General features: G+C 39.6%; 57 protein-coding genes, 1 pseudogene and 1 other annotated feature (1 of these 59 running past the window's edge). Of the genes and pseudogenes, 6 read left to right on the forward strand and 52 right to left on the reverse strand.

The window, feature by feature from the left end:
• Positions 1-724: 724 nt before the first annotated feature.
• The 7 genes from rplL to rpmG form a co-directional block, all read right to left on the reverse strand.
• A complete protein-coding gene (gene rplL / locus DXA60_RS13240) occupies positions 725-1,102 on the reverse strand; it encodes a 50S ribosomal protein L7/L12 (protein WP_117921879.1) in 378 nt (125 codons plus the stop codon).
• A gap of 87 nt (positions 1,103-1,189) precedes the next feature.
• Complete coding sequence (gene rplJ, locus DXA60_RS13245) at positions 1,190-1,753, reverse strand: 50S ribosomal protein L10 (protein WP_117921880.1); 564 nt, start codon at positions 1,751-1,753, stop codon at positions 1,190-1,192.
• 148 nt (positions 1,754-1,901) lie between these two features.
• Positions 1,902-2,035 (reverse strand) — a sequence feature (ribosomal protein L10 leader region).
• 71 nt (positions 2,036-2,106) lie between these two features.
• Positions 2,107-2,802, reverse strand: a complete 696-nt coding sequence (gene rplA, locus DXA60_RS13250) for a 50S ribosomal protein L1 (RefSeq protein ID WP_117921881.1) — start codon at positions 2,800-2,802, stop codon at positions 2,107-2,109.
• A gap of 138 nt (positions 2,803-2,940) precedes the next feature.
• Positions 2,941-3,366, reverse strand: coding sequence for a 50S ribosomal protein L11 (gene rplK, locus DXA60_RS13255; RefSeq protein ID WP_006855728.1), 426 nt, complete (start codon positions 3,364-3,366; stop codon positions 2,941-2,943).
• 70 nt (positions 3,367-3,436) lie between these two features.
• Positions 3,437-3,955, reverse strand: a complete 519-nt coding sequence (gene nusG / locus DXA60_RS13260) for a transcription termination/antitermination protein NusG (RefSeq protein ID WP_006855729.1) — start codon at positions 3,953-3,955, stop codon at positions 3,437-3,439.
• A gap of 17 nt (positions 3,956-3,972) precedes the next feature.
• Positions 3,973-4,188: a preprotein translocase subunit SecE gene (secE, locus tag DXA60_RS13265; protein WP_015521110.1), complete on the reverse strand. Its 216-nt coding sequence runs from the start codon at positions 4,186-4,188 to the stop codon at positions 3,973-3,975.
• A gap of 26 nt (positions 4,189-4,214) precedes the next feature.
• Entirely contained in the window at positions 4,215-4,364 is a 150-nt protein-coding gene (rpmG, locus tag DXA60_RS13270; protein ID WP_006855731.1) for a 50S ribosomal protein L33, read from the reverse strand.
• A 403-nt stretch (positions 4,365-4,767) separates the two neighbouring features.
• Between rpmG and DXA60_RS13275 the strand changes: the two genes are divergently transcribed.
• Positions 4,768-6,066 (forward strand): flagellar capping protein, encoded by a 1,299-nt coding sequence (locus DXA60_RS13275; RefSeq protein ID WP_243006884.1) that lies wholly within the window; start codon positions 4,768-4,770, stop codon positions 6,064-6,066.
• A 92-nt stretch (positions 6,067-6,158) separates the two neighbouring features.
• Here DXA60_RS13275 and DXA60_RS13280 read toward each other — a convergent pair whose 3' ends face one another.
• From DXA60_RS13280 to DXA60_RS13300, 5 genes and pseudogenes are all read right to left on the reverse strand, one after another.
• A complete protein-coding gene (locus DXA60_RS13280; protein ID WP_243006885.1) occupies positions 6,159-7,343 on the reverse strand; it encodes a CgeB family protein in 1,185 nt (394 codons plus the stop codon).
• Between the two features lie 177 nt (positions 7,344-7,520).
• Positions 7,521-8,777 carry a glycosyltransferase family protein gene (locus DXA60_RS13285; protein ID WP_117921883.1) on the reverse strand — a complete coding sequence of 419 codons (1,257 nt, stop codon included), beginning with the start codon at positions 8,775-8,777 and terminating at the stop codon, positions 7,521-7,523.
• A gap of 12 nt (positions 8,778-8,789) precedes the next feature.
• Entirely contained in the window at positions 8,790-10,376 is a 1,587-nt protein-coding gene (locus DXA60_RS13290) for an AAA family ATPase (RefSeq protein WP_117921884.1), read from the reverse strand.
• Positions 10,377-10,417: 41 nt separating this feature from the next.
• Entirely contained in the window at positions 10,418-11,566 is a 1,149-nt protein-coding gene (locus tag DXA60_RS13295; protein ID WP_117921885.1) for a glycosyltransferase family 2 protein, read from the reverse strand.
• A gap of 171 nt (positions 11,567-11,737) precedes the next feature.
• A pseudogene (locus DXA60_RS13300) lies at positions 11,738-11,950 on the reverse strand (AAA family ATPase); the annotation flags it as partial.
• Between the two features lie 120 nt (positions 11,951-12,070).
• Here DXA60_RS13300 and DXA60_RS13305 point away from each other — a divergent pair.
• Positions 12,071-13,084, forward strand: a complete 1,014-nt coding sequence (locus DXA60_RS13305; RefSeq protein WP_117921886.1) for a glycosyltransferase family 2 protein — start codon at positions 12,071-12,073, stop codon at positions 13,082-13,084.
• A gap of 30 nt (positions 13,085-13,114) precedes the next feature.
• On the opposite strand, the gene DXA60_RS18695 is transcribed toward DXA60_RS13305, so the two are convergent.
• The 11 genes from DXA60_RS18695 to DXA60_RS13355 all read right to left on the reverse strand — a co-directional run bounded on the left by DXA60_RS18695 (position 13,115) and on the right by DXA60_RS13355 (position 23,980).
• Positions 13,115-13,279 carry an NAD-dependent epimerase/dehydratase family protein gene (locus DXA60_RS18695; RefSeq protein WP_158570878.1) on the reverse strand — a complete coding sequence of 55 codons (165 nt, stop codon included), beginning with the start codon at positions 13,277-13,279 and terminating at the stop codon, positions 13,115-13,117.
• A gap of 93 nt (positions 13,280-13,372) precedes the next feature.
• The gene (locus DXA60_RS13310) at positions 13,373-14,137 is read right to left on the reverse strand and encodes a formyltransferase family protein (RefSeq protein WP_006855741.1); all 765 of its coding nucleotides are present in this window, start codon (positions 14,135-14,137) and stop codon (positions 13,373-13,375) included.
• Positions 14,138-14,147: 10 nt separating this feature from the next.
• Complete coding sequence (locus DXA60_RS13315) at positions 14,148-14,849, reverse strand: WbqC family protein (protein ID WP_006855742.1); 702 nt, start codon at positions 14,847-14,849, stop codon at positions 14,148-14,150.
• A gap of 1 nt (position 14,850) precedes the next feature.
• Positions 14,851-15,984, reverse strand: a complete 1,134-nt coding sequence (gene rffA / locus DXA60_RS13320; RefSeq protein WP_117921887.1) for a dTDP-4-amino-4,6-dideoxygalactose transaminase — start codon at positions 15,982-15,984, stop codon at positions 14,851-14,853.
• Positions 15,977-17,509, reverse strand: coding sequence for a glycosyltransferase (locus DXA60_RS13325; RefSeq protein ID WP_117921888.1), 1,533 nt, complete (start codon positions 17,507-17,509; stop codon positions 15,977-15,979). The genes rffA and DXA60_RS13325 overlap by 8 nt, the downstream gene beginning before the upstream one ends.
• Positions 17,510-17,573: 64 nt before the next feature.
• Positions 17,574-18,401, reverse strand: a complete 828-nt coding sequence (locus tag DXA60_RS13330) for a flagellin N-terminal helical domain-containing protein (protein WP_006855745.1) — start codon at positions 18,399-18,401, stop codon at positions 17,574-17,576.
• Positions 18,402-18,526: 125 nt separating this feature from the next.
• A complete protein-coding gene (gene pseC, locus DXA60_RS13335; protein ID WP_117921889.1) occupies positions 18,527-19,651 on the reverse strand; it encodes a UDP-4-amino-4,6-dideoxy-N-acetyl-beta-L-altrosamine transaminase in 1,125 nt (374 codons plus the stop codon).
• 23 nt (positions 19,652-19,674) lie between these two features.
• Entirely contained in the window at positions 19,675-20,739 is a 1,065-nt protein-coding gene (gene pseG, locus DXA60_RS13340) for a UDP-2,4-diacetamido-2,4,6-trideoxy-beta-L-altropyranose hydrolase (RefSeq protein WP_117921890.1), read from the reverse strand.
• The gene (gene pseI / locus DXA60_RS13345; protein WP_243006886.1) at positions 20,736-21,770 is read right to left on the reverse strand and encodes a pseudaminic acid synthase; all 1,035 of its coding nucleotides are present in this window, start codon (positions 21,768-21,770) and stop codon (positions 20,736-20,738) included. Before pseI ends, pseG begins: the two co-directional genes overlap by 4 nt.
• A 70-nt stretch (positions 21,771-21,840) precedes the next feature.
• Positions 21,841-22,737, reverse strand: a complete 897-nt coding sequence (locus tag DXA60_RS13350; protein ID WP_117921892.1) for a DUF1919 domain-containing protein — start codon at positions 22,735-22,737, stop codon at positions 21,841-21,843.
• A 31-nt stretch (positions 22,738-22,768) separates the two neighbouring features.
• Positions 22,769-23,980, reverse strand: a complete 1,212-nt coding sequence (locus DXA60_RS13355) for a glycosyltransferase family protein (protein ID WP_243006887.1) — start codon at positions 23,978-23,980, stop codon at positions 22,769-22,771.
• 112 nt (positions 23,981-24,092) lie between these two features.
• On the opposite strand from DXA60_RS13355, the gene DXA60_RS13360 reads away from it, so the two are divergent.
• Positions 24,093-25,286 carry a hypothetical protein gene (locus DXA60_RS13360; protein WP_117921894.1) on the forward strand — a complete coding sequence of 398 codons (1,194 nt, stop codon included), beginning with the start codon at positions 24,093-24,095 and terminating at the stop codon, positions 25,284-25,286.
• Here the strand turns inward: DXA60_RS13360 and DXA60_RS13365 are convergent.
• From DXA60_RS13365 to DXA60_RS13435, 15 genes are all read right to left on the reverse strand, one after another.
• Positions 25,281-26,315 carry a GNAT family N-acetyltransferase gene (locus DXA60_RS13365; protein ID WP_117921895.1) on the reverse strand — a complete coding sequence of 345 codons (1,035 nt, stop codon included), beginning with the start codon at positions 26,313-26,315 and terminating at the stop codon, positions 25,281-25,283. The genes DXA60_RS13360 and DXA60_RS13365 overlap by 6 nt on opposite strands.
• Positions 26,302-27,276, reverse strand: a complete 975-nt coding sequence (locus DXA60_RS13370) for an NTP transferase domain-containing protein (protein ID WP_243006888.1) — start codon at positions 27,274-27,276, stop codon at positions 26,302-26,304. The genes DXA60_RS13365 and DXA60_RS13370 overlap by 14 nt, the downstream gene beginning before the upstream one ends.
• Before the next feature lie 22 nt (positions 27,277-27,298).
• Positions 27,299-28,051, reverse strand: coding sequence for an aspartate/glutamate racemase family protein (locus DXA60_RS13375; protein WP_147345396.1), 753 nt, complete (start codon positions 28,049-28,051; stop codon positions 27,299-27,301).
• Positions 28,052-28,056: 5 nt separating this feature from the next.
• Complete coding sequence (locus tag DXA60_RS13380) at positions 28,057-28,794, reverse strand: class I SAM-dependent methyltransferase (protein ID WP_117921897.1); 738 nt, start codon at positions 28,792-28,794, stop codon at positions 28,057-28,059.
• A gap of 84 nt (positions 28,795-28,878) precedes the next feature.
• A complete protein-coding gene (locus tag DXA60_RS13385) occupies positions 28,879-29,646 on the reverse strand; it encodes a class I SAM-dependent methyltransferase (RefSeq protein ID WP_117921898.1) in 768 nt (255 codons plus the stop codon).
• A gap of 16 nt (positions 29,647-29,662) precedes the next feature.
• A complete protein-coding gene (locus tag DXA60_RS13390; protein ID WP_006857345.1) occupies positions 29,663-30,706 on the reverse strand; it encodes a glycosyltransferase in 1,044 nt (347 codons plus the stop codon).
• A gap of 11 nt (positions 30,707-30,717) precedes the next feature.
• A complete protein-coding gene (locus DXA60_RS13395) occupies positions 30,718-31,815 on the reverse strand; it encodes a DegT/DnrJ/EryC1/StrS family aminotransferase (RefSeq protein ID WP_117921899.1) in 1,098 nt (365 codons plus the stop codon).
• Position 31,816: 1 nt separating this feature from the next.
• Positions 31,817-32,221 carry a sugar 3,4-ketoisomerase gene (locus DXA60_RS13400; protein WP_117921900.1) on the reverse strand — a complete coding sequence of 135 codons (405 nt, stop codon included), beginning with the start codon at positions 32,219-32,221 and terminating at the stop codon, positions 31,817-31,819.
• Between the two features lie 30 nt (positions 32,222-32,251).
• Positions 32,252-33,103 (reverse strand): methyltransferase domain-containing protein, encoded by an 852-nt coding sequence (locus DXA60_RS13405; RefSeq protein WP_147345397.1) that lies wholly within the window; start codon positions 33,101-33,103, stop codon positions 32,252-32,254.
• Positions 33,104-33,107: 4 nt separating this feature from the next.
• Complete coding sequence (locus tag DXA60_RS13410; RefSeq protein ID WP_117921902.1) at positions 33,108-34,535, reverse strand: CDP-glycerol glycerophosphotransferase family protein; 1,428 nt, start codon at positions 34,533-34,535, stop codon at positions 33,108-33,110.
• Between the two features lie 35 nt (positions 34,536-34,570).
• Positions 34,571-35,734: a CgeB family protein gene (locus DXA60_RS13415; RefSeq protein WP_243006889.1), complete on the reverse strand. Its 1,164-nt coding sequence runs from the start codon at positions 35,732-35,734 to the stop codon at positions 34,571-34,573.
• A 1-nt stretch (position 35,735) separates the two neighbouring features.
• On the reverse strand, positions 35,736-36,431 hold the full coding sequence (gene pseF, locus DXA60_RS13420; protein ID WP_199536230.1) for a pseudaminic acid cytidylyltransferase: 696 nt from the start codon (positions 36,429-36,431) through the stop codon (positions 35,736-35,738).
• A gap of 86 nt (positions 36,432-36,517) precedes the next feature.
• The gene (locus tag DXA60_RS13425) at positions 36,518-36,880 is read right to left on the reverse strand and encodes a molecular chaperone (RefSeq protein WP_117921904.1); all 363 of its coding nucleotides are present in this window, start codon (positions 36,878-36,880) and stop codon (positions 36,518-36,520) included.
• Between the two features lie 117 nt (positions 36,881-36,997).
• Entirely contained in the window at positions 36,998-37,738 is a 741-nt protein-coding gene (locus DXA60_RS13430; RefSeq protein ID WP_243006890.1) for a class I SAM-dependent methyltransferase, read from the reverse strand.
• A gap of 10 nt (positions 37,739-37,748) precedes the next feature.
• Positions 37,749-39,368 carry a glycosyltransferase family protein gene (locus DXA60_RS13435; RefSeq protein WP_117921922.1) on the reverse strand — a complete coding sequence of 540 codons (1,620 nt, stop codon included), beginning with the start codon at positions 39,366-39,368 and terminating at the stop codon, positions 37,749-37,751.
• Positions 39,369-39,542: 174 nt separating this feature from the next.
• Here DXA60_RS13435 and DXA60_RS13440 point away from each other — a divergent pair, with 174 nt between their 5' ends.
• Entirely contained in the window at positions 39,543-40,646 is a 1,104-nt protein-coding gene (locus DXA60_RS13440) for a radical SAM protein (RefSeq protein ID WP_117921906.1), read from the forward strand.
• A 3-nt stretch (positions 40,647-40,649) separates the two neighbouring features.
• Here the strand turns inward: DXA60_RS13440 and DXA60_RS13445 are convergent, their stop codons facing one another.
• From DXA60_RS13445 to pseB, 11 genes are all read right to left on the reverse strand, one after another.
• On the reverse strand, positions 40,650-41,474 hold the full coding sequence (locus DXA60_RS13445; protein ID WP_117921907.1) for a glycosyltransferase family 2 protein: 825 nt from the start codon (positions 41,472-41,474) through the stop codon (positions 40,650-40,652).
• A gap of 12 nt (positions 41,475-41,486) precedes the next feature.
• Positions 41,487-42,485, reverse strand: a complete 999-nt coding sequence (locus DXA60_RS13450) for an NAD-dependent epimerase/dehydratase family protein (protein WP_117921908.1) — start codon at positions 42,483-42,485, stop codon at positions 41,487-41,489.
• Between the two features lies 1 nt (position 42,486).
• Complete coding sequence (locus tag DXA60_RS13455) at positions 42,487-43,443, reverse strand: hypothetical protein (protein WP_006857355.1); 957 nt, start codon at positions 43,441-43,443, stop codon at positions 42,487-42,489.
• Positions 43,440-44,150, reverse strand: coding sequence for a WbqC family protein (locus tag DXA60_RS13460; RefSeq protein WP_243006891.1), 711 nt, complete (start codon positions 44,148-44,150; stop codon positions 43,440-43,442). Before DXA60_RS13460 ends, DXA60_RS13455 begins: the two co-directional genes overlap by 4 nt.
• A 38-nt stretch (positions 44,151-44,188) precedes the next feature.
• Positions 44,189-45,298, reverse strand: coding sequence for a DegT/DnrJ/EryC1/StrS family aminotransferase (locus DXA60_RS13465; protein WP_117921910.1), 1,110 nt, complete (start codon positions 45,296-45,298; stop codon positions 44,189-44,191).
• A 19-nt stretch (positions 45,299-45,317) separates the two neighbouring features.
• The gene (locus DXA60_RS13470; protein WP_117921911.1) at positions 45,318-46,883 is read right to left on the reverse strand and encodes a hypothetical protein; all 1,566 of its coding nucleotides are present in this window, start codon (positions 46,881-46,883) and stop codon (positions 45,318-45,320) included.
• A gap of 301 nt (positions 46,884-47,184) precedes the next feature.
• Positions 47,185-48,927, reverse strand: coding sequence for a GNAT family N-acetyltransferase (locus tag DXA60_RS13475; RefSeq protein WP_117921912.1), 1,743 nt, complete (start codon positions 48,925-48,927; stop codon positions 47,185-47,187).
• Between the two features lie 96 nt (positions 48,928-49,023).
• A complete protein-coding gene (gene hisF, locus DXA60_RS13480; protein WP_006857357.1) occupies positions 49,024-49,782 on the reverse strand; it encodes an imidazole glycerol phosphate synthase subunit HisF in 759 nt (252 codons plus the stop codon).
• A 16-nt stretch (positions 49,783-49,798) separates the two neighbouring features.
• The gene (gene hisH / locus DXA60_RS13485) at positions 49,799-50,413 is read right to left on the reverse strand and encodes an imidazole glycerol phosphate synthase subunit HisH (RefSeq protein WP_117921913.1); all 615 of its coding nucleotides are present in this window, start codon (positions 50,411-50,413) and stop codon (positions 49,799-49,801) included.
• Complete coding sequence (locus DXA60_RS13490; RefSeq protein ID WP_117921914.1) at positions 50,414-51,583, reverse strand: N-acetyl sugar amidotransferase; 1,170 nt, start codon at positions 51,581-51,583, stop codon at positions 50,414-50,416.
• Positions 51,584-51,631: 48 nt separating this feature from the next.
• Positions 51,632-52,624: a UDP-N-acetylglucosamine 4,6-dehydratase (inverting) gene (gene pseB, locus DXA60_RS13495; protein WP_006857359.1), complete on the reverse strand. Its 993-nt coding sequence runs from the start codon at positions 52,622-52,624 to the stop codon at positions 51,632-51,634.
• A gap of 162 nt (positions 52,625-52,786) precedes the next feature.
• Between pseB and DXA60_RS13500 the strand changes: the two genes are divergently transcribed.
• On the forward strand, positions 52,787-53,971 hold the full coding sequence (locus DXA60_RS13500; protein ID WP_117921915.1) for a CgeB family protein: 1,185 nt from the start codon (positions 52,787-52,789) through the stop codon (positions 53,969-53,971).
• Positions 53,972-53,982: 11 nt separating this feature from the next.
• Entirely contained in the window at positions 53,983-55,146 is a 1,164-nt protein-coding gene (locus DXA60_RS13505; protein ID WP_117921916.1) for a CgeB family protein, read from the forward strand.
• Here DXA60_RS13505 and DXA60_RS13510 read toward each other — a convergent pair.
• From DXA60_RS13510 to DXA60_RS13520, 3 genes are all read right to left on the reverse strand, one after another.
• Positions 55,143-56,987 (reverse strand): motility associated factor glycosyltransferase family protein, encoded by a 1,845-nt coding sequence (locus DXA60_RS13510; RefSeq protein WP_117921917.1) that lies wholly within the window; start codon positions 56,985-56,987, stop codon positions 55,143-55,145. The two genes, DXA60_RS13505 and DXA60_RS13510, sit on opposite strands and share 4 nt — an antisense overlap.
• A gap of 12 nt (positions 56,988-56,999) precedes the next feature.
• Positions 57,000-57,281: a hypothetical protein gene (locus tag DXA60_RS13515; RefSeq protein ID WP_117921918.1), complete on the reverse strand. Its 282-nt coding sequence runs from the start codon at positions 57,279-57,281 to the stop codon at positions 57,000-57,002.
• 110 nt (positions 57,282-57,391) lie between these two features.
• A protein-coding gene (locus tag DXA60_RS13520) for a flagellin N-terminal helical domain-containing protein (protein WP_006857364.1) crosses the window boundary here: on the reverse strand, positions 57,392-57,671 show its 3' portion. It continues 539 nt past the right edge of the window; 280 of the gene's 819 nt are visible here — the last part of the coding sequence; its start codon lies off the right edge, out of view; its stop codon occupies positions 57,392-57,394.

Below are 57,671 nucleotides of genomic sequence, written 5' to 3' on the forward strand. Positions count from 1 at the left end.
TCTTTGTTTTGTTGTCGTTCTCGGCGACAGCTTGTTTATTATATCTTGTCAAGACTGGTTTGTCAAGAACTTTTTTCATTTTTTCGAAAGGTTTTCTTTCAATCGGTTTTGTCCGATTTGTTATCTCAAACGCGACAACTCTGATATCTTATCATGTGTTGTTCTGTTTGTCAACAACTTTTTTATTTTATTTTGGAAGTTTTTCCAAAATGACGTTGTCCGCTGTAAGATTATGTCACATCTTGTGGTCAGCTTGACTATAATATCATCTGTTTCTTCTTCTGTCAACTCTTTTTTTGCAATATTTGATTTTTAGTAAAATGGAGATTACTCAAGGTAAATGTCATACTCTGCTGCACCCGCTCTAAAATCCCCATCTTCAGCTTTACATTGCCCAAAACGCCAAAAGAAGTCCGTTTCATCCAAATACATTACTATTGCCTCAAAATAACAGTTGTATGCCTATAAGCGTTCCGTTATGATCAAAAGCAGACACAGGCTCCTCGCAAACATTCCATTGTCATAAGAGGCAGAACACAGGCTTCGTAATCATTCTATTGTAAAAACAGAATACGGGTTGTGCAAACATTTTCTTGTAAAAAAAGAATACGGACTGTGTAAACATTCTTTCGCAAAAAAGAGCAGTTGCCAGATATGTCTGGCAGCTGCTCTTCTATAAGTACACTTTCCCGTGCACATTTTGCCTTGTTCAAAACAAAAGCAATTATTTTAATGTAACTTTTGCACCCTCAGCTTCAAGTTTAGCTTTGATATCCTCAGCTGTTGCTTTGTCAGCTGCTTCTTTTAATACTTTTGGAGCTCCGTCTACTACGTCTTTAGCTTCTTTTAAGCCTAATCCTGTAGCTTCACGAACAACTTTGATAACTTTAACTTTGTTCGGGCCAACTTCTGTTAACTCTACATCGAACTCAGTCTTCTCTTCTGCTGCTGCGCCGTCACCAGCACCTGCTGCTGCAACTACAACGCCTGCTGCTGCAGATACGCCGAACTCTTCTTCACAAGCTTTTACTAAATCATTTAACTCTAATACGCTTAACTCTTTGATAGCATCGATAAATTCTGCTGTTGTTAATTTTGCCATTATAATTTTCCTCCATTATAATTTATTATAGCATCGGTCAGTCTCTCTGCCGTGCCCCTATACTGTTTCATCCAGCCGCCGGATAGATTACTCTGCCGGTGTTTCTGCTGGTTCTTCTGCAGCTACTGCTTCTTCTGCCGGAGCAGCTTCTACTGCTGCATCTGCCGCACCGCCTTTTTCTGCGATCTGATTGAGAACGCGAGCAAGGTTGGTAATCGGAGACTGTAAGCTTCCAAGTAATTTGGAAAGAAGTTCTTCTCTTGACGGTACTGCTGCGATAGCTTTCATGCCTGCCTCGTCATAATAAGTACCCTCAACAACACCTGCTTTAATTTCAAGAGCAGGAGCTGTTTTAGCGAACTTAGCTAAAACTCTTGCCGGAGCTGTTGCATCCTCAGTAGAGATAGCGAAAGCGTTTGGTCCTTCAAGAACGTCTCTTAAGCTTTCGAACTGTGTACCTTCTACTGCACGGCTTACTAAAGTATTTTTGTATACCTTGTAAGTAACACCAGCTTCTCTTAATGCTTTACGTAACTGAGTATCTTCTGCTACGGTAAGTCCACGGTAGTCAACTACTACGACTGACTGTGCATCTTTGATGTTTTCAGAAATTTCCTGTACGATAGGCTGTTTGAGTTCTACTTTTGCCACGAATCGTGCACCTCCTTTTATTATTTTGCCGGCAGGTAACTCCTGTCGGATCGCAATGGATAATCCACCGCTGCTGCATAAAAGACTTGAGGTATATAAAACCGTTTTTTATATTTATAATAAATTGCACCTTCATAAGTGAATGTATTGTAACAAATAAAAAACTCCCTGCAAAGACAGAGAGATACGGTCAAAATAATCTTGATAAAGATCCCCTCGGTAGGTCGTCTTACGTTTACGCCATGTGGCACCTACTGTCTTCGGCATATATGCAAACCGCTGAGCGGTCAAAAACCAACTCAACGATTTGCATTATAACATTGTATATTATGGTTGTCAACAATTTTCTGCTGTTACTGTGTAATTTTAACTACGTTTAATCTTACACCAGGTCCCATTGTAGATGTAAGAGTTGCACTCTTAACATACTGACCTTTTAAGCTTGCAGGTTTAGCTTTGTTGATTGCACCCATAAGGGTCTGGAAGTTGTCGCTTAACTGTTCTTCTGTAAAAGAAGCTTTTCCAACTGGCACGTGGATAATGTTTGTTTTGTCCAATCTGTACTCAATCTTACCAGCTTTGATGTCGTTAACAGCTTTTGTAACATCCATAGTTACTGTTCCAGCTTTCGGGTTTGGCATTAAACCTTTCGGTCCAAGTACACGGCCAAGACGTCCAACAACGCCCATCATGTCCGGTGTAGCAACAACAACATCGAAATCTAACCATCCCTCGTTCTGGATCTTCGGGATCAGTTCCTCGCCGCCTACGAAATCAGCGCCTGCTGCCTGTGCTTCATCAACCTTGGTTCCTTTTGCGAATACTAAAACCTTAACTGATTTACCAGTTCCGTGTGGTAATACAACTGCACCACGGATCTGCTGCTCTGCATGACGTCCATCACAACCTGTTCTGATGTGAAGTTCGATTGTCTCATCAAATTTAGCTGTTGCGTTTTTCTTTACCAGGCTGATTGCTTCAGCAACATCGTACTGAGCAGCCTTGTCAAAACCTTTAACAGCTTCCTGATATTTCTTTCCTCTTTTCATTCTAAAAAACCTCCTGGTGGTATTATCGGGAGAGGGCCCTCCCACATAATCGTTAACAAATAGTCTTGATTGTTGTAGAATTTTCCAGAAGAATGCCGCTCTTGCATTCTTCCAATGAATTTGCTGTTTTTGCAAATTCTATTCTTCTACGGTAACGCCCATACTTCTTGCAGTACCGGCGATCATGCTCATAGCTGCCTCTAAAGATGCTGCATTTAAGTCTGGCATTTTTAATTCTGCGATTTCCTGTAATTTTGCTTTGGAAAGTGTAGCAACCTTTGTCTTGTTCGGTGTTGCAGAACCAGATTTAATGTTGCAGGCTTTCTTAATTAATACAGGAGCAGGTGGTGTCTTTGTAACGAAGCTGAAGCTTCTGTCTGCATATACTGTAATAACTACAGGGATGATAAGATCTCCCTGATCAGCTGTTCTTGCGTTGAACTGTTTTGTAAATTCAACGATATTAACGCCGTGCTGTCCAAGAGCAGGTCCAACTGGAGGAGCAGGTGTAGCCTTGCCAGCAGGAATCTGCAATTTGATATATCCTTCTACTTTCTTTGCCATTTGGAATTGCCTCCTTAATCCAATGTTTCAGGCATGATTTCATACCTGCGCACAGATCCTGGTCTGTGCATTAATTGTTAAGTTTTACATCTGCGAAACTTATTTCTACCGGTGTTTCGCGACCGAACAGTTCAACATTGATCGTTACACTCTGCTTTCCGTGGTTCATCGCCTGAATTACTCCGATGGTGTCTTTCCAGACGCCTCCGGTAACCACAACGGTGTCTCCCTCTGTAAAGTCAACTTCAATGTTCTCTTTTTTGATTCCCAATGGTTTCATTTCCATATCGGTAAGTGGAACCGGCTTACTTCCCGGACCAACAAATCCGGTAACACCACGGGTATTTCTGACAACATACCATGTGTCGTCATTCATAACCATATTGATAAGAACGTATCCCGGAAACATTTTCTTTGATACGGATTTTTTTGCGCCATTTTTCATTTCGACAACATCCTGCATCGGGACGCGGACCTCTAAGATCTGATCTTCCAGATGTCTGTTTTCAATTGTCTTGTCAATGTTCGCTTTTACCTTATTCTCATATCCTGAGTAGGTATGAACAACATACCAGTGTGCCTCTGCCATAAATCACTCTGCCTCCATTAAAAATTAAAACCAACAAGGAAATCAACGCCATACTGAATTGCGAAATCCAAAAGCGCGATAATAAGACCTAATACAACGGATACAGCAATAACCGCCGTGGTCTGTCTTACAAGTGATTGTTTCTCCGGCCAGATGATCTTTTTGAACTCAGCCGAAAGACCGGTAAACCAACTCTCTTTCGGAGCCTTGTCTAACTTCTCGGTTTCTCCCATTTTTTCACTCCTTTGCCACGCGCGTCCTATTTGGTTTCTTTGTGTAACGTATGGGTCTTGCAGAATCTGCAATACTTTTTGGTTTCCATCCTGTCAGGATGAGCTTTTTTGTCTTTTGTCATGTTGTAGTTACGGTTTTTGCATTCCGTACATGCCAATGTTATTTTTGTGCGCACAACTTCCACCTCCATTAAAATTCTTTGTGCTTTTTCCTGCCCCGGTCTCCGTAGTGAGACGTTTTCTAAGGATCAGCGACAGTCCTTAAAAAAAGGCATAAAAAAAAGACCTACTTCCATCGCCTGTCTACTATATCATATCCGTCTATTTCCGTCAATCTTTTTTTATATTTAAAAATCCACAATATCTATCCATACTTTTCTGTGAGTTTTTTCCTATTTATTTCCTATTTCACATTTTTTTCTCAAATGGTATAATATTTTTAGATGGTTCAACCGAAATAGTTCTAAAGAATCTTTAAATTTATATTAAAATCCCCACATTTATCATGCCAGGCGGCAAGGATGCTGTCCTATAACCTGATAAATGTTATATATTTCATGGAAGAAAGGAGGGGTTTTCTTGGCTGCTATTGACAGTGCATATCATTATTATTTAAGCACTTATGGCACTTCGAAGGTATCGCGTTATGATACCCATAAGAAGAGTCAGCTTCGTGCTGTCTATAATCAGATTGTAAAAACAAACAAAGATACTCCTCTGTATAAAATTCCAGATTCTACAGATGTCAAAAAATTTGTGATCGATCTGAAAGAACATACCCGCTCAATCCAGAATGTGATCGCATCCCTTTCTGACAATGATGAGGGGATTGAAAACGTATTCAATAAAAAAGTGGCAAAGTCTTCTGATTCATCCTCTGTTAATGTTTCCTACATCGGAGAAGATCAGAATCTCGATAATTCTCTGCATTTTGATGTTGAAGTAAGGCAGCTTGCTGCTCCGCAGATCAATATCGGAAAGTTTCTGTATCCTGATGAATGTGATTTTAAGGCCGGTACTTACACATTCGACATATCAACTGACTTAAATTCATACGAATTTCAGTATACGGCAGGCAGAAATGATGACAATCAGTACATTCTTGAAAAACTTGCACGCCTGGTCAATTCTTCCGGCGTCGGAATCCATGCAGATCTTGCGAAAAATGCCAGCAATAAGATTGCACTGCGTCTGACTTCAAGCCAGACCGGTCTCGCTGACGGTCAGTCTTATCTGTTTGAAGTTACCCCAAGTTCCGATCATGCATCCGCAAAAGCAATGCAGACACTCGGTATTGACTATGTTGCCCAGCAGGCATGTAATTCTTCTTTCCTGTTAAATGGTACTGAACACGCATCCTTGTCTAACACTTTTACCGTCAACAATGCTTTTGAGCTGACATTGAACAAACCAAGTTCCCGGACAACGCCTGTACAGATTGGTTTCAAAACAACCGCTGACTCTGTTGTAGACAATGTACAGTCTTTGATAAATGTGTACAATAATCTGATCCAACTGAGTTATCACTATGACGATACACAGGAAGCAGATAAATTGCGGCGTGATTTCACGCAGGTAGTGAAACCTTATTACAATGAATTTGAGTCATACGGACTGAATTTAACAGACGATGGAGAAATCAAAATCGATACAAATCTCCTGACAGACGCCGTTACTTCTGCTGATGCCAAAGAATGTTTTTCCACATTAAATAAATTCAAAAATGATCTCGGAACGACCGCTGGAAATGTCTCTGTCGACCCATTAAATTATGCAAGCAAAACGATGATCACATACAAAAGACCCGGACATAAGAATTTTTCCTGTCCTTATCTGACTTCCGTTTATTCCGGAATGATGTTAGACAGATACTGCTAAACGGACACTTACAGATTTTCTGTAGTGTCCGTTTAATATTCCAATATCCCAGATGCAACTTCAGATTATGCATCTTTCACACTGATCATGTACTATATATCATTTTCCTGATTTTCATTTTCTTCTATAATATCCAGCATCGTATTTATTCTTTCTATATAATTGTGATGCTCCCTTACTTTTCGATAACCATTTTCCGCGATTGCCAGACGTTCTTCCTCATGTGCCAGATAATATCCTGCTTTTTCACAAAGATCATCAATTCCGTCAAAGCATACTAAATCTTCGCCTTCTTTAAAATAATATGGTATCTCTGCCTGATAGTTCGTCAACAAAAAGCCACCTGCCCCAAGCACATCCCATACCCTGAGCGGTATGCCGCTCTTGATATTCGGAATCGTAAAATTCAGATTGATCTTTGACATACGAAAAACCTGCGGCAGCTCACTCCAGTAATCAACCGAACCACAGTACTGAATCCGCAGCATATCACTTATATCACTGTTACTGTACACATTGACATGATAACGTTTTGACAGTTCGATCAATGCACGTCTGCGCTCCACTTCCGCAATTTTAAATCCAAGTACGGTCGTCTGAAAGATCAGTCCAAGATCCGAAAACGACCCTTCTGATTTTTCTAGTTCAAAATATTCCTGAAGTTTTTCCAGTATATCCGTGGTCAGCATAGGTTCCACAATATTTGCACCACTGATATTTAACTGTGCCTCGATCACTGCGTCAAAATACCCCCGTAGATATTCTGGCAGCCTGCTTTTTATCTTATCATAAGAATTTCTTTCATAAAGGCTTCCAACAAATGCGATATCCCCTTTGTATTTCTGTATTTCCGGCGAATTTGCAATCACCATATCCATCCGGTTTGTATCTACCGCAAGCGGAAGATACCAGATATGCTCTACTCCCATCTCCCGAAATTCCAGATAATTTGTCTTATCAAAGGTAAATATATAATTGCAGGGATGAAAAATGGATTCGTGATACATACTGATCAGCGGATTGTCACAGCTCCACGATACATATTTTATTCCCATCTTCTGACAGACATTCGAGATCAGCGCAAAATAATTGACCGTAAATACCATATCATAATGCGTTTCCTGCATTTTGTGCTCAATTATTTTTTCAAATTCCGGATCAATATCATAATTGCCAAGGTGCTGTTCGATATTATCCACAGTATGTCCCAACAATATAAATGTCTGCTCTATGTCTCTGTAATTATAAGCCTTCCAGCGATACATCAATATGTGCATAATAATCCCCATTCCTGCGCTGCTTTTAAGCGCATCACAAGTTTGTGCGAAGCACAAATCTTGCGTGTGAAAAATGTATTTTTCACACTAATCTCCATTCCTGTGCTGTTTCAGCCAAAATAACGTTTTCATCTGTATATAAAGCCTGTTGCAGAGAGAGAATGAAAACCTCCAGCTCTACATCCATGCTTCCCTGATCCACGCTGCCCTGCTTTTCCACGTATGATGCTCTTTTGCTGACTGATATCCACAGTCTGCCATCTTTTGTGTGGATTGCATGTGTCCGAACAGATCAAATACACGTTCCGGCAGGGTACGGATCTCATTTCTTGAAAACATCACAAGCTCTTTTCCATCCGTAAATTCTCTTCGCAGATAAGTGGAATCATCCGTCACAACTGCTGCCCCCGCAAGCATTCCATTAAAAATACGGTCATGTGCTCCGGCTTTAAACCAGGTCATCGTATTCAGGACAATCTTGCTGTCGTTCATCAGTGGCAATATTTCCGGCGCAAGTACTTTTCCACCATACACCAGATACGGATTATCGCTCCATTCACACTGATCCCAACCTGTTCCATATGCTGTCACGCGAATCCCATTTTCCACCAGAATACGGACAGCCTGTTCACGGAAAAATGACGTGGCATACGAGTCAATAAAACGCATCTGCACGATAATCTCATGAATACGCTGTTCTGAAATATCATTCCGCTTATATTTTAAATATTCTTCTATCACATCCTCTGTTGTCCGGTCAGGATGATGCACCAGTTCTGACAGCACAGTCTGTGCCATCTCCTCTCCATCGACTTCCGGGATGGATGATAGATCCGGTATCATCTTCGCAACTGTGTAGATCGGCAATGCCCCGGCATATAAAACATCAATTCCACGCTCCGCAAGCGGCTTGTGCCTGCTGCCAAGTTCCACTCCCGCATGTGGCAGGAAATCAGTATACCGGATATTTTTAAAGTATCTTCGGATGTAGCGGACATGATTCCGGTCTGTACACAGCACAACGGATGTGTCCGGCGCATTCTGCAATGGTTTTTCATAATGAAACGGGTGATCCATCAGGATATTGATGTATGGAATCTCATAGGTTTCCCACAAATTCGGCTCTCTTGAGGAATTTATATCTTTTGGGGAATATCCCATATTCTGTTTTGAACATGCATCACCAGTTTCTGTTTTGGCTTCCGGAAGTGTCAGATTATATCCGAGGTTATTAAAAGTGACACCAAAAAATCTCTGTCCTTTTTTTATACCTTCTTCGATGCATTCGATCAATGCCTGCTTACTCTCCTCTTCCAAACGGGCATCATAAGTAAATGAGGCATACCCCATGGTCTCAAACGCATTTTTCAGTTCCTGTGTAAATAAGTCAAGGGTATCGTAGATGCCGGTGATGTAGATGATGGTTGTTTGCATGGTTGTCTCCTGTTATAACTTGATTCTTTCTATCCTGCAGCTATGTCTTTTATAATCGTCCTTTACAGAATCTGTATTGTCATAATTAATGCCAACCAGGATCACTTCTCCATGGTAATCTTTCAGACTCTGCATGTATTCCTTCTTCTTTATCTGTGCAATGGCTGCATCCGAAGATTTATCCCATTTTAATTCCACTACGATTGCTGGCACATCTCTATATTTTCTCGGAACAAACACAATATCTGCAAATCCTTTCCCCCCTGCAAGTTCCCGATACATTACATAATCTTTCCGCGCGGCATAATATGCCAGTGAAAGCACGCATGACATTGAATTTTCATCATTATACTTTAAGATAGATATATTTTCCTGATGCACCTGTTCAATCATTTGTGCAACATATTCTTCTTTTCCATCTATGGTTGCCCAAAGCAGTGCTTCAGAATTACGGATCGCATCCATAACCGGTTCCCAGCCACCGTCTTCTATACAGTTAATAAATTCTTTCTGCACCTCCTGATTTGGAATAGAAACCGTCTTGTTCTCAAAATCATAGGTCAGGTATCCCAAATGTACCAAAAGTGTAAATATATCATCTACGCTTGCAAACGTGGACATATCATTCTGAAATTTATCTGGATTAATTTTAATATGACTGCCTGAAATAAGCTGCGTAACTAACGCTTTCAGGTGATACATATCCATCTGTATATATTTTTTTAATGCTTCATATGTCTCTGTCTTCGTCCAATAACTGTCAAAGTCATGTCCCAACAATGACATAACAACCGATCTCGGATTATAAATCTGAACGCCCTTTAAATCATATCCATCGTACCACTGTTTCATTCTGTCATAAGGCATACCATATGACACACACAGACTTTGAACTTCCTCTTCCGTAAACCCGGTAAATTCAGCGAGTTCCCTTTGATTGGTCATGGAATATTCATCAAACATATTGAGAGCTGAATGCTCGCCATACTTTTTAATCGGCAGTATTCCCGTCATATAAGCCAACGCAATATATGGCTTATCTTTCATCCACAGGCGCAAGAAATCCAGATATTTTTTCTGCGCTTCATCATCCCCCGGATACTTTCGGAATATACAGTCCCACTCGTCGATAATGATTATAAATTTCTGATTTCTCTGACTATATATGTTCTCTAATACATCAATAAGATCTTCCCGGTCAAAACAGTCTACATCTCCGTATTCCCGCCTGATATCCCACAAAAGCCTCTTTTGTAGGTAATCGATCATTCCGTCCACTGTCTGTGCACGGTTAAGAAAGTCAAGCATATTGACATGAAGGACATTATATTTATTCAAATTTGCCTCAAAACTCTCATCCTGTGCAATCTTATAATCAGCAAACATGCTTTTAGAATCGCATCCTTTACTATAATATGCCACAAGCATATTTGCAGTCATAGATTTTCCAAAACGGCGTGGTCTGCTTACACATATATTCTGATGTTCGGTATTCAGATTCCGATTCATTTCAGAAATCAGCATGGTTTTATCCACATATATCTTGGAATTAAGTGCTTTCTGAAATTCTTCATTTCCCGGATTTAAATATATTCCCATTCTCTTCTCCATTCCTGCGTATTCTATCTACAACAGGCTGACTACAATAGTTTCAAACGTTTTACCGCCGGCTCATAACCGCCACATTTCTGATAATAATACTTCGCCTCACTGATTTTTCCCAGACATTCATTGATAACACCCACATTATAATATGCTGCATAGGAATTTACTCCCGCCATCCTGCAGTCCCGGTGTTTGACCGCTTTCAAAAATTCTCCAACTGCTGCATCAAACATAGCGTTGTTCATATAAATGAGTCCCATCAGGAACTGAAAATCCGCACTATTTCCAAATTCTTCATATATGTTTTCAAAAAAAAGTGCCTCCTCTGCACGTCCACTGTTGATGAGTGCATAGCCATAGGTTTCCACCATATCGATCACATACTCTAACTTTGGTTCAAGATCATAGCTTAGACCATGGGCAAACCAGAAACATGCCTCATTATAATCTTCTGCCATATAATAACTTTTTCCAAGCTGGTATAAAAGATACGGGATCTGCTCCATTTTCTTTAAATCCGCAATGTTTTGTGCCGGCATTGTCTTTTGCGATTTGGAATGCTTTATGTTTTGCTCCAGCTCATCTGCATGCGCATTTGCATCCCATCCTAAGCTCTTTAACTCCTGCTCCAACAAACGGATGTTGCGCAGCGCCTTTTTCTTCTTCTCTGCCTGTGGCAGATCATAGCCTGTATGCCCGATCACAACCGGTGCTTTGTATGTAAGATATTCTTTTTCGTCATATGCAGTCACCTGTTCATGGATTCTTCCTGTATAATGAAATTTTTCTTTTGAGAAAATACGGTTAATCCATTCCTTATTCTCCTGCTTGCCGTCTTTTCCGGAAATAATGTTGATCCTTTGTATCCTGCCAACTTCGCCTGTATGTGCAGCAATCAGTTTTTCTAACTCCGGCATATCGATCTGCTGTAAAAACTCGTCGCTGTCAATGACCATTACATACGGATATGCCGCCTTTGAAACTGCAAAATTTTTCGCTGCCGAAAAATCATCGCACCATGGAAAATCATAGATATTCTCCGTATATTCTGCGGCAATTTTCTTTGTCTGATCTGTGGAGCCGGTATCGGCTACGATCAATTCAAATCCGGTGTTCTGGAAAGATTTCAGGCAACGTGCCAGATTGTGTTCTTCGTTTTTGGTGATAATGCAGACTGATAACATGTGATTGGTCTCCTGTGTGGTTCAGATTTTACTGAACTAAATATTTGTGTATCCTGAATTTTACTTTTTATCAAGTTTCCAGTGGTCTATTGACAATCAGCAGCCGATTCGATCAGGACTGTCTTTCCTTTGCATCTCGTTCCGCCGGCTGTTTCAGCTCGATCATGACATCATATCTGCCAAACCCGCATAATCTATGGCGAAAAATTGCTCCACCATACTCATTGTAAGCGTTTTCCCAAAACGACGTGGACGGGTAATCAGAGTCGCACTGTCCCCACAGTCCCACCATTCTTTAATAAAAGGCGTTTTATCTATATAAAAATAGTTTCCCTGGATAATTGTCGAAAAATCCTGTATACCGATTGCTATATTTCCAGCCATTGATACCTCCCTGTTTTTTATACTGATATTGTCCGTTCTTTTCAATTATGATAAATTAATGATATACCATTTTTGTATATTATACCATATGCAACCTTTTTATCAGGAGAATTTTGATCTATGAAAAAAATAAGTGTCATCATCCCATGTTTTAATGCAACAAAATATCTTCCGAAATGTTTTATGTCACTTGTACAGCAGACAATCGGAATTGACCAGATCGAACTGATTTTTGTGGACGATGCATCCACAGACGAGGGTGCTACCTGGAACATGCTGCAGGAATTCGAACGTGCCTATCCAGAAAGTATTATGATCTTAAAACTTGAGGAAAATATGCGTCAGGGCGGCGCAAGAAATATTGCCCTGCAGTACGCAACGGGTGAATATATTGCATTTGTTGACGCAGATGATTTTGTTGCTGATAATTTTCTATTGGAAACTTATGAAAAAGCAAAAGAATCGGATGCTGATATCATCCAGTTTGAATATTTTTACTATACAGACCGTCTGGGTGCCGTAGACTCCGGTCGGAATGTTACACCGGAAGTGATTAAAATTTCTTCTGTCAGTGAACGCAAAAAATTTCTGATCTCAGAAAAAGTTACTTATGGCTGCTGGAATAAACTTTACCGACATGATCTGCTGAAAAAGGCTCATACCTCCTACGCAGAACATGTCATTTATGAGGAGCCGCTTTTTGTATACCCGCTTTTATATTTTGCGGATAAAATTGTGATCTTAAACGATGCCTACTATTATTACAGGCAAAACGATGCCGGAACCATGCGAAATGATATGAAACAGGAAGAAACCTTAAAGATGCATGCTGATGTCCAGCTTGCGGTCTGGAACTTTATGAAAAAAACCCCATTTTTTCAGGAATATTATGACGAGATCAAGCTGTATTTCCTCCATACCTATCTGTATGAAACACTGTACTTTGCAAAACTCCGGGGGTTCCAGCCTTCCTATTCTTTCTACAAAAAATTAGAAAAAACGGTTCTTGCGGAGGTGCCGGATTATGCGCAGTCCATTTACAATGCCCTGATCCCGAAGCAGATGGAGCTGTATCGGATGATCGGGGAGGGGATGACGGAAGATGATTTTAAGGGGTACTGGGAGCGGCTGTGAGCCGCTCCCAATTTAAAAAAACATACCAGATCACCTAACATCTGATATGCTCATCTTTTTATCTATGACTTCTAATTGAGCTTTTAAAATAATATTTTGTTCTTCTACTTCATGTCCCTGTCTGACAATATAATCGCACAGATTCCGTCCTATAAATCCATTTCCGCCTAAAATAATATATTTATTTCGTATCAATTGTAACTCTCCATTCCCTTTCTTGCTTTATTGAATGAATCATAATACTATTTTGAAACATTCTTTACAGATAAACTGCTTCCGAATGCCATGTTATATTACTGCAGCATCATTTGAACCAAACACTTTCTCAAAATCCCCCCAGCACTTAATATATATTTTCTCCCCATTGCACTCCACTATCGCTCCCTTGTACTCTGCCTGTGAATGTATCTTTGCATTTACCTGCAACAGGGTATCTGTTTCCGGATTTATTGTATAATCTTTCTCCTCAATTCTTCTCCGGTATATGCCTTCCTCTATCAACTTTCCATGCCGATTGCCTTTTAAGTATTCATATAAATCTGTCAGCATATCCGGAATACGCTGTTCAAGTTTCTTTCTGAGAGTTCCGGGTGTATCTTTATATTCCAAATAGCAGACAGATGTCGATACCAGTTCCCCCATATCAATTTCTGCTGAAATTTTATGCAAGGACATTTCCGTCGTCTTTTCCCCTAAAAGTACTGCCCAGTTTAATGGCGAACTTCCACGGTTTGTCCGAAGGCTCCCTGGATGGAAATTAAAAATATTTATCTGTTCTATTACCGTCTGTGGAATAATAATTCCAAAATCATACATAACTGCCACGGAAATATTTTCTTTTATTAAAACAGATTCCAGTTCTGCTTTGTTTTTTACATCAAATAAAGACAGATTTGCTTTTTGTGCCACATCTTCTAACTCTAATGTTCGCTTTTTAGATTCACATACCACTGCTTTGATCATAAATTTTTTTGAATCTGTCAGAATCCGGATCATATCCGGTAAATTTCCAATATATACAATAGAAATCCTATCATCAACACTATGTGCCATAGATAACTCCTTACCTTTTTAAACTCTTCATATATTCTGATGCTTTTGGACCTTCATTAAAGATAAGGTCTAGTATGGAAACGCCATGTTCAAACTGTTTTGACATCTGCTTGTATTGTGGGTACCCAGAATAATCCATCCAGTCAAGTGTTATACCTGCATCTTCAAAATATTTTTCTACTATATAATCTTTTGCAGCAGGTCCGGAAAGATAATAGTCTCCCCCTGCTTCCTTTACAAGGCCTACCAGACGTTCTGTTTTTCCGTCAACCAGCGTATAATCCGAACTCCAGGTTATTTTCGTATTAATGTGCAGAATATCACAAATTTCTTTTAAAAACAGATAATTAATTTTACTTAAATAACTTTCTTCCCTGCATGCCTCATAAATATTGTGAATGCGTTCTTCATATTCTGAAAAATATTCTGTCTTTGCATAATTATACTGGATACTTCGCCAGTGCTTATCTACCCACTCATGATCCAACACTTTCGTTTCATTAATCTTCTGATAAAACTTACCTTTATTTTCAACCGGAATAGTAAGCCATATCAGCCCTGTAGGTGTCATGATTTTATTTCTGTTTCTCCAGTCCCTTCTGGTGTACTGCATATCATCATAAAGGATAAATTCATCCACCATATTGATAATGTCAAAATATCCTTTCCACGGTATATAATTTGATTGCAATATAGCCACTTTTTTTCCCATTTTATCGCCCCTTATAAAATTCCTTTATTTTATCCGTAACATAAATTACTTCTTCTTCCTTTAATGCATAAAACATAGGAAGCCGGAGCAGTCTATCACTCTCCTTGGTTGTATAACGATCTTCCCCAATAAACTGTCCATATTTTCTGCCTGCAATCGATGTATGTAGCGGTACATAATGAAATACCGATTTAATTCCATTCTGCCCCAGATATGCGATCAACTCAGTTCTTTCTTCCAGGTCTGCAGTTTTTATATAAAACATATGGGCATTATGTTGGCATTCCTTCGGAACATAAGGTAATCCGATTTTGCCCTCCTCTTGCAATTCCTGTAACCTGCTGTAATATAACTCCCATAACATCAGGCGCCTGTTGTTGATCTCCTCTGCAATTTCCAGTTGTGGCAATAAATATGCCATATTCAATTCACTCGGCAAATACGATGATCCCTTATCCACCCAGCTATATTTATCTATTTCGCCTCTAAAATACTGTGAACGGTTTGTTCCTTTTTCTCTGATAATTTCTGCAGTATGAACATATTCCTCCCTGTTGACAAAAATCAGCCCGCCTTCTCCCATGGTATAGTTTTTTGTCTCATGAAAACTGTATGTACCAAAATCACCTATACAGCCAAGAGCCCATCCTTTATAGGTTGACATCATTCCCTGCGCCGCATCTTCTATGACAAACAGGCTTTTCTTTTTCGCAATATCAAGAATCGTATCCATTTCACATGCCACTCCTGCATAATGCACAGGAACGATTGCCTTTGTTTTGTCCGTAATTGCATTTTCAATCAATGTTTCATCTATATTCATGGTATCCGGCCGTATATCCACAAATTTAATTTTCGCACCTCTCAGTACAAATGCATCTGCCGTGGAAACAAATGTAAACGATGGCATAATCACTTCATCTCCCGGCTGGATATCACAAAGCAATGCTGCCATTTCCAACGCATGTGTACACGAAGTTGTAAATAAAACCTTTTTTCCGTATCTTTCCTGAAACCAGGTAGTACAAAGTTTTGTAAATTCTCCGTCTCCATTCAATCTTCGATATTTCAAAATTGCTTCTGTAATATACCCAACCCCTTTTTCTACATATACGGGTTCATTAAAATTAATCATTTAACAGAATCTCCTTAATTCCTTTCAACATTTCATCACAAAAATCTATAACTTTATTTTCTCCATGTGCTTTTGCATATTGTAGTGCTTCCTGTTGCTGTGCTTTATAAAACTCTGAGTCTCTCATATATCTGCATATAGTTTCATACATTTCTTCATAATTGCTTACAACAAACTCTCCCGAAACATTATATGCCACATCACCTGTCGGCAATGTCACAACCGGTATTCCTGCATATAAGGCAATCATACTGCTCCAACCGCCTCCTAGACGTTCAGGGTTAAGATATAAATCCAATGCACCAACCGTACCCTTTAAATTTGGGCAATATCCCAAATAATGTATACGCTTCTCAAACATATTATTTACTAACCGTTTTTGTAAATCTTTAGTTTCACCAATTATAACAAAGTCAACCTTTTCGCTCTTTTGCAGTATTTTCTTCATAAACTGCTCAAATGAATCTGATATTTCCTGATCCAGCCGATTTCCAATAATTGCAATCAAAAATTTATCTTCAGGTAAATTAAGTTCCTGTCTTGTATATTCTACGCCATCTGTATCAAACAATGCTGGAAATCTGTTATTCATAAATATTTGTTTTTGATACGGGTTCAGATTTTTTTCATAAAGATTTTCTATACTTTCCTCTAACCTTGTATGTCTGACAAATATATCCGCATCAGAAACAGGCGCCTCTGTTACCATATTAAGGTTTACTGTTGTCGTAAATATATGTGGCAAATCTGCAATTGGATTACATACTCCCATTTCAAACACAAATAACGGATTAAATTCATAAATTTTAGAAAGCATCTGGCGATAATCTTTGATATTACAATCACGCAAGGGATACTGATATATCGATAAAACACTATCCTTATAAATTTTTTCTGCATAACCATATTCACCAGAATTATAAAGCACCGCGCCTATCCATATATAAAAAGGAAGTTTTCCATTACTTGCACAAGTAATAATTTCAACATCAAATCCAAACTTTTTCTGAAGAGTATTTGCTATTTCAAAAGTCATTCTCGTCGGTGCATGATTCAAATTTTCCGTTAACTGTTCTGTTATAATCATAATTCTATTATGATTTCTATTACAGACAGGTATATATGTATATTCTTCCTGCAATGCCTTGAAAATGCTTGCTATGTTATTTCTGTGAATTTTACATTTGAGTTCATATGGAATCTTATCAACTTGAATCTCCAACATAATTTGTGTAACCCAATCGTACTCTTCCCTACAAATCTGTCTTGCTGCGTCCATTTGAAATTCATCCAATTGAATTACTTTTATTATGTAAGATAATATCAACACAGAATCTTTGACATTAAATTGATATCTAATTAATTGATGTATTTTATTCTTTTCTTCTTCTGAATAACTCTCATATATTTTCTTCAAATCTTTTGGATTTATCGCAGATAGTTTTCTATCATTTTCTATAGAAATCATCTGCATACAATTTGAAATAATTGTTTGCAGCCACTGTACCGGAGTAAAACTAACCATATTCTATTCCTCTCTTATCAAAAATAAAAAAGAGACCAGCTTCTACTAATCTCTTTCTATTTCACTATTTTAACATTTCCAACACATATTTTGCATCATCATTGTACTGTGCTAAAATACTCTGAGATGCCTGTACTAAAATACGGTTTGTAGAATATTGTACCATCTCCATATTCATGTTGGTATCGCGTCTACTTGATTCTGCCCTCTGTGTACTTTCTGATGTATTATCCGTTCCACGCAATGCGTGTTCTAACCGCTCCTGTTGTGCCCCAAATGTATCTCTAAACGAAGCTGCCTTTTCAATTGCATTCTGTACCACTGCTATAGATTCTGTCGCTTTTGCATGCGATGATACATCAACCTTGTCCACACCCAAGCTCTCTTTGCTCGCATTAACAAACTTAATCTCTATTCCCTGTCCCGCAAGACTTCCTGTCTGTATCATATAGTATCCTGGTCTTGCCTGCGGAGTTCCATCCGCTAATATATACTGCTGATTAAAATTCGTCGTATATGCAATACGATCCACTTCCTGATTTAACTGATCGATTTCATCCTGAATTGCACGACGATCCGCATCCGTATTGATATCATTAGCTGCCTGTGTTGTCAGATCCGTCATTCGATCCAACACTTCCTGTGTCTCCTGTAATGCTGCATCTGCTGTCTGCAGCATACTAATTCCATCTTGCGAATTTCTGGATGCTTTGTTAAGACCTCTGGTCTGATGACGCATGGTTTCTGATATCTGTAATCCTGCTGCATCATCATTTGCTCCAAGCAATTTATAACCTGTTGCCAGCTTTTTTGAAGACTTCTCCATGTTCTTCACATTACATCGTAACTGTCTACTCTCACAGATCAATGCCATATTATGATTAACTACCATGTTATCCTACCTCTTCCCTGAGAATTTATGCTATACTACTATAAATTATATCGAACATTTTCACCGGTTTCTTTAGAAAATTAACATATCATTTTTATCTTATTTTAAATTTATATTTCTTTCCTCTATTCTTCAACCACCTGTTTTACCACCTTGATCACTTCCTCCTGCTGTTCCTCCGTAAGTCGTGGAAAGACAGGCAGGCTGATGATATGTGAATACACTTCTTCTGCTACCGGACAATGCACTCCTTTATATCCATGTTCCTGATAATATGGATGTTCATATACCGGAATATAATGTACATTGACACCAATTCCTCTTTCTCTGAGTTTTTCAAAAACTTCTTTCCTGTCTCGATTTTTTACCTGGATGATATAAAGATGCCACCCGCTGTTAGTATCCGGCATCTGATAAGGTGTCACGATATTCCGGCAATTTGCAAAGGCTTCATTGTAACGTGCTACGATGGTCCTTCTTCTTGCCAGAAAATAATCTAATTTTTTCATCTGGCTGCAGCCTAATGCACATTGTATATCTGTCATGCGATAATTATAACCAAGATCTAACTGCTGATAAAACCACGGTCCCTCATTACGTGTCATCAGACTGGTGTCTCTCGTAATACCATGGCTGCGGAATAAGACAAGTTTTTTATACAATTCTTCACTATTGGTAACGATCATGCCGCCCTCACCGGTTGTAATCGGTTTTACCGGATGAAAACTAAATGTCGTCATATCTGAAAGACCACCAATCTTTTTCCCTTTGTATTCAGAACCAAGTGCATGAGCCGCATCTTCGATCACTATCAGATTATGTTCTTTCGCAATTTCATGAATGGCATCCATATCGCATGGCTGACCTGCCAGATGCACCGGTATAATCGCCTTTGTCCGTGGTGTAATCTTGCGTTTGATATCCTCCGGATCAATATTGTATGTTTTAGGATCAATATCTGCAAAAACAGGTGTTCCACCGCAGTAGAACACACAGTTTGAAGATGCTGCAAATGTGATCGGAGTAGTAATGACTTCATCACCCTCTCCGATTTCTGCTGCATGACATGCCGCATGAAGTGCTGCAGTATCATTGGAAATAGCGACCGCATACTTTGCCCCCACATAATCTGCCACTGCCTTCTCAAACTCAGCAATCTTCGGACCTGTTGTCAGATAATCCGACTTTAACACATCCACAACTGCCTGAATATCATCCTCTTCAATTGTCTGTCTTCCATATGGTATCATAATAATTATCACCCTTTCATCATCTATTTATGTATATCGTCACATTCGTTCAAATTTCCACAGATCAGAAAATCAGCAATCCGTTCTGCGCCTCTTCCATCTACAAGTGCCTCCATACAGGCGGCCTGCCTTTTTCGCAGCTTTTCCTGTCCCGCCAGTTCTGTAAGTCGCATGCAGATAATTCTTTCTATGTTTTCTTCTTCCCTTGCATCCCCCACATAGCACACAGCTCCGTAATTATCCATACTGGCTGCAAATTCCATCTGGTTATCTGCAAAAGAAAAACATATCGTCGGTATTCCGCAGGCACACAGTTCCAATAACGTTGTACCGCTTGCCGAAACCGCAAGTTCACAGGTGCGCATATAATCACTCATATTAGAAATATTTTTATGAATACAGATCCTCTTATTACTCTCTGAAAGCCTGCGCAATTCTGCTTCATGACTGTTCATATTTCCAACAATCACATGAAATCTGTACCCTTGAAATACATCCTTATCCAAACACTCCTGTAACAGCCTGCCGGCAATATTATAAGTATCAGTCCCCCCAGTTGTAATCAGAATGCTTTTTTCTCTCTGTTCCCCATGTGATTTTAAAAATTCTTTCCGCAGAGGTGCATATCTAAACCCACGCAAATAAACTGGCGTATTTTGCTTTGACTCTTCTTTATTCAATGAATTTTCCGCTCTGACCGGAATATATTGTAACACTGCTGCCACCGGATATATCTGCATTCTCATATCATCAATATAAAGTACCGGAATTCTGTCATTCAATTTTCCAAGATAATGTGGAGTTGCCTGATACGAGTCTGCTACCAGATATGTAACTTTTTTCCCCTGCCTGTCTAAATCATCAAGCTGTCTCTCTAAAAACGGAAGTTCTTTCTCAAGATCATCCCATTGGCTTCCTAAGATCCGGTAAGAAAATCCTGCCTGCCTGAGCCGTTCGGTCTCTTTGTCTTCTGCAAGCCAGAATTCACATTCCACGCCTTTTTCCCGACAAGCATCTGCGATTGTCATACAGCGCATCAGATGTCCCGTCGCTACCGTCTCATTAGCATCTGCTCGAAATATGATCATCTCTGCTCCACTTCCAGCTGCCCAATTGGTTCCCCAAAACGGTATGCCTTCTTCGCCGGTTTGCCAAGCAATTCTTTATAATATTTCGGCTTGATTCCGATTGCCGGTCGAATACTTCTTACATTCTCTTCCGTAAACAACTCTCCTTCTGCAATCGGTTTTACTGCTACAAGTGAGCGTCTGTATTTTAAACTGCCCTTCTCATGCTCGTTCAGTTCGTAAGTCGGTCTACCCTTGATAAGGCAGGCATTGCGGACCTCCTGTACCATATGGGCAAAATCTTTCATTTCCATTGAAAACGCTGCATCCGGATTCTCAATCTCATGACTTAAGCACACATGTTTTTCAATTACCTGTGCACCAAGAGAAACTGCCACCACGTCTGCAAGGGAACCCATGGAATGATCAGACAGACCAACCGGTACGCCAAACCTTTCCTTCATATCCGGAATTACAGACACATTCATATCCTCATACTGTGCAGGGTACTGGCTGCAACATTTTAACAATACGACTTGTTCATTTCCCTGTCGCCTGCATGCTGCAAGTGCTTCCGCAATCTCTTCTTCCGATGCCATACCACAGGACATGATCATCGGTTTTCCCTTGCCCGCCGTATATTCAATCAACGGAATATCTACCAGTTCAAACGAGGCAATCTTATAAAATTCAATTCCAATCCCCTCCAGGAAATCTACCGCAGTGCGGTCAAACGGTGTGGACAGGAAATCTACACCTACTTCTTCGCATTTATCCTTTAACTGCTGCTGCCATTCCCACGGAGTATAAGCTTCCTGATATAGCTGATAGTAATTATATCCGTCCCATAACCCGCCCTTGATCCGGTATGGTTCGTCGTCACAGTCAATCGTGAGCGTGTCCGCTGTATAAGTCTGGATCTTTACACAATCAGCACCAGCTTTTGCAGCCTCCTCAATAATCTTAAATGCATTTTCAATCTTTCCGGCATGGTTTGCAGACATCTCCGCAATAACATAAACGCCGGATTTCATTTTTTCATATAAATTCATAGCCGCTCCTTTATGCATTTATTCACTTTTCTGAATATAATATCGGCATTTTTTTCAAATCATTCACTGCTTACATTTTTTCACTAACCCTCAAGAAATCTCTTTCTCCATTTAACAACTTCAGAATATTATAAAATGCCTGCTGTCCTGTTGCCAACCTATTTACACTCTCATAAAATACACCCGAATAGTTTGCATTGATTTTCTTTAAACTTATCGCTGATGTAAGCTTTGTTTCAAACGGAACGAAGACCACTTTTTGTTTAAACGGCAACCTATCAAATCGTTCTGCCAGTTCTTCACTATCCGTCTGCATTTCAACAAACAACCTTTTCTCATTCATCCGTTGTTTTCTTTCATACCATTTTTGTTCTGCCTCTTCAAAAGATTTATAGTGATTGAAATGAAGCTCTATGTCACCAAGTAATGCCACTGGATATTCTCTTTTTAAATTTGACTCATACTCATTTTTATAATATTTTACTTTTTCATTCATATAAACATCATAATTTTCTAACAGTCTGATGTAATCTGCTTGTGGAATAAACATATTAATAAATGGGGACAAAAATTCTGCTTTCAGCGAATGATAAGTAAAACCACCCCAACAATGATTTGATATGATGCTTACCTTTCTGTTAACAAACTGCACATATTCTTCCATATCAAACATTGGCAACGAAAATACCATTATCGAAAAAATTCTGTCCGTTTCTATTCCGATACTTACCAATAATGCCTTCATTTGTGCAAAATTCTGTTCCTGACCTGCAATCAGCAGATAATCCCACTCCTGTTGCAAAATATTTTCGATGGTAGTCACTGGATACCCGTCTACATACTCCGCATAGATATCCTGCATTCCGATTCCAATAACTTTTATCTTTCCAAGCAATTCCTGAATTCTTATATGATTTAACGCACTCTCGTATGTTGCACCTGCATAAATAATTGCAATCTTATACATTTTTTCTCTCCTCGAACATTGTATATTTTCTTCACTGCTTTACAGAAACCCGCTTACTGTATGCAAATGGCAGCTTCTTTCCTTTTACCCTGTCATAGGATGCCTGCAGTTTCTGTGCACCATCATTATCTCCCGCTGCTTCACACCATGGGATGACTTTTCGAAGCACTGTCGCCTTATCATAGCTTCCGTGCAAAATCATTAAAAGAAGTGTCTCCGCAGAAATTCTTCCTTCCACCACTGCATCCTTTAACTCTGAATAAGCCGCACTCTCCATTTCGCACTCTACCCGGCGTAAAAGAAATCTTACGGTTATGTATTTCTGGCAGGCTGCCTCATAGCCACCTGTCTTATCAAAAAAGTGTTCTTTTATACCACACTCCTGCTCTTTTTCATAGATTTCACACATTACACCATACAGTTCTAACGCAGAATTTTTCATCTGGTTTTTGTGATACAACTCTATGATTTTTCCAGCATCTTCCCAATTCCCCACATCAATTAGTCTGCGCACCTCATCTGCCAGCGCCTCGCTTAGATTCTCCCATTCCTCCTCATAGACGAATGAAAATCCATCCTCCTCCGTAAAAAAATCCGGATACGTTTCAAGTGCAATTTTTCGATTCTCATCATAATGATTCAACTTTGCAAAACTACTGTCGTGAATCACCCACGGTGTCTTCTGATAAGGAACCAAGATATGATATCCTGCTTTGCGCATCTCAAAGGACTGCGATACATCATAAAAATCAAAGTTCACAAACAAATCTTCCCGCCATGCCACATCATACTGTGTCGCGATCAAAAGTCCGTCCACCGCATCCACCGGACAGTCTGCCTGCTGTGCCGGGTCGCAGATGAGCTGATATGCAAAATCCGGCTCCCTGCAATCCACAGTGCCCTCGTTCCACGCAAGGTAGGCAACTCCGGTTTTTGGCATCCCGCATCCGCCAACCATTCCAATCATGCCGACATCCGGTGCACTGCGAAACCGCTCTAACAGATAAAAAATAAACTTCGGTTCTTTGATAAACACATCATGGTGCAGATATACTTTATATTTCGCGTCACTGCTCTGCATCCCGGCATTGTATCCTGCACACATCGATGGTGCATCCTCAATGCCGATGACATCCCGCTCGAATCCTTCCGGCAAAAGCAGCCTGTTTATGTAGTAGCAGCACTCATTAAAATATAATTGATTGTTCGTGCATATGATAAATGCGATTTTATTTTCATTCATGTATTCTTCTCCAGGTATGTCCACATAAAATTGTTTCTTGCCATTTTCTCTCTCTTATAATATCCTTAATCATATATCTGTAACTTTTTAATGGCAGGGGGACAGTTTATCTATGGAAAAACTAATTATTTTTTACCAATCCTTTTATGAAAACTTATTAAAAGAGTCTATTTGCGATGATATCGAAATTCTCGCATGGATCCCCTGTGATACAATACCTGCTGTCACAGACTATATCCAGACTCATTTTTCACTTTTTCAGACAACTAATCTGACCATCTGTCTCATGACTTCAAAATTTCAGATACAAGCTGTCATCCGGCAGTTTTTATCCATTTTAGGTATTGATTCTTCGCAGATATTGGACATTTACCAGCTCTATCTACACAAACTTCCGATTAAACAATATCAACAGATTATCAGGAGTTGTACTGCCCCTCTGGATGGCATGATTTTCGGCATTTCACACGGTCAAGCAGGTATTCTCGAAGACTTACTGCCAGGCAATGCCCTAAATTTTTGTTCCAGTTCGCAGGATATTTATTTTAACACCAAAATTTTATCTGCTCTTGCTGAAGAATCATATAACGCTATCTGTCATACAAAGTATATCATTTTCGATATGTTTGACTATACCTATTTCAATTTTGGCACTATTTTAACGAACGAATGTCAAAATTATCTCACTGCAAATGGTTTCTTCTGTGAAAATCGCCACGACTATTACCACTCGCAAAGTGTTGACGACATCAATCACTGCCTGACAGAGATTTTTGCACTCCGTTCTGATACTTCTGCGTTCCAGCGCTTTCTGACTCTTTTTCCACAGATACACTGCCCGGATGTTCAGGAATACCACAATGAATACCGAAAGCTGATGCGCCCTGACACCACACTTCACCAAGATGCAATTGCTGCATATTTATCTCCATCCACTCCCGTTTTTTCATCCATTCAACGGCATGTGTATGAACCAACCATCCAGTTTCAGATCTCAAATTTTGCAGAATTTCTCCACCTGGTATACTGCATCAATCCTAATATCAAGGTCATTGGTGTTCTGCTGCCAAAATATTATGTTGTGGAGGAAACAGAACATACTGTAAATCAGCTTTGGAAACCTTACTTTGAAAACATTGTCTCTTCATTTCAGGAAAACTACGCAAACTTTATGTTTTGCGATTTGAAAAATTTGACGGATATTTCGCATAATCCAGATTTCTATCAGGATTTGACTCATTTAAACTTTGAAGGTGCACGCCATCTGACAAACTATATTGTATCCGCCATCTCAGAACACTCATGAGGGTAACAGCCGCTTTTCAAATGATTTATTCAGACAGAATTCCGTTCCAAACCCCTCCTTAAACCTCGACAATCCAAAGTTTAAGTATCTTCCCTGATTCTCGGTACAGATTCCAAAGGTAAACAGTTCAAGCTGTTTTTCGACCGCACATTCTATCAGATGGTAAATTAGAAAATCCATCGGAAAAAGCTTCTGGTACTGTTCATCTGAGGACAGATACTGTGTGTGCATAATTCTGCCATCAAAAAGGAATACCATGCTTCCGGCAATCATTTTCTTCTCCAGAAAAACGCCATAGAACTCTATTTCCTGTACAAATCTGTTATATTTTAAGTCAATCAAATCCTCATAGGAATGTACACTTTTTAGCCCAAGTTTGTTCAGGTTTATTTGCAGGACATCATAAAATTGCATAATTTGCTCTTTTGTTTCAAGTTTTTCAAATATAAGATTGTTTTTTAATGCATATCTGTAATCACGCCTTTTCCCCGCTGAAAACTGTGAAAGAATATTTTCCCGATAGCGGTTAAGGTGCATATAATAATTCAACTCGGTATATTGTTCATACCCCTTCTGATATAGGAAATAATCCAACAAATCCGTATTTTCCCGTTCAAAAACCGCCGGCGTCATTTTCAGATAAATCTTATCGAATTGCTGCTCCCGCAAATAGTCTTCCATACAGTCCATAAGTTCGTTGATACTTGTAGCATTATATATCTGCTTTCCAATTACAATCCCACCAAACGTTGTTCCCTTATGTGAGAAAAACACTTTTTCCCCCTCTTCTATCCATTCGCACCCTAAAACACAGGCAGTCAACGTATTTCCCTTATAAATCATCAGAGAACAATCTTTAAATCTATCCTTTGGATGATAATTAATAAATTTTCTTGTCTGCAGAAATGTTCCATTCATGCTTTTCTTTTTTACAAAAGAATCCCAGTTTTCTTCCTGTTCTTCTGTATAACATTTTATTGAAAATTTCGTAGAAAAAACATTTTTATAATTTTCTTTAACAGAATCCATTTTTCACCCACTTTTGTGCCACTTCGTAATCATTTTGCGTGTCAATCTCCCGTGTTCTTAACAACATAAAAGGTATCGGAAGATGCGGTTCTATTAATTGAAAAACATGCCCCGACCCGTCACGCAATCTTTCACTCTTTACCTGTGCTACTCCATTCCACTCATAATTTCCATTATTTTTTTCAAAAGCACGAACATATTCCGTACCTTCCTGCATATAAGTCTGAAGCATCCAAGGATCATCTGACTCTGTCACAACGCCCCCCACAAACTCGCCCTGACATGCCAATATTTTTTTCATATCTTCAGGATGGACAATCAAATCTCCATCCAACGACAGCACATATTCATTTGCATATTTTGCTGCAAGCGCAACACTTGCACCTGTTCCAGTATTCTGATACTCATGATTAAATACAAATGTCACATCACTTCTACACTTTAACACTGCTTCTATCATAGAAGATGCCTGATATCCTACTACAATACGAACATCTTTTTCTTCCTGTAGTTGTTCTAGATGTCTCACAATCAACGTTTTTCCATCCACCTCCAATAATGCCTTCGTTGTTCCCAATCCAAGGCGGTTACCCATTCCAGCACAACTTATTATCACAGTCCTTGATAATATCATTTTTTCTTCCTGCAATAATCGTTCCAGAAATTCTACCAATTTTTTTTCTTCATAAATTGCATAATCGACAGTTGAAAGTATCTCAGGCATAACTTCTTTTATTCCGCCATATCCAATTCTAATATCTGCCTTTTCCATCATTGCAATGTCAGATTCAGAATTGCCGATTGCAACAACCATTTTTTTCCAATTTTCGTCTATGCAATCTTGCTTAAAATAACAGTGTTGCGCATTATCGTTGATAAACTCCAATATACTAGAATTTTTTTTGCTGTTTTTATCTTGCACTATTGCATCCAGATTAAATAAAAATACACACTCTCTCATACCCTTTCTCCTACTGTTCGTTTTACCGTAAGTCTCTCTTTAAGTTAATAATTACTTCCTCTAATGGGTCATAAAAAAAATATGGCTCTAATTCTTTCTTTCTAATATTTTTTATATAATCTACGAGAACCGGAAATTCCGTGCATCCAAGAACTATATGATGGCAATCGTATTTTTTCAAAAAACTCAGGAACTGCGCCACTGTGTCCTCCTCTAGTGAATGCCTTTTTACTGCTTCAATAAAACAACGAATCTGTCCATACTCATCTTCTTCCGGCACAATACATTTCACGCCATATTCTTTCAATCTTTTCTTATAAAGTTCTTTTTTCAGTGCCCCTTCTGCAGCAATTACAAAACATTCTGTAATCCCTTCCTTTTGTAACCGTTCTCCCAGACAATCAATGATATCTACAATATGTTCCCTTGCTTCTGGAAGCAGTTCGTATACTTGTTCAAGGAAATAATGAGCTGTACCACATACCAAAACAATTTTGTCCACTTCATTTGAAAGCATCAATCTGACAGAATCTGCAATATCCTTTACTATCTCATCCACACATTCATCATATAGCAATGCTCTCGTTCGACTCGGCATCGTAAAATTATTATCCATAATTACATGTGGATAGTCTCGTTCATTTCCAGTTGAAAAACATTCTAAAAGTCTCTTGTAAAAATCTAGTCCGGCATAAGCCCCAAAGCCACCAATAATTCCAATTTTTTCAGAATACATGTCTTTTCCCCCCGTATCTTTCAAATATTTTTCTTTCAAGCACGCTATCGTTGCAGAATAAAATAATATTGTGTTGTTTCCGTACGATTGTTCAAACCCTGTTCCTGAAATAAAAAACCTTCCTGCTCAATCTGAAAACCTTTCTGAAATAATTCTTCCTCAAAGAAATGAACCAGTTCGTCTCTTGTCCGATAAATTGCATTATAATTATCATTTAAATCTTCTGAGAAAAAATCTTTTAGCGTAAGACGCTCCCCCACTCCAATTGGCTCCCGGATGCATATTCTTGTTTGCTCCATACATTGATGCTCCAACTGTTCAAGGAAAATCCCCATGTCTTCATCATTTATGTACATTAATATTCCCATCAACAGTACCGTATTATAATTTTTCTTTTTATTTTTTGCCAAAACCTTTTCTATTTCTGTCACTTCGCTTTCGTAGAAGAAATAATTTGATTTCTCGGTTCTGCTTTTCGCAATTTTTATCAAATCACTGCTAAAATCCAGTCCACAATATTCTTCTATTTTCTCCGAAATCGCATCTCCCCATCTTCCAATTCCACATCCAACGTCCAATATTCTGGATTGTTCACTCAGTTCCAGCAAGGGCTTTAATTTCTGCACTTCCTTTTTATTTCGTTCCCTTACCAGCTTTTCATTATGATCCTGATACATCGTTACTGCATATGGATTATCTGTTTTAAAGTTACCAGCCCTGTTTTTAAAAAATTCTTTTGTCTCATTATAATCAATATTTTCTATTTTCTCTTTTACCCGCATAACCTACGTACTATCTCCCGTTCTCATCTTTCTTTTAATTTTTCCAAAAATATATTTTGAAGTACATTGACAATCTATGCACACTTATCTTATCCGATAATTTATATATATTTCAGAACCATACTCAGGAAAATACTTCACCATTTTATCTAGTCCATCTATCAACGTTTCCGTAAGAATTCCCAGTTCAATACACTGCATCATCTGTTTGTGTGAAAATGGCTTCAAAAAATAACTCCCCATATCCAGTATTTCTATAGCTCCTTCTTCCGCAGATTCCAGAATTGTCTGCTTTAAACTTTCCATCTGAAATACCGTTGTCTGCTGGAATTTCTTGTTGCGCTCAGATGCTTCACATGGATTCTTGATCAAACCCATTTCTACCGCCCAAAGTCTATGGACAGAATCTGCATTAGCTACATTTACATGAATAACCGTATGACAATTTTTACATAATCTCTTTATCGACTTAAGAAAATCTACCGGCTCCTCGATTTCATTCAGCAAACCGCTGACAATAATAAAATCAAATGTCTGATGTTCCAGCATCTTTACTGCCTTCTCAAGAGTACTGCAAATGACAGTAACTCTCCCATTTTTATCAAGCTCATTTTTTGCCTTTTCTGCAAATTTAGGACTCGGTTCCACAACCACAGCCTTTTTAAATTCTGTTATATAATTTACATACGAATCCAATCCACAGCCGACTTCCAAAATCGTGTCATGTTGATAGCGTTTTAGTTCTTCCAACACTTTTTTCCTGCGGTAAACCACCTGATACTCCGTTTCAAACCGATTTGCCGGATCATCCATGCAGTCATAGTCACTTGTATATTTTTGTATATCCCCCATCAAACTTACTTCCTTGTTACTTCTGATTGTTGTAATAAGTTTCTCTCCATTTTACAGCCAGTTCCCTGTACGTCATCATATCATGAACACTGCCCTTTTCCCCTTCATATTTCCAGAAATCCTCTCTTGAAAATCCATATTTTTGTTCAAGAACATCCAATATGCCGTCTTCCCTGATACATTCATGGTAAAACAAAATTGCCGCATCCTGAAAAACCGATGAGTTAAAGCATGCCAATATTAAAAATTTTTTGCATACGATATCCTCATTTTCCAGTGACATATCCCCTTCCAATTCTCTTGAAAAGGAACGATTAAAAAAATCTCCATCTGTATTCCTGAAAACATCAAAAAGAATATAAGACATTTCTGTATCCAGCCGTACCATATTATCCACTGTGGCTGCACTAATATTCCCAACTTTATCCTGAGGATGCCACATATAATATGTCAGTTTTTCCGGCATAACATAAATAGTTTCATTGGGCAGCATCCTAAGCCACAATTCCAGATCCTGTAACTGTCTGTATTGAAATCGATAGCCACCATATTTCTGAAACACTTCTGTCCGGAACATGACGGACGGATTGTTAAATTTATTGCCCTCAACAATCAGTTCACGAAACCATTCATGCATTTCCCTGTTCTGAACATTAAATATCTTTTCTAGCCGCTCTTTCTCATTTAAATCCGGAGTTAAAACTTCACACCATGAAAACACCGCTCCAATACTTCCATGACTTTCAAGAAAATCAACCTGTTTTTTTATTTTATCCAACGTCCATCGATCATCTGATGCAAGTTCTGCTACATACTTTCCCTGTATTTCTTTTTCCGCTATTTCATACAGGCGAAATGCCGTATTCTTTTCTGTTGTTAAAGCAGTCACTCTCTCATCTTCACAGGATTGAAGAATTTCCAATGTATCATCTTGCGAGCCATCATCCACCACAATAACCTGTAAATTTTTATAAGATTGATTTAAAACACTGTTCAGACATTCTGAAATATACGCTCCCTGATTATAGCTGCTTATCAATACTGTTACTAATGGTTCCATACTTCCTCCGTTTATCTCCAGCGGTTCAATGTGTCAATTACATACTTAATCTGTTCTCCGGTCATTCCATAATACATCGGTATACTAAGCTCTGTTGCTGCAATCTCTTCCGCAAGCGGATAACTTCCCTCCAGCAGTCCAAGATTCTCGTATGCCTTCTGTCTGTGTATCGCAGTTGGATAATGAATGGTTGTCCCAATCCCATTCTCGTTCAGATATGTTTCCAGCCTGTCCCGCTCCTTTGTACGAACCGCAAAAATATGCCATACGTGGGAATTGTACGGCATTTCGACTGGCAGAATCAGCTTTTCATTTTTTATTTCCGTTAAATATTTCTGTGCAGTCTTCCGGCGGTTTTCATTCCATCGATCCAGATTTTTTAATTTTATAGAAAGTACTGCAGCCTGTATCTCATCCAGTCGAGAATTATTTCCCTGATAGATATGATGATACTTATAGTCCGATCCATAATTTGCCAGTGCACGTACTTTATCCGCAAGCTCTTTGTCAGATGTCACAACAGCACCACCATCCCCAAATGCACCAAGATTTTTCCCCGGATAGAAACTAAAACCTGCAGCATCCGCAAGATTTCCAATTCTTTTATTTTTATATAGGGCACCATGTGCCTGCGCTGCGTCCTCAATCACCTTCAGCCCATGCTTTTTTGCGATTGCATTAATTGCATCCATATCGGCTGCCTGCCCATATAACTGCACAGCAATGATTGCCTTTGTATATGGTGTAACTGCCTTTTCTATCCGTGCCGGATTTAACGTATAACTTTCCATATCCGGTTCCACAAAAACAGGATATGCCCCAGCATATGTCACTGCAAGTGCCGTTGCAATAAACGTGTGTGATGGTACAATTACCTCATCACCTGCACCAATTCCATATGCCTTTAATACCAGAAAAAGAGCATCAAGTCCATTTCCACATCCAATACAATATTTTGTGCCACAATATGCCGCAAATTCCTGTTCAAACTGCGTTACCCGCTCGCCACGAATAAACCAGCCAGATTCATATACCGAGAGGAGTGCATTTTTCAGTTCTGCATCTACTTCCCGGTGCATCGGTTCAAATGATACAAATGGAATTTTCATCTTATTTCTCTACCCCGACCATCCGCAGGAATTCATTGTAATCTCTGATATAGTCTTCTTCCTTATAGTATTCTGATGCCAGCACCATTAGGACTGCATCCTCAGAAAAGTCATACATTTCACGCCACATGTTATTTGCAATATACAAACCTTCATATGGTTTTTCCAGCGAGACAATCTTCTTTTCCGTTCCGTTATCCAACAGTACCTTACAGGAACCATGGATACAGATTAAAATTTGTTCCAGCGACTTATGTGCATGAAACCCTCTATGTACATCTTTTTTCGTATCATACATATAGTAAACACGTTTAATTTCAAACGGAATATCTTTATATTCTTCCAGTGCGACCAGCATTCCCCTGTCATCACCATGCTGCTGAAACGCATATTTTATTACCTGCATAAAATTTCCTACCTTCTTGTGACATCTTAATCATACTTTCTTTAATATTGCACCATAATTTACATATTCAATTCCATCCGTAACTTCTTCTTTTAATGCAATTTCTGATTCGATTTCAAAACCGCATCTTACAAATAACTCTCTGTAGCACTCCACATTTCTGTAAACTGCCTGATATCCACTGATAAAATTATATAAAAAAATCTCTCTGTAATCAGTTTTAGTAAGACTATCTCTGACAATTAATCTTGCCCCTGGTTTTAAAACTTCATATACATTCCGTATAATATGTTCCGCCTCTTCCTCATTATTTATACAAGTCAGCAATCCTAACATCATGAAATTATCATATTGCCGATCAAATTTTAATGTTATAGCATCTGCCTGCACAAATTCTATATTATTAATATTCAACTTTTCAGCTTTATCTTTTGCAAAATCTATCATACTCTTTGAATAATCAAATGCATATACTTGTTTTGCTTTCTTTGCTATCAGGAAACTCCATTGCCCACTTGCACAGGCCAAATCTCCTACAATCTGTGTTTCATCGATATAAGGTAAATACATCTCCTCTAACCATTTCTTTATTTGTTCATCAAGGAAACCATTTACACCATTCTTTACAGTCCAATTCTTTTGTTTTGTCCACCACGCAGTCATACTGTCATTCTGATATATTGTTTTTACCTTCTTAATCAATTCTTCTGAGTCCGTCAAAAATCCTCCATCTTCAGAAATAATTCCACCCTTCTCCATAAAATCCAAATACCATAGATCTTTATAGATCTGGCAATCTTTTTTTGCATCACCACTTAGTGTATTCTGTAATTCCTGCCTTACTATCCTGTAAGCTTCTAATTGTTCCACCGTCTTTTTCATTCTGTCATTTTTCCTTTGTGCCAAACGTGTTCTCTATTTCACAATATATACTTTGTGCTGCATTTGCGTTTTTATAATTCATATTTTTATAATCAAGGTTTTCAAGAAAAAATTTTTTTCTCTTCTCGAACTGTTCGTCGTTTTCATTCAAAACTACTTTTTGAATGAATTCGTCTATTGCCGCAAAATCATTTCCCTCTGCCTGATATAACTGTTCCACTACCAGTTTCCCGAACTCATTAAAGCGCTGTTCTTTTCTCTTCAAAAATAACATCGGGTGACTCGTATACATGTACTCAGCTAAAAAAGATATGCTATCCAATATCATTGCATCTGACTTACACATCAAATCCTGATACATTCCATCATTCACATAAGCTGCATTCTCCAAATCTTCCCATTGTTTTATATAATCTTCCCATTCGCTATCATCCTTGAATATTCCAGCCAACACCGCTTTCGTTTTCAACGTCGGATGTGGTTTAAACACCCACACTATATCTTTTTGATATTTACGTGCAAAATCCAACATCTTTTTCCCATTCTGCGCAAAAGTCGAAAAGCACACAGGTTCTTTGTCTTTATCAAGTGTATGATGTGGTGCATAAATCACACATTTTGCATTTGGATTTCCAATCTTTTCTTTCAATTCGTCCCAAATTGTACAATTTTCACGCTCTCCATAAAAACTATCCATTTTGGGATATCCAAGATAAACGGTATTTCTGTTTCCTACAAAAGAATACCTGCCTGCCAATTCTACTGCAATTTTATTTTCTTCAAAAATTTTCCAAGCAATATTATGTATTAGCTGGTTATACTGTGCCTCAATAAACCTTCCGTCTTCACTTCCTGCTATCATAAAACCATATGGGATATACGCATGAATGGTATCCAGTGAATAATATAACAAATGAAAATGTTCTTTAAAACCGTCTGCCCAAGGTGTCAGCCAAATGCACAGCTGCGGTTTCATCCCTATCTCATCCCATGTGTATAAATGCTCTGTCCCCACATCAAAGGTCTGTTTTACCCGCAATCCACGTTTTTGAAAGAAACTTACGGTCTCACAATAATCCCTTTTTAAAGGGTTCCCCCTGCCATTTAAATATGTTGCCATCACAAAAATATACGGTTCAAACTTTTCTGATTTTTCTAACAGCCAGTATAGTTCATCTCCGATCCAGTCCTGAGACGATGACGTAATAAAACCAACAATTATTTTTTCCTGTTTTCGAAGTCTTTCAATATTCATCTGTTCCAGATAGGATTTAATTTCCCAAAAGGTTTCTCTGCCATGTTCCATATATTTTGTCATGTTCATGACCGCATCCAGATGCCAATATCGAAATTTTGCTATCGTCGTCTCGTTTATAAATCCGTTTTCAATAGATTCCAATAATTGTCTGGCCAACTGTTCTGAAAGTTCCATTCTTTTCCTCTTCTTAAAATTTGTTTCATAAAATTTTAGTTTTTGGGATACATTTTTTCAAGTCGTTCCCGAAACGTAAAGTCCCTCTTCACGCGCTCAAATCCCGCAAGTGCAATTTGTTTTCTCTCGTCCTCATGTTCGAGATAATATTTTGCCTTATAAAACAAGTCCTCTATATTCTCATATACGACTAACTCTTCTCCGACGTTAAAATACTCAAAAAGTTCTTCCTGATAATTAGAGAGCACAAATCCGCCGCAGCCAAGCACGTCAATGACACGAAGCGGTATTCCGGTACGGATGGTCTTGAGCGAGATATTCAGGTTGATTTTGCTTTGGGAAAACGCAAGCGGCATCTGGGAATAATAGTCCGCATATCCACGGTATCGCACTTTTTCCAACCGCTTATCCACATCCGTTGAGTACAAATCCACCGGATAATGTGCAGATAAAAGTGCTAATGCCATATAACGTTCCCGCCCGGTCGTCTCACAAGCAAGCATAAATTCAAGCTCTCTTCTGCCCATCGAGAAACCGTCCGTTGCCACATTTGCATAATCGGCATTCATCTGTGCCAACAGTTCATCCGTAATTAATTCCGGTATCAGATAACCGCCGTACACTTTGCCCTGTGCATTTACGATTCCTTCCAGATACCCCTTTGTATAGCCCTGCAACGGTGCCGTAAAATATGCATACTCTGTCTGGTAAAGTTTTCCAACTAAAGAGATATCCGTCCGATATTCTTCTTTTTCCCGTTTCGATGCATTAATACGAAAGACCTCCGTATCCACCGCAAGCGGCAGATGCATCGCATTGACTCCATTTTTGTGGTGTTCCTCTGCCTGTCCCCTGTCAAAAAAGAAAATCCGGTTGCAGGAATTCTTAAGGCTCTCCAGATTTCGAATGTGAAGTGGCGAATCATATACCCATGCCGTATATACGATTCCAAGTTCCTCACACAACATCGAAATCAATGGCGAAAAATTGACCGACAGCACGTCCGTATAAGTTCCCGCCTTTAAATAAGCTCGAAACTGCTCTAAAAAAGCATCATCCTTTTCCCAGTCGTTAAACTGATAAAAAAATGTATCATACGGGATTTCCAGTTCCTTCAACCCCCGCTCGATTCCCTTATTCATAAAAGAATGCCACTCAAAAAATAATAGTTTCATAACTGAAACCTTATGATCTGCCACCTTATTCCCCTTTCATCATCCGGTATTTCATTTCTGCCAATTTCCAATCTGTCTCGTTATCAATGTCCTGCACTTCCAGTTCCGATACGATATATGGAATGATTCCGGTGTCAATCTGTCCTCTGACGTTTCTGTATTTCTCTACATCATAGCAGTAAAACTGTCCACAGTCATGGTACATCGTCTCTAGATCCTGCGAACGGCTGTTGCGGTACTGCGGGTAGCAGAACTCAAGAAATTCACCTTTTTTTACAACACCGCGCTGCGGTGGAAACGAAAATGCCACAACAGGCATCAGCATCGTCCCCTGCTTCTCCTGTAACAGTGACATTCCGGCCTTTAACTTCTGTGCTGTTACAAACGGTGCTGTTGGATAGATGCACGCCGCATGGTCAAACTTCTCTCCACGCTTTTCGTATTCCTCGAACACCTCCATCAGTACATCCGCTGTTGTTGCAAAATCTCCCGCTGTGCGCTCGCTCCGCAAAAAAGGCACTTCCGCACCATATTTTTTTGCAATCTGCGCTATTTCTTCATCATCGGTCGACACCATGACCGTATCAAAGCATCCTGCTTCAAGTGCCGCCTCAATCGAATATGCCATAATCGGCTTTCCACAAAAGTCCTTGATATTCTTACGCGGAATCCGCTTGCTTCCCCCACGCGCAGTGATAATTGCCAGGCTTTTCTGATTCATATTTGCTCCTCCGTCCTGTTCCAAAGCTTTTTATAAGCAAAAAACTGTCACATTAGTATATGCGCTAACATGACAGTTTCAAATTTCTATTTTACTACTTTCGCAGCAATCTCTCCCAGCTTTTCAAACACCGGAATCACATTCTGGAACTCCGCTGCCATTGCCGCATCATCCTTTGCCTTAATTGCCTCTGCCAATTCGGAAACTGCCTTGTTAAATGCTTCTTTATCAAGGCGTTCCTCTCCGTCATTGATCACTTCCAAGGTTCCATTTACCACCTGAATTTCCCAGTTGATAGCATCTACAATGGATTTTAAAAATTTATCGGTATCATCCAGACGCTTGCCGGATAATTCCTTCACAATAATATTCATATTCTTTACAAGACGTTCATTGAACTCCAAAAGCACCTCCAGTGCCTCAATCTGCTCTTTTCTGTTATCTTCCATGATTCTTCCCTGCCAACAATAGCAATGCCATTTGGCGTTCCTTTCTCTTTACATTTTAAATATTATATCGGCATAAAGTGACATTTTCCTTAGTTTAATCCCCAAAGACGTTGCTATTTATTCGCAATCCCCAATTGTTACCAGAAGATACCCCTGTCCACAGATATCCTCCATCCCAAGCTGTCTGCTTTCTAGTAGCCACAGCTGCAATGCTTTTCTTAAATAATGCTCCTCCGGCAGAAATGCAAGTGCGTGCTCTGCGCCAATCGTATACTCTCTCACATTGTGGATCCCAGCCTGCTCAAACTCGCTGCCAAGACTGTACTGCGGTAATTCTAACCCATATGACCAGACGCCCTGCTGCTCCATCATTGCCTTCCCAGTGCGATATGCGATGCTTGCCGCATTCGGAATCATGGAAATCATGTGTTTCGTATAATGGCTCCAGTTTTTTAACAAATCAATTCTCTCATCTGTATGGAAATGCTCCAGAAGTCCGCACTGATAAATATAGTCAAATTCTTTTTCCTCAAACGGAAGCGGCTTTGTCGCATCCGTACAGACCACATTCATTCCAAGATTCAGGTGGCTGTTTATCACATTAACCAATTCTACACATTCTTTGGAGAAGTCAAGCGCTGTCACCTTTCTTCCATGCCTTTGCAGATATGCGGCACTTTGACCTGAACCACAGCCAACCTCACACATCTTGTCTCCCTCGGCAGAAATTTTTAATAACTCCTCAGTCCAGCAGAACACCTGCTCCGTCAGTATTCCATTAATAACCTGCTCTGCCTGCTCTTTATTATAAAGTTCTCCCCATTGTTCCTCGTCCAAGCGCTTTTCATATTTTTCCATCGTATTTATATTACCTCCCATTTTTATTCAGTGTCTCAAGCAATTCTAAAAATTCTTTTGCCCGAACATCCCAGGTATGAAACTGCTTTGTCTTCTCTCTTCCGCTCTCTGCAATCCGTACCCTTTCCGCCTCATCGGAAAGCAGTCGTTTTATCCGCTCTGGTAGTGTCTCCCGCTCCGCAAGTCCAAAACTTACCAAATCTTTTCCATTTTCATATCTTCCTTCCAAATATCTGGTATCGTCCGTCACAAGCACCGCCCCTGCCAGCATAATATTTGCCATCCGCTCGGTAAACCCGGCTTTATGCCACGACATAATGTTTAATGAAAGCTTCGACTGCTGCCAGATCAAAAGACTCTCCTCCACTGTGACATCCGGATGACAGATCAGATTCTCATACGCAGCCAGCGGGCTGTTCCTCCAGCTGTCACCAAACACATTCACCGTAAGTCCGCTGTCTAACAGAACCCGGAGCACCCGGTCTCTGTAATAGTGCATCACGCAGTAAATGACTCGGCGCAGTCCATATAAAATTTCCACGAACTCCTTTTTGTCCACGCTTCTGCCGTAAAATATAAGCGCTCTTTTCAGTGCTTCCTCCGATGACAAATCGGGATTTTTTCGCATCACAAGCAAAAACCGGTTTGCAAGGAAACGCTCCTTTCGCTCCATCTGGTGAATCAGTAATATTTCATTCCAGTAATTTCCATAAGTTCCCACGAATGTCAGATCATATTTTCTGGTGACCTCGTTCTTACACGTCGGCTCAATCCCGGCTGGTGGAAACAACACTGCATTTTTTCTGAAATAGTTCTGCACAAATGCCACATAGTCCGCATCATGTGTGAGTACATAAAAATCAGGATACTGATGTTCCAAATGTTTTTTCATCCACACCGGATGATCAAAAATGAAGTTAAATTTCGGCCCGTAAATTGTCTCGTGCAGATAATGAATCTCATCCTTCATCTTCACAGAAAACAGATAACTCTGTACGCCGATAACCGCCTTAAAGTGCCGGTTCCGGTACTGCAAAAGTTCCTCTAGCGGCTGGTTTGCCATATCATACCAGATAATCTGTGCTCCCGCTCTCCCCAGTGCCTCCCCGAACTGTTCTGCAAACACGGTCAGCACATTGTGACACACATCATCTCCCTTGTAAATCAACACTGGCTCTGTTGGCGCGTCAAGTTCATAAAACAATTCCGCATGCCCTATCATTGCCTCCAAAAAGGAAACCGCCTGCTCATAATGCCCATGGCTTTGTGCCTCCTCAAGCACAGATGCCACTGCCATTTCAAACACCTGATTTTCCTGTAATATCTGACTGTATTTTCCAATGATGTAACAATCTGTTTTCCAGCCGTCTGATGCCTCTTCTGCGGTGTCATCCGTCAAAAGTTCCATCCCCATGTCCCCGGACGACTCCTCTGTCAGATCAAATGACGTTCTCTGTGCAATCCGAAGTAAAAGCTCATACTTTTTTTTCGCCGGAAGCCGGTCATTTCTGCCACCCGCTAACTGGATCAGTTCTTTTGGGATCAGAATATCTCCCTCGCAGATCGTCTCATCTAACAAAAATTCCAAAAACGAAATTCCTTCTGCCACCTGTCTTAAAACCCGTTTCATAAATCTCTCCCTTACAACGTCCCATACTGTTTTTTTATCGGCTATATCATTTTTCTTCTTTAATGTTCTAAAATCCATTTACATTTCCGCTCTTTTCTCCGATATATACAGATATGCACTTTATACTTTGTATCACTGCATCATCGATATCTTATACTTTACAGGAGAATTTACATGAAACTGATTTTATTTGGAGATATTCCAAACTGGAATAGAAGCCTACAGTTACTTCAGACCTACCGGCCGGATATCTTTATCGCCGGACTTTCGAGCGTTTCCCTTGGGCAGTTTGCTTCCTCTTCCGTAACCTATACGCCAGAGGAAACCGCAACCCTCTACCGTTCACACCAGATTGACGGTGTCATTAACATTCAAGGGGAAAATCCCTACTATTTCCGTCTTTTAAAAGAACTTGGCATTGAAAATATCTATGTCATTCCACATACTCTTTACCAGAAACTCGAGCTTTCCGAATCCATTGACGGTGATGCCATTCTTTATCCTTATAAAGAAGTACTCCCAGAGCTGATGCAGCTTGAATTTCACCTTGCCGACCACTGCAACTTAAACTGCAAGGGATGCAGCCATTTTTCCAACCTCGTGCCACAGCCTGTCTTTCCGGATAAAGAACAGTTTGTGCGCGACCTTCAGCAGCTTACCGGCTATTTCTCGCAGATTCATGATTTTTATCTGCTCGGAGGCGAACCGTTATTAAACCCAGAAATCGGTGTCTACATCAACACTGTACGCAAAGCATTTCCCTATACGAATCTGATTATTGTCACAAACGGACTGCTTCTTCTCTCCTTAAAGAAAGAAGTCATTCAGATGATCAAAGAAAATCGTGTACACATCAGCATTTCAGACTATACCTGCCTTGACCGTGATAAAATTATTTCTTTTATCCAGGCACATGCCCTCTCCGCTGATCTGCGTGAAGGAAAAGAGTGTTTTTCCAAGTATTTAAATCCGCAGGGGGACTCCGATAAAGAACAGGTCTTTGCAAACTGTATCCGCAGAAACTGTACGTTTCTCGCAAAGGGTAAAATGGCGGCATGCTGCCAGCCTTTCGTTGTTCACTACTTTAACGACTATTTCCATGAAAACCTTCCAGAGGAAGAGGGCATCGACCTGTACGAACCCGGACTCACCGGCTGGGAAATCCAGAAACGTCTGATTACACCAATGGAATCCTGCCGCTACTGCAGTGCCGACGTCCCGTTTGATTGGGCAATGTCAAAGGCTCCTTACTCTAAAGATGACTGGTGTGTAAATTAAGCCTTACATTTGCAATACTTTTTCTAACAGTTCCACAATCTGTTCCGTGGCACCAAGCCGCCCGGCATCCCGTAAAATAATTTCTACTCTGTGATTAAAAGTATCGGTCGCAAGATAGTCTGCCTTATACTTTGCAAGCAGCAGACAGCTTGCGATGAGATACTGTCCACTGTCACCGCCTGATACTCCCGAAACCGAGTAACTGGCATCAAGGTATATCTCATCAAGAAAAATCGCCTGATATTTTTTTGCAATCCGCAAGGCAAAATCATAATCTTCCAGACATCGTAACGATTCATCAAGTCCCCCGACTGCCTCAACACATTCCTTCTTTAACAACATTGTCGGAATTCCTACCAGATTGTCCCACAAAAGCTGTGCATAGATATCCCCGCTTTTCTTTTCATATGGAATTTTTTCATCCGGGAGCACCATGCCTCTCCCTGCTCCGAGATCGTAGCGGAACTTATGGTAAACCATCCCCACATTCGTCCCGGCATTACGCATTGCTTCCATCTGTGCTTTTAATTTTCCCGGACGCCACAAATCATCGCTGTCCTCAAATGCCAGATAATCATAGCGTGCCAGTTTCATTCCGCAGTTTCTAGCCCTTGACTGTCCCCCATTTTCCGGCATCCGGTGATAACGAATCCTGCAGTCCTTATACGAAGTAACCACTTTCTCTGTTTCATCCGTAGAGCCATCATCCACAACAATCAGCTCAAAGTCTTCATAGGTCTGCGCAAGCACGCTTTCAATTGCTTTTCCAATCTGATTTGCCCGGTTGTAAGTCGGCAATATGATGCTGACCGGCTCTGTCTGTCTCATAATAGTTTTCCTCTAATCCTGCTTCCTTAATTCCTTAAAACGATTGATTTTCATTTCCGCCTTATAATCTTCAAATAATTTTCTGCAATCGTATTTTGGCTCATATCCAAGCTCTTTTTTCGCATTTTCGACATCCATCAGGAATCCTCCTGATGCCGGCAAGTCAGGTCTGTATACAATCTGGGATGGATGATCCTTTGGTGAAAACACTTCAATAATTGTCTCGATCTGTTCCTTTAACGTCACTGGAATTCCGGTACCCACATTGTAAAAACCTTCTTCACGGTCTGCTTCTACCGCCTTGCAAAGCATCTGAGCACAATCATAAACATGCACCATATCTTTAGAATAGTCCGGATTCCCCCACAGTTCAATTGGTTCTCCCTTCATAGCAAGCTCAATCATGCGGTATACCGGACGCAATGTCTTTTTACCATTCGGAAAATAATAGTGATATGGGCTATAACTGTAGATTGTCGGGAAACGGAAAACAAACTTTTTCAAACCATATTCCTGATGATAATGTTCTAACAGTTCAATCGCTGTATTTTTCGTAATAACATAGACTGCATGGTCTCCCTTATAACTGAAATTGTATGGCAAATCCGGCTTTAAAACTGTGCCGTCCGTTGCAAAAAGTGAAATATCAAACACCGTCGTGGAAAACAATATCCGGTCTGCATGAACACGTCTGCAATACTCTAACACATGGTATGTTCCAACTATATTCGTTTTAATATAACTCTCCGGATTGTACTCCTCCATGTAAGAAGGAATAACTGCAGCTAAATAAATTACCGCATACACATCCTCTTTCGGAAGTTTCTCAAACTCTTCCTCACGAGAAATATCCACAGAATAATACGGAATTCCCTGTTTTTCGAAAAAATCCGTTCTACGTCTTCCGGATGCAATTACCTCATATTCTTCTGGATTAAAATATTCTCTCGCATATTTCAAAACATAAGACCCTACATTTCCCGTCGCCCCAAAAATAATAATTTTTTTCATTCTACCTTTCCTCCAATTCTTTGACCACCGCTATTACTTCATCCATATCATTCTCCGTGTATCTCTGGTCACAAGGAAGCGGCACCACATTTCTACTATAGTTATATTCCGCAGTATGTATTTCACAATCTTCTAACACATTCTGCCATAAAACTGGCACAAAAATCTTGCGTTCAATTAATTTTCTTCGAAGCCTTTCCCCATCAGCACAAAAATAAGGATATAAATAGGCACCTGTCATATTCTTTACCATCAAAAGATTTTTTTCACCCAACCCTGCATCTAGTCTCTTTGCATTACTGGTACGTGTTTTCTTTACTCTTTCATAATCAATGCTTCGTAAGATGTTATGTGTCAGTGCCGACATTGCAAACAGCTCCTGCTTGTCCATCCACGCTTCATTCTCCTGATAATTCCGGTAAAACTTCTCTGCACCACATTCATATCTTCCAAGCAAAAATTCCATTCTGTCATAAGAGAAATCTGCTTGTAAGGTAATTTTCGCTTGCACATCCGTATATAAATATGCACCGTCCGGCACTCCAAAAAATTTCCGGCAGGTATAAATTGTATCCACACCATCTATTGGTTTACAGAAAAAATCCTGCGCATTATCTACAATGATTCTTTTATGCCCAGCAAACAATTCTTCCACATAATTCTTCTCAAGCTGTCCATAGTAATTGATAAGATATAAAAAAACATCCTCCTCCGGATATTTCCCCTGATAAGGTTTTTCAAACGACTTTACCTCATACCACTGTATCTGTACGCCTTCTCTCCTACATACCTCTTCAATCACCCGGCATTGCAAATACGGCAGCATTATTTTTCGTATCCGTCTCGTACGGATCAGATATCTCAGGCAATTTCTGCCATTGTTTAATGCCAGACATTCTGTGTGATATTCATTTCCTTTGTAATGTTCTATTTCAATATATCCGCCAAATTCTCTCATTCTTCTTCCTGCACCAGCATATAATTCTGTAATTGTTTACGAACTTCTTCTTTACTGTTAAACATTAACACATCTACTATGGAAAGTCCCGGAACAAATTTATCCCCAAACTGCTGATACTTTATTTCCCCGGTCTTTAAAAATTTAAGCATAATCCCATTCTCTTTAAAATCAGAAAAAGAATAAAGTGCCTGACCACCAATTGCATTATAATAGGTATCTGCCTGCAGCAACTTACAAATTTCCAGTACCTTTTCCTGTCCACGTTTGCTACAGTCCTTTTTTAAATCAGATGACAAAACAAGTTCTGATTTCATTTCCAGATAATCATGAATCTCACGGATAGAATCCGCCAAATACAATGCAAGTGATTCTTCTGGATTTCGGATTATCCTCTCTAATATCGGAAATATCTCCTGAAAATATGGTGCTTTTCCATATGCATTTTCAAGCATCCTTAAGTTTTTATTTTCAAGCGCTATTTCATGATGAACCATTATCTCATTAATTTTTTTAAAAGAACTCGCTCCAAGCATCGGCACATTTATATATTTTGCCTCTCCTCCAAGCAGTATACGGTTTCTATGAATCCAACCACCCTTAATAAAATTAACATCATCATAAATTACATATCGGTCTACCGCATTCATAAGTTGCCAGTATCCAATATACGGCAAAAAATACGGCTGCATAATTCCAACTTTCATCACATTCTCCATTTCAATACCAAAAGGAATTTCACACTTTATCCCTCTTTTTGTATCTCAAGAACCGCCTTAGAGATCATATCCACCTGTTCTATCCGCAGGCTGGCATACAACGGTAAAACAAGAATCCTGTTAGAATAATCTCTCGCGTGCTCTAAATCATTCTTTTTGTATTTGTTCCTAAAGCAGGCTGCATCTGCAGTAATCGGATAAAAATATTTTCTTGAAAAAATATTTTTCTGACGCAGTCCTGTATATACTTTATCACGTAATTCTGCCGTTTCAAACAATACCGGCATATAAGCATAATTCGGCTCTACGCCTTTTTGATACTGATTCAGCCGAAGCTTCGTCTCTCCCGAAAAGTTTTCACAATAACGTTCCACAACTCTTTTTCTAGCTTCAATATTCTGCTGCAAATATTTTAAATTGCACAGTCCCATTGCTGCCTGAAATTCATTCATCTTAGCGTTTGCCCCTACAGAAACGATTAATTCTTCATTCCGTATTCCAAAATTTTTGAGATTATACAGCTTTTCATACTGTTCTCTCGTTTTCGAACAAACACAGCCCCCTTCTATCGTGTGGAATACTTTTGTTGCATGAAAACTGAACGTCGATAAATCGCCAAAGCTTCCAACCCCTTTTCCCTGATAAGTTTCTCCAAATGCATGTGCCGCATCATAAATAACTTTCAGATCATACTTGTATGCAATCTGCTCAATCTCTTCTACATTGCAAATATTTCCATACACATGCACAGGCACAATAGCGACAGTATGTTCCGTAATGAGTTCCTCAATCTTGCTCTCATCAATAGTATAATCTTCCTTCACATCACAGAACACCGGTACGAGTCCATTGCGTATAATCGCATGAGTAGTGGAAATAAAGGTAAATGGTGTCGTAATTACTTCACCACCTTTTGGAAGATTTAATGATTGAAGCGCCAATTCCAATGCCATATGCCCATTTACCGTCAACGATATCTCCGGCACTTTCAGATAAGTTCTCAATTCATCTTCCAAACGTTTATGGTAATCCCCCATATTAGTCAGCCAATGACTTTCCCAGAGTGGCTTTATCATTTCCATGTATTCCTCAAATGGAGGCATTGAGCTTTGTGTTACAAGTATTTTATCATCCATCTTTCTTCCTCTGTTTTCTCTAACCTTCCCTGTTATTCTCGTTTTCTATAATATATTCCTGCAATTCTTTGCAAAAATTTTTGATATTTCCAAGGCTGTCTACTCCATAGATAGCTGCCGCACTCTTTCTACAATTTCCCTTCTGTTGTTCCATAAATGCAGCATCATGAATGTAGCGGTTTACGATGTCTGGCATATCCCACAATTTTTCACAGGTAAATGCCTCCCCCACCTGTGCCACATCACAATGTGGCAGAGTCAATACCGGGACATCATTTTCCACCGCATAAAATGCTCCAGTTCCTCCTCCCTGTCTCGGCGGATTTAAAAAGAGATTTCCAATCCTCATGATTCCCTTAAAATCATTCACTGCGCCTAAAAAACAGTAATGGTCTGCCTCTTCCATTAACTCATTTTCAAGTTTCGGGCAATTCCCAATAAAAACAAACAACACCTCATTTTGTTCTAAAATCATTTGAAATACCCTCTTTACTTCTTCGGTCACTTCTGTATCCAGACGATTACCTGCAATCAGAATTACAAATTTATCTTCCGCAATTCCAAAATCTTTTCTATCGACACCACTTTCTACATTTGCATTCAGTTCATCCACACACACCATTTCAAATATTTTCTGGTCTGGTCTGGTCCATTCTAAATATTTTCTATTTTCTTCCTCCGTACATCGAAAGTATCTTACGATCACAGACGAAGCCGTCTGAGCCGGCTGATTCACACATGCCATCGCACAGACCGTCGTAAAATCCCCACATAGATCTGCCAGAATATTAGAATCTCCAACCGTCAGTATAAATGCCGGGTTATATTCTTTAATATCATGTATTGCCTTTTTCAATTCTTCAAAATAATTCTCTTCCGTATAATTCAGGTTGTATCCTTTTATATGTACCCCCAAAAGTTTTAATTCAAACCTCCCCGTTTCCGGATAACAGCATACATCCACCAGTGAGTGATACCAATTCCAATACTCTGAAATCTCTATTTGATTCATATTTGTGGCATATACACAAACTTCATATCCAAGCTTTTGTAACCAGCAATAAATATTTGTCATTTTCTGAGTTGGTGCATGGGCTTCACCCAAAAGAGGTTCTATCATAAGTACAACTCTTTTTTTGTTCCTCTGTGCAAATGGAACATATTGCAATTTCATATTAAGTTCTTTTCGAATCTGTGTTACCAGATCTATATAAATACTATTTTGAATAATATAATGACGCTTTTCATCTGCAACCATTGGGGAACTAAAAACTGCTTTCCAGAGCTGACGGATGGTATTTATTCTGCTCAAAAGTGGTATATTTTCTTCTATTAACATATTTTCTATAAAATATTCCACTTTTTCATCTCTAAATGCACTTAACAGATATGAAAACAGCAGCATTTGAAATTTTCCATTCTGTTTTGTTGTTTCTGCCACACCAGCCAGACAATCCCACTGAATCTGTTGATCTAATACATCATACTGCCTCTTTAATTCCGGTTCCAATTCGCGCAATTTAGTGAAACCGCCAATATTCATATGTTCAATCGCATCGCAAATCAATGTTAAGAATTCATTCAATTCTTATTCCTCCCTATCCCTTACATTCGTCAATATTCACTCGTATCCGTCACGCAGACTACTCCATTCATGCTTTCCATCTCACATTAGAAGCTGGGAAAAAGAGTACATATTTCTGGTCCTAATCAGAAGCCTTTGGCTCTGCCAAAAGTTTTTTCACAACTCCTGAGGTATTGAGACCTACTTCCGGCTGGAAATCCTTGTTGCGCTCCAGGAAAGTGTCGACCATGCCCTTTTTTCGGCGACTATCGGGATGAAGCTATGTGTGAGATTATAATGAATCCCACTGTCAATACTACTGTCAGTGAGTGAAACTGTGCATTGCATATATCACACCACTTTCTTTTACTTCGCACAGTTTCTCCCTTATTCTGGTGTCTTCATACCTGACATCGTCTTTTAACAGTAACTCCACACCTGTTTTAAAACGATTCCACGGATTCTGACAAATCTGTAACAGCCTCTCACCCGCATCTCTGTCAAACTGTTTTTTCCATACGACCATGCCCGCCGTCTCATCCATTTCCATTGCAACTTCCACAAATTCCGCCAACCACTTGCTGTTACGGCAAATTTCTTCTAATAACATCTTATTCTTCTTACATATCCAGTAATTCACGCCCGCAGCCCCGATAAGGCACTCCGCATACTCTTCCCGTCCGGCATAATTCATCATCTCACCCATCTCCTGTGTAGAAATCATTTCTTCTACACGTATAAAACGTTCTGGCAAACTCTTTTCTATTACATTCATATAACTGTCACAAAGAGGTTCTCCAAGCGCGATATTCTGACACTTCTCTGTAAGATTGTCTAACACCCGTCTTGCTATATATTGAATTCTGGTATCTTTTGCATTAAATTTATCTGGTAAAATTGCTTTTATGCTGTCCCACTGACGTTTCTCATCATGATTATATCCGCATGTTTTTGACGATTGCGATGTGTTAAGCGTCAATACGTACTCTGACTGACTCATAACCACAATTTTTTCTGCCCTCACGATTGCTTCCGTCATTCCCTGGCAGTCCCCATAAAATGGATAATAAAAATCAATCCCATTTTCTTTTAAAAAAACGATTTCCACGTAGTGCATCACAGAATTGTAGTAGACATTTTTCATCAATTCTGCCATGCATGTCAGTTTGTCTCTGTTTTCTTTATACACCTTATACTCTGGCAATGTATGATTTACTACCTGAAATTTACCTTGCTCATATTTCGCATAATAGCTTCCTGTGAAAATAACTTGCGGATGGTGCTTAATAACTTCCCCTGCAACCTCTGACAATGTCTGTTCTGTTGTCATAAAATCATCCGCTCCAAGGAACATCATATAGCTTCCCACCGACATTTTCAGGCACTCACTGATTCCCTTACACCAGCCAATATTGTCTTTACGGTATATGCATTTTATCCTTTCATCAAGCCTCTCATACTGTTTCAATTTCTCCACAGTTGCATCGGAACTGCCATTATCAAGAATTAACATTTCCCATCCGTCAAACTTCTGGTTTTTCACGGATGATATTGCTGTATCCACTGTCCGTGCAGAATTATAAGTACACATAATAATGGTAAAAAGTGGTATTTCCTTCTCATAAATATATCCGTAATCCGTTGAAACTGACGAATATGAAAGTCCTTCAAATATCTTCTGTGATGCAATATTTTCTCTTTTAACCTCAGCCGTCATTTTTCTGCAAAATGCCTGCTCCCGCAGTCTCTCTTCCATGCATCTTAACATCCATTTAGCATATCCATATCCTCTTGCCTTTTGGCAGAGCGCATAAGAAATTTCTCCATCCACTCCGTGCAAATCCACACGAGCCTGTCCGATGTTCTCTCCATCCAGCTTCAAAACATAAATTTGCGTCTGCTTATCACCAAGTTTCTCCTTATACCATGCCATATGGCTTTCATAAGAAAATGTCTCTGTCTGAAACGAATTTTTTCTGACATCCTCCTCATTACGCAAATCATATAAAAAGCGACAATCTTCTTCTGTCGCTTTTGTTAGTGTCAGTTTCTGTATATGTTTCATAATCGTTCCATCCCTTTTGTCTAACCATATTCTATAAAACGCTCCCTATGTTGAATTTTTCCGCAGCCTTTACGTTTTTTTCGTTGCGCAGATATGCTAAATCATTCTCACTGCAACTCCGTGTTCCCCAAGATATTCCTTTGCTTCCTTCGGCGTCTGCTCTGTAAAATGATAAATGCTCGCTGCCGCTACTGCAGAAGCACCACCTTCCTGCACCGCCTTGCGCATATGCTCATAGTTCCCGGCTCCCCCGGAGGCAATGACCGGAACATTCACAAGTGACGTTGCAATTTTTATCATTTCAACATCATATCCTTCCATCGTCCCGTCGAGTTCCACGGAAGTCAGCAGAATTTCTCCTGCACCTGCCTCCACCACTTTTATAATCCAGTCCTGTAAAAGCCAGCCGGTATCCACCGAACCGTTGTGAGAAAAACAGTGATACTCTCCATCAATCTTACGGCAGTCAATGCTTGCCACAATACATTGCGAGCCAAACAGTTTCGCACCCTCCGTAATCAGAGACAGATTATCATATGCCGCACTGTTGATTGCAACCTTATCCGCCCCTGCACGAAGCAGATTCTTAATCTGGTCAATATGACAAATCCCGCCACCCACACAAAACGGTACAAAACATTCCCGTGAAAAATCCCGGATTTCATCGTAATCCGGGTCTCTTTTTTCATTGGTTGCCTCAATGTCGAGCAAAATCAGCTCGTCCACCTCACGCATATTATAAACCTTGATGGCAGGCAACACCGTATCCACCCGACGCCAGGAATTAAATCCGACTCCTTTTACCAGTCCCACTGATTTGTATAATAACGTTGGAATCACACGTACCTTTAACATTTTGCGACCTCTTTTTCTACATACTAAGGAAATTCTTAATCAACTTAAACCCCGCCTTCTGGCTCTTCTCCGGATGGAACTGCGTCCCCACAATATTATCCTTTATGACAGAGGACACAAATTCTCCGCAGTAAGGAGTCACTGTAGCAATGTTTTTTTCATTTGCTACGCGAAAATGATAGCTGTGTACAAAATAATAATTTGTTCCGTCTGCAATTCCATCAAAAAGTGGCGAATCTTCCCTCTTTAAAATCTCGTTCCAACCCACATGCGGAATCCGTTCTTTTTCCTGCGTCTGCGTAAAACGAACAATTTCTCCAGGAATATAACCCAGTCCGTCACATTCCCGCACCTCATAGCCCTTGTCCGCAAGGAGCTGCATTCCAAGGCAGATTCCAAGAATCGGCGTCTCTTTTTCCAAAACTGCCCGGTTTAATTCCTCTATCCACCCGTTTTTCCGGAGATTGTCCATGGCATCCGGAAATGCACCGACTCCAGGAAGTACAATACGATCTGCATCCCGCAGTTCTAACGGATTACCGATGATGACCGCATCCGATCCACACTTTTCAAATGCGCGCTGTACAGACAACAGGTTACCCATTCCATAGTCGATAATCGCAGTTTCCATTTATTTGTTCTCGTCCTCTTCTACATTGTCATAATTAATCTTAGTCAGATTACCATTTTTGTCCTTAACCAGCTTGCCGTTTTTATCAGTCAAAAACAGTTTTTTGTTCGTAAATTCATCACAGATTTTGATAAACTCGTCTACTGTCACACCGATTGGTTCTAAGATATCTTCAAGCTTCTTATCAAGGTAAGTCCATCGGAATGCTCCATCACGCTCCTTTACCGTCTTCATTGCCTCTTCTCTTGATATACGTCCGCGGCGGATGTGCATAGATGCCTGGTCAGAGCAGCGTCCAAAACCAAATTTCAGATACTTGAAATATTCATGAATACCAGCCTGATAATTGTCAAGGTTCTCATAATCATCGTAATCGCCTTCTACAACCTTGCCCCAGCTTTCAAATCCATGCGCTTTTGCCACAAGCACATTATGTAAACCTTCCCATGGGATGTAGTATCCAAGGAAAATGCCGGTCACACCAACACGTTTTAATTCCTCATCTGTCGGATAGGTAAATGGAATCAAGTCTTTCTTTGTAATTCCTTCCTGTCCCACAAGATCGTTAACACGAAGTCCAAGCATACCACCAAACTCCTCTAACCATCTACGGTCAAGGACATTATTCTCAACGGCTGCTGCCGGTCCGCCATATTCGTTCTGGGAATTTTCTCCCCAGATGATAAGAGGTACATTAAAATTTACCGCCATTCTCACCGGAACGGTAAAAATGCTTACATGCTCCGGCCATGAAATATCACCAACCTCTGTCAGTCCGATACGGTTTAACTTCGCACGTACCACACGGTTGGTGGTTACTTCGATGTAATCCACACCCATTTTTTTGATATTCTCGATATTTCTTCTTCCGATATCCGTGAGGTCACAGGTTGTCGCTGTCACACAGAGTGGATTCATTCCAAGTTCTAACATAGTGATAACCTGATAGGTGCTGTCCTTTCCACCACTGACCGGAATAATACAGTCCCAGTTACTTCCGTCTTTAGAACGATAACGGTCAAGAATCTCCATCAATTCTTTTTTACGCTCATCCCAGTCTACATTCTTACGGTTCTCATAGTTACGGCAGGCATTACAGATACCTTCCTCATCAAATGATAAATGCGGCTTTGTGCTTGGCAAGCAGCATCTTTTACAATACTGAATCATAATTTTCTCTCCAATTTTATTCTGATTTTTCATTACAAAATTTAATTTTTAATGTTCTTTTACATCCTTTAACCGTCTTGCAATCTCATCTACAGACAGCCATTCTGTATTTTTTCCCGAACTATATTCAAATCCTGATTCAACTTTCTTTCCGCCCGGCTGTATTTTAGAATTATCCCACCAGTCAAAATGTGGATATACAATAAAATGTTTATCATATTCATAAGTCATCATAGAATCTTCTCTTGTTACCATAATCTCATGAAGTTTCTCACCCTCACGGATACCAACCTCTGGCATTTCACATCCCGGCAAAATTGCCTGTGCAAGGTCTGTAATCTTAAAAGAAGGGATCTTGGAAATAAAGGTTTCTCCACCTTTTGCCTCTGAAAGTGCCTTAATGACAAGCTGTACGCCCTCGTCAAGACTAATCCAGAAACGTGTCATACGGTAGTCAGTAATCGGAAGCTCTTTTCCACCGTTTGCTACAATATTACGGAAAAATGGAATAACAGAGCCACGGCTTCCAGCAACGTTTCCATAACGTACAATTGAAAAACATACATCCTTCGTTCCCGCATATGCATTTGCTGCAATAAACAGCTTATCAGAAACAAGTTTTGTACCCCCGTAAAGGTTAATAGGGTTTACTGCCTTGTCCGTAGACAATGCAACTACTCGCTTCACACCACAGTCAAGTGCTGCATCCACGATATTCATTGCACCGTCAATATTGGTTTTCACAGCTTCCATCGGATTGTATTCACAGGCTGGAACCTGTTTTAATGCAGCTGCATGAACCACATAATCCACGCCGTCAAAAGCTCTGTATAATCTTTCTTTATCACGAACATCGCCAATAAAAAATCTCAGCTTATCACCATATTTTTTGAATTTATTCGCCATGATGAACTGTTTATATTCATCTCTGGAATAAATAATAATTTTCTTCGGATCATAATTTTCTAAAACATACGTTACAAACTGGTTTCCGAAAGAACCTGTTCCCCCTGTTACAAGGATTGTCTTTCCATTTAACATATTTTAAGCCTCCTGCTTTCTCTTACAGCATCCTGCTGTCATGATATTATTTATATCGAACTTTTCACCTATAATCATAACCTTTTAGGTAGAAATGCTTTGTTTATTAGTATATAATAACTATATTCAATTTGCAAACAGACAGGATTAAAGGAATTTTTCATGAAAATATTATTTTACCGCTATGGAAGCATATGTGAACCAGATATTATCGATGGATTCTGCGAACTTGGAAATGAAGTTGTCACAATCACAGAGGAAATTTACAACAAAAAGTTACTTCCCTCTGAAGGTGTTGCACTTTTAAATGAAGCACTTCAAAAGGCAAGCTATGATTTTGTTTTCAGCATCAACTTCTACCCTTTTATCTCAGAAGTCTGCAACATTTTTCAGATTCGCTATCTCTGCTGGACCGTGGACAGTCCGGTCATGGAACTTTATTCCGATTCCATCCGCAATCCGTGGAACCGGATTTTTCTCTTTGACCGCGCGCAGTATAACGAATTTTCCCGCTACAACCCTTCCTGCATTTTTCATCTGCCGCTGGCAAGCAATCCAACGCGCTGGAAAAAAGTGATATCTTCTGCCACGGATGATGATATTTCCCGTTTTTCCGGTGATATCTCGTTTGTGGGTTCACTCTATACTGAAAAATGTCCCTATGACCGTCTGAAAAAAGAACCAGGATATCTTACCGGTTATCTGGAAGGCATTATGGCAGCCCAGTTAAAGGTCTACGGTTATAATTTTCTTGAGGAAATCCTGCCGGATTCCATCGTAGAAGAGTTTCGTAATTCTCTAGAAGGTTTTTATACTCCGCCGACCGGCTTCCGCCGGAATGACCGCGCCACAATGGCGCAGTTATACCTTGGTGCAAAGGTAACTGCTATGGAGCGGCTCTGGTTAATGCAGACGCTTGGCTCCAAATATTCCGTAGACTTATACACCGCAAGCGACACGACCGGACTTCCTGTCCACAACCGTGGACTTGCAAAAACACTGACAGAAATGCCGCTTATTTTCCACTTCAGCAAGATTAATCTAAATCCTACTGCCAAGTCCATCCGGACAGGGCTGCCATTACGCCTGTTTGATGTGCTCGCATGTGAAGGTTTTTTGCTGACAAATTACCAGTCGGAGCTGACGGATTATTTTACTCCCGGACAGGATCTGGAATGTTATACCGGAGAGGATGATTTGCTCTCCAAGGCAGAATATTACCTGACACACGAAAACGATCGGAAAGAAATTGCACACAACGGTTATCTTGCTCTCGAAAAATACCATAATTATCCGGAGCGTCTGCTACAAATGATATCTCTGGCTTATGGATTAGATGCGATTTAGAAAGGCTGCTTATGAAAATATTATTTCTTGACTCCCCTGCTTTTGCTAAACAGGATATGATTGATGCGTTTGAAGCGAATCAGATTACCTGTGACCTTTTTTACCACAAAGATTATAAAGAACGGCACAGCAAAGAATTTGAAGAAGCATTTGCTGCTGCACTTACAAATGCATCCTATGCGTTTGTATTTTCTTTTAATTATTCCCCGATTCTTTCTGCATGCTGTCAGAACCACAACATCAAATATGTCTCCTATATCTATGACAGTCCATTAGTTGCTCTTTATTCCTATACCTTGATCAATTCATGCAACTACGTTTTTCTGTTTGATAAGTCAGTTTACCTTACCTTCAAAAATGCTGGTATTGATACCGTATATTATCTTCCACTTGCAGCAAATGTATCCCGTCTCTCTGCCATGGTCTGCCCGGATGCACTGACAGAAAAGCTCTCCGCCGACGTTTCTTTTGTAGGTTCACTCTACAACGAAGATCACAATTTTTTTGACCGGTTAGAAACTATCTCTGACTTTACCCGCGGCTACCTGGATGCCATCATGCGCGCGCAACAGAATGTCTATGGCAGTTTTTTTCTGGAAGATCTGCTGACTCCGGATATTATTGCCGATTTACAGAAAGCAGCACCTTATACTCCAATGTCAGACGGCACTGAATCTGCCGCCTATGTATATGCAAATTATTTTCTTTGCCGAAAGATTACTGCGCGAGAAAGACTCTCCCTGTTAAAGCAGGTTTCTGATCGTTTTTCGTTAAAGTTATACACTCATAACCCGGTTCCCGAACTTCCCCATGCACAGTTTATGGGACCTGTGGACTGGTATTCCACAATGCCACTTATCTTCAGACATAGCCGTATCAACTTAAATATAAGCTTAAAAAGCATTCACACCGGTATCCCGCTTCGCTGTATGGACATTTTAGGAAGCGGCGGCTTTCTGCTTACGAACTATCAGGAAGATTTGCTTGATTTATTCGTTCCCGAAGAAGACTTTGTTTTCTATGAGAGTGAGGAGGATTTCATCCAAAAAATCAATTATTATCTCTCCCATGAAAAAGAACGCCAGCAAATTGCTGCAAATGCACTCGGCAAAATGGCAGAACGCCATACGTTCTGCCATCGTGTAACATCAATCCTTCAGATTTTGTCTGACTAATCTTTCATAATGTAGTCCTCAATATCTTCTCTTAGTAATGGAATCGCCTTCTGATATCCCCTTAATAATTCCGTACTCTTCTGTACAAGATCTTTCGGTTCTAAATTTTCCTGAAAGACCTCGTCGCCCATCTGATATTCTGCCTCCTGTGCATATAAAACGACCAGCTCCTGAACAGGCATTTCCCTTAATTTTTCATTCAGTTCAAGCAATTCCCTTAACTGCATCGCCTCATCATGCTTTCCCTGTGTGGAGTTTTGCATCTGTTCCAAGAGGTCTTCCTGCTTCACAATAACCACATTAATGATTTCTTCAAACTTTTCAAGTTCTTTCTTCACTTCCTTTAGTTGAAGCAACATTTTTTTCTGCTGATTCTCCGAAAACGGACATTCTATTTTCTGTATCGTTCCGTAAATATCAATTTCATCTTTACACCATTCTTCTATAGTCTCTCTCAATGTTCGATTTTGTGCACCTACTATATTGGCTCCGCCTTCCGTCGCATTTACAATCTGATATTTTCCTTCATTTGTCATAAAGAGTTTTTCAAACCATCGTTTGTAACACCACATTTGAAAATCTGTCTTAAGTATCTTTCCATCAATACCTTCTACATCCATAAGTGTACGACTCTGGATATATTCATCGTTATCACCAAACGCTTTCTCTATTCCTTCCGTATGCGATATACCATTCGTAAATGCCATGTCCTGTCCAACTAATATTATTTTCCGAAATCCAAGATATGACGCAATCTGAAACGCTTCCGAAGTAACTGAACCACCTACAGACAGTATTGGAAACATATAGCCAAGTTCTTCACTCATCCTCTGGTTCCATTTTCCCCAATAATATCCATTGTAAAAAATTTTTCCTGCAAACTGTCTTATAACGTCTGGACGTGTAATTCTAGAACATGACCAGAGCAAACCATCCAAATTCAAATTCTCGAAAAATCGATCCGGGGACTCCGGATCAATAGTACAAACCATATCCGGTCTAATTCCGTTTCTCAATACAGTCCGAAGTGCTGCATCAACCACAATTATAAATGACTTTCCCTGTGCTCTTTTTAATTCCCCTACATTTTTATCCAATGACGGTCCCGCAGAAACAATAATTGCCGGTATATTCTTAAGTTCAAATTTCTCCAATTTCTGATTTACTTGTTCCAAATTACATTGACCAATCATTTTTTTCATATGAAACAGCACATGACGTGGAATCATCCTGTTAAATCCGAGGTGTGTACTTTTGTTTACAATTTCATTTTGTATTTTCTCAATAACACTATCTATAAACTTTTTACATCCATCTGCATAACGCACATCATATCCAGGTAAAATGCAAAAATCAATTAATTTCATTTTTGTATATTCAATCACACCAGAAAGAATATTTTCTACCTCTCCTTCTGCAACCTCAGGGAAATAAAAATCCAGTGTCTGATTCTGAATCAAATCTTCTATGTCAAAATAATGGCAAACCACTCCAAAAACCACTAAATCAGGTACACAGATAATAATCCTATTTGTGTCTCCGCAGCACTCTATCAGTCTTCTCACATGCCTTCCATCTCCAAAACCAAAAACAAAATAGGTTCCATACAACCTTATCGGATAACGTTCCCAATAAATGTCTGCCGCCTCTTCAGGGTTCAGACGGCTATTCAGATACCATTCATAATTATCAATGCATACAGCCACTATTTCCGATCCATTAGAAGCCGTTTTCACACTGATCCATTGATTTGCCTCATTCCAGTCAATATTTGTGACAGCACCCGCAATTTTCTCATTTTTCTTCTTTAATGCTGCAATATTTTTCTCAAAAATTCCCATATACAAACTCCACTACTCTTCGCCATAATAAAACAATACAAATAAAACCGCCTTTTCCATCAGGCAATCTGCCATCCCATACATATCCTGTTTTTCATATGCTTTCAGCAACTCCTGTATCATTACAACCGCAAAATTTCCAACCAGCTGCAGTTGCTCTTGCGATAACGTTTGTATCATATCCTGAAAGATATTTAATAATTCTGATACCCGTCCAATTGCTGCATGCTCATTATTTTGATATAACATCATACAAACGGCATCTATCTCTGCTAGTAATTCTTCTTTGTTCATCTTTTTCCCCAAATTATTTTTTCACAATACTTCTATATTATATAGAAAAAAAGCCGACAGCTTTTACTGTCGGCTTTTTAATTATGTAGTATACGCTACACTCTGTCAGATTACTGTAACAGAGAAAGTACTCCCTGAGTAGACTGGTTAGCCTGAGCAAGCATAGACTGTCCTGCCTGAGCAAGAATATTGTTCTTGCTGTAAGTAACCATCTCTTCAGCCATATCTGTATCACGGATACGAGATTCAGCAGACTGAGTATTCTCAGAAATGTTGTCCAAGTTGGAGATTGTATGCTCCAGACGATTCTGAAGAGCTCCTAAGTAAGAACGCTGTGTAGAAATTGCAGAAATAGCGCCCTGGATATTGGACATTGCTTCACCTGCTGCA

Origin of the sequence: Roseburia sp. OF03-24 (assembly GCF_003463035.1) — a bacterium.
GTDB classification, from domain to species: domain Bacteria; phylum Bacillota; class Clostridia; order Lachnospirales; family Lachnospiraceae; genus Roseburia; species Roseburia rectibacter.

Coding starts and splice junctions, on each gene's coding strand:
- DXA60_RS13390 (WP_006857345.1), bottom strand. CDS start 30,706: ATGGAACCATTAGTAACAGTATTGATAAGCAGCTATAATCAGGGAGCG.
- pseB (WP_006857359.1), bottom strand. CDS start 52,624: ATGTTAAATGGAAAGACAATCCTTGTAACAGGGGGAACAGGTTCTTTC.
- DXA60_RS13490 (WP_117921914.1), bottom strand. CDS start 51,583: ATGATTCAGTATTGTAAAAGATGCTGCTTGCCAAGCACAAAGCCGCAT.
- DXA60_RS13360 (WP_117921894.1), top strand. CDS start 24,093: ATGGAAAAACTAATTATTTTTTACCAATCCTTTTATGAAAACTTATTA.
- DXA60_RS13450 (WP_117921908.1), bottom strand. CDS start 42,485: ATGAAAAAAATTATTATTTTTGGGGCGACGGGAAATGTAGGGTCTTAT.
- DXA60_RS13460 (WP_243006891.1), bottom strand. CDS start 44,150: ATGAAAGTTGGAATTATGCAGCCGTATTTTTTGCCGTATATTGGATAC.
- DXA60_RS13290 (WP_117921884.1), bottom strand. CDS start 10,376: ATGGGAATATATTTAAATCCGGGAAATGAAGAATTTCAGAAAGCACTT.
- DXA60_RS13425 (WP_117921904.1), bottom strand. CDS start 36,880: ATGGAAGATAACAGAAAAGAGCAGATTGAGGCACTGGAGGTGCTTTTG.
- DXA60_RS13315 (WP_006855742.1), bottom strand. CDS start 14,849: ATGGGAAAAAAAGTGGCTATATTGCAATCAAATTATATACCGTGGAAA.
- DXA60_RS13310 (WP_006855741.1), bottom strand. CDS start 14,137: ATGGCACATAGTGTTGATGATAGGATTTCTATTGTATATATTGGAAAT.
- DXA60_RS13305 (WP_117921886.1), top strand. CDS start 12,071: ATGAAAAAAATAAGTGTCATCATCCCATGTTTTAATGCAACAAAATAT.
- DXA60_RS13500 (WP_117921915.1), top strand. CDS start 52,787: ATGAAAATATTATTTTACCGCTATGGAAGCATATGTGAACCAGATATT.
- DXA60_RS13445 (WP_117921907.1), bottom strand. CDS start 41,474: ATGAGACAGACAGAGCCGGTCAGCATCATATTGCCGACTTACAACCGG.
- pseG (WP_117921890.1), bottom strand. CDS start 20,739: ATGATCATATTTCGAGCAGATGCTAATGAGACGGTAGCGACGGGACAT.
- DXA60_RS13435 (WP_117921922.1), bottom strand. CDS start 39,368: ATGAAACGGGTTTTAAGACAGGTGGCAGAAGGAATTTCGTTTTTGGAA.
- secE (WP_015521110.1), bottom strand. CDS start 4,188: ATGGGAGAAACCGAGAAGTTAGACAAGGCTCCGAAAGAGAGTTGGTTT.
- DXA60_RS13505 (WP_117921916.1), top strand. CDS start 53,983: ATGAAAATATTATTTCTTGACTCCCCTGCTTTTGCTAAACAGGATATG.
- DXA60_RS13365 (WP_117921895.1), bottom strand. CDS start 26,315: ATGGATTCTGTTAAAGAAAATTATAAAAATGTTTTTTCTACGAAATTT.
- rplL (WP_117921879.1), bottom strand. CDS start 1,102: ATGGCAAAATTAACAACAGCAGAATTTATCGATGCTATCAAAGAGTTA.
- DXA60_RS13395 (WP_117921899.1), bottom strand. CDS start 31,815: ATGAAAATTCCATTTGTATCATTTGAACCGATGCACCGGGAAGTAGAT.
- DXA60_RS13430 (WP_243006890.1), bottom strand. CDS start 37,738: ATGGAAAAATATGAAAAGCGCTTGGACGAGGAACAATGGGGAGAACTT.
- DXA60_RS13400 (WP_117921900.1), bottom strand. CDS start 32,221: ATGCAGGTAATAAAATATGCGTTTCAGCAGCATGGTGATGACAGGGGA.
- rffA (WP_117921887.1), bottom strand. CDS start 15,984: ATGATTAATTTTAATGAACCCGTATATGTAGAAAAAGGGGTTGGGTAT.
- DXA60_RS13510 (WP_117921917.1), bottom strand. CDS start 56,987: ATGGGAATTTTTGAGAAAAATATTGCAGCATTAAAGAAGAAAAATGAG.
- DXA60_RS13410 (WP_117921902.1), bottom strand. CDS start 34,535: ATGGAACTTTCAGAACAGTTGGCCAGACAATTATTGGAATCTATTGAA.
- DXA60_RS13370 (WP_243006888.1), bottom strand. CDS start 27,276: ATGAGAGAGTGTGTATTTTTATTTAATCTGGATGCAATAGTGCAAGAT.
- DXA60_RS13350 (WP_117921892.1), bottom strand. CDS start 22,737: ATGTATAAGATTGCAATTATTTATGCAGGTGCAACATACGAGAGTGCG.
- DXA60_RS13475 (WP_117921912.1), bottom strand. CDS start 48,927: ATGAAACATATACAGAAACTGACACTAACAAAAGCGACAGAAGAAGAT.
- DXA60_RS13405 (WP_147345397.1), bottom strand. CDS start 33,103: ATGAAAAAGACGGTGGAACAATTAGAAGCTTACAGGATAGTAAGGCAG.
- DXA60_RS13295 (WP_117921885.1), bottom strand. CDS start 11,566: ATGTTATCAGTCTGCATTATCACCAAAAACGAAGAACACAATCTGGCA.
- DXA60_RS13325 (WP_117921888.1), bottom strand. CDS start 17,509: ATGGTTAGTTTTACTCCGGTACAGTGGCTGCAAACAATTATTTCAAAT.
- DXA60_RS13455 (WP_006857355.1), bottom strand. CDS start 43,443: ATGAGAGAATTTGGCGGATATATTGAAATAGAACATTACAAAGGAAAT.
- hisF (WP_006857357.1), bottom strand. CDS start 49,782: ATGTTAAAGGTACGTGTGATTCCAACGTTATTATACAAATCAGTGGGA.
- rplA (WP_117921881.1), bottom strand. CDS start 2,802: ATGAAAAGAGGAAAGAAATATCAGGAAGCTGTTAAAGGTTTTGACAAG.
- DXA60_RS13380 (WP_117921897.1), bottom strand. CDS start 28,794: ATGCGGGTAAAAGAGAAAATAGAAAATATTGATTATAATGAGACAAAA.
- pseI (WP_243006886.1), bottom strand. CDS start 21,770: ATGAATTTATATGAAAAAATGAAATCCGGCGTTTATGTTATTGCGGAG.
- rplK (WP_006855728.1), bottom strand. CDS start 3,366: ATGGCAAAGAAAGTAGAAGGATATATCAAATTGCAGATTCCTGCTGGC.
- pseF (WP_199536230.1), bottom strand. CDS start 36,431: ATGAATCAGAAAAGCCTGGCAATTATCACTGCGCGTGGGGGAAGCAAG.
- DXA60_RS13440 (WP_117921906.1), top strand. CDS start 39,543: ATGAAACTGATTTTATTTGGAGATATTCCAAACTGGAATAGAAGCCTA.
- DXA60_RS13330 (WP_006855745.1), bottom strand. CDS start 18,401: ATGGTAGTTAATCATAATATGGCATTGATCTGTGAGAGTAGACAGTTA.
- DXA60_RS13280 (WP_243006885.1), bottom strand. CDS start 7,343: ATGCACATATTGATGTATCGCTGGAAGGCTTATAATTACAGAGACATA.
- DXA60_RS13515 (WP_117921918.1), bottom strand. CDS start 57,281: ATGAACAAAGAAGAATTACTAGCAGAGATAGATGCCGTTTGTATGATG.
- hisH (WP_117921913.1), bottom strand. CDS start 50,413: ATGGAAACTGCGATTATCGACTATGGAATGGGTAACCTGTTGTCTGTA.
- pseC (WP_117921889.1), bottom strand. CDS start 19,651: ATGATACCATATGGAAGACAGACAATTGAAGAGGATGATATTCAGGCA.
- DXA60_RS13355 (WP_243006887.1), bottom strand. CDS start 23,980: ATGAATGAAAATAAAATCGCATTTATCATATGCACGAACAATCAATTA.
- DXA60_RS13385 (WP_117921898.1), bottom strand. CDS start 29,646: ATGGGGGATATACAAAAATATACAAGTGACTATGACTGCATGGATGAT.
- DXA60_RS13465 (WP_117921910.1), bottom strand. CDS start 45,298: ATGGATGATAAAATACTTGTAACACAAAGCTCAATGCCTCCATTTGAG.
- DXA60_RS13285 (WP_117921883.1), bottom strand. CDS start 8,777: ATGCAAACAACCATCATCTACATCACCGGCATCTACGATACCCTTGAC.
- nusG (WP_006855729.1), bottom strand. CDS start 3,955: ATGGCAGAGGCACACTGGTATGTTGTTCATACCTACTCAGGATATGAG.